The 57,671-nt window shown below is 59.9% G+C and carries 40 protein-coding genes, 1 pseudogene and 2 riboswitches (1 of these 43 running past the window's edge); of the genes and pseudogenes, 21 read left to right on the top strand and 20 right to left on the bottom strand.

Going from position 1 to position 57,671, the window contains the following annotated elements; genetic code table 11:
- The 6 genes from CXF97_RS16585 to cobW all read right to left on the bottom strand — a co-directional run.
- Positions 1-781, bottom strand: the 5' portion of a protein-coding gene (locus tag CXF97_RS16585) for a transporter substrate-binding domain-containing protein (protein WP_101159418.1). 68 nt of this gene lie to the left of the window's left edge; 781 of the gene's 849 nt are visible here — the first part of the coding sequence; its start codon is at positions 779-781; its stop codon lies off the left edge, out of view.
- 424 nt (positions 782-1,205) lie between these two features.
- Positions 1,206-2,765, bottom strand: a complete 1,560-nt coding sequence (locus CXF97_RS16580; RefSeq protein WP_101159417.1) for a TerC family protein — start codon at positions 2,763-2,765, stop codon at positions 1,206-1,208.
- 288 nt (positions 2,766-3,053) lie between these two features.
- On the bottom strand, positions 3,054-3,803 hold the full coding sequence (locus CXF97_RS16575; protein ID WP_101159606.1) for a VWA domain-containing protein: 750 nt from the start codon (positions 3,801-3,803) through the stop codon (positions 3,054-3,056).
- Positions 3,719-4,729 carry an ATP-binding protein gene (locus CXF97_RS16570; protein WP_101159416.1) on the bottom strand — a complete coding sequence of 337 codons (1,011 nt, stop codon included), beginning with the start codon at positions 4,727-4,729 and terminating at the stop codon, positions 3,719-3,721. The genes CXF97_RS16575 and CXF97_RS16570 overlap by 85 nt, the downstream gene beginning before the upstream one ends.
- 71 nt (positions 4,730-4,800) lie before the next feature.
- Positions 4,801-8,649, bottom strand: coding sequence for a cobaltochelatase subunit CobN (cobN, locus tag CXF97_RS16565; RefSeq protein ID WP_101159415.1), 3,849 nt, complete (start codon positions 8,647-8,649; stop codon positions 4,801-4,803).
- Between the two features lie 3 nt (positions 8,650-8,652).
- The gene (cobW, locus tag CXF97_RS16560; protein WP_101159414.1) at positions 8,653-9,723 is read right to left on the bottom strand and encodes a cobalamin biosynthesis protein CobW; all 1,071 of its coding nucleotides are present in this window, start codon (positions 9,721-9,723) and stop codon (positions 8,653-8,655) included.
- 98 nt (positions 9,724-9,821) lie between these two features.
- A riboswitch (cobalamin riboswitch) is annotated at positions 9,822-10,034 on the bottom strand.
- A gap of 739 nt (positions 10,035-10,773) precedes the next feature.
- A riboswitch (cobalamin riboswitch) is annotated at positions 10,774-10,993 on the top strand.
- A gap of 122 nt (positions 10,994-11,115) precedes the next feature.
- Between cobW and CXF97_RS16555 the strand changes: the two genes are divergently transcribed.
- The 4 genes from CXF97_RS16555 (at position 11,116) to cobM (ending at position 13,261) form a co-directional block, all read left to right on the top strand.
- Positions 11,116-11,313: a CbtB domain-containing protein gene (locus CXF97_RS16555; protein ID WP_101159413.1), complete on the top strand. Its 198-nt coding sequence runs from the start codon at positions 11,116-11,118 to the stop codon at positions 11,311-11,313.
- Between the two features lie 11 nt (positions 11,314-11,324).
- Entirely contained in the window at positions 11,325-12,026 is a 702-nt protein-coding gene (locus CXF97_RS16550; protein ID WP_101159412.1) for a CbtA family protein, read from the top strand.
- Complete coding sequence (locus tag CXF97_RS16545; protein ID WP_101159411.1) at positions 12,023-12,436, top strand: cobalamin biosynthesis protein; 414 nt, start codon at positions 12,023-12,025, stop codon at positions 12,434-12,436. The genes CXF97_RS16550 and CXF97_RS16545 overlap by 4 nt, the downstream gene beginning before the upstream one ends.
- A 78-nt stretch (positions 12,437-12,514) precedes the next feature.
- Complete coding sequence (gene cobM, locus CXF97_RS16540; protein WP_101159410.1) at positions 12,515-13,261, top strand: precorrin-4 C(11)-methyltransferase; 747 nt, start codon at positions 12,515-12,517, stop codon at positions 13,259-13,261.
- 100 nt (positions 13,262-13,361) lie between these two features.
- Here the strand turns inward: cobM and nfuA are convergent, their stop codons facing one another.
- Positions 13,362-13,946, bottom strand: coding sequence for a Fe-S biogenesis protein NfuA (nfuA, locus tag CXF97_RS16535; protein WP_101159409.1), 585 nt, complete (start codon positions 13,944-13,946; stop codon positions 13,362-13,364).
- A 268-nt stretch (positions 13,947-14,214) separates the two neighbouring features.
- Here nfuA and CXF97_RS16530 point away from each other — a divergent pair, with 268 nt between their 5' ends.
- Entirely contained in the window at positions 14,215-18,711 is a 4,497-nt protein-coding gene (locus tag CXF97_RS16530; RefSeq protein WP_101159408.1) for an SET domain-containing protein, read from the top strand.
- A gap of 59 nt (positions 18,712-18,770) precedes the next feature.
- On the opposite strand, the gene CXF97_RS16525 is transcribed toward CXF97_RS16530, so the two are convergent.
- Positions 18,771-21,065, bottom strand: a complete 2,295-nt coding sequence (locus tag CXF97_RS16525) for a fatty acid cis/trans isomerase (RefSeq protein WP_101159407.1) — start codon at positions 21,063-21,065, stop codon at positions 18,771-18,773.
- A 156-nt stretch (positions 21,066-21,221) separates the two neighbouring features.
- Between CXF97_RS16525 and metH the strand changes: the two genes are divergently transcribed.
- Positions 21,222-24,932 (top strand): methionine synthase, encoded by a 3,711-nt coding sequence (gene metH, locus CXF97_RS16520; RefSeq protein WP_101159406.1) that lies wholly within the window; start codon positions 21,222-21,224, stop codon positions 24,930-24,932.
- Between the two features lie 51 nt (positions 24,933-24,983).
- Here the strand turns inward: metH and CXF97_RS16515 are convergent, their stop codons facing one another.
- Complete coding sequence (locus CXF97_RS16515; RefSeq protein ID WP_101159405.1) at positions 24,984-32,309, bottom strand: NEL-type E3 ubiquitin ligase domain-containing protein; 7,326 nt, start codon at positions 32,307-32,309, stop codon at positions 24,984-24,986.
- A 212-nt stretch (positions 32,310-32,521) separates the two neighbouring features.
- Here CXF97_RS16515 and CXF97_RS16510 point away from each other — a divergent pair, with 212 nt between their 5' ends.
- From CXF97_RS16510 to CXF97_RS16500, 3 genes are all read left to right on the top strand, one after another.
- Entirely contained in the window at positions 32,522-32,740 is a 219-nt protein-coding gene (locus tag CXF97_RS16510) for a DUF2970 domain-containing protein (protein ID WP_101159404.1), read from the top strand.
- 477 nt (positions 32,741-33,217) lie between these two features.
- Positions 33,218-34,876 (top strand): nitrite/sulfite reductase, encoded by a 1,659-nt coding sequence (locus tag CXF97_RS16505; protein ID WP_101159403.1) that lies wholly within the window; start codon positions 33,218-33,220, stop codon positions 34,874-34,876.
- On the top strand, positions 34,860-35,354 hold the full coding sequence (locus CXF97_RS16500; RefSeq protein ID WP_101159402.1) for a DUF934 domain-containing protein: 495 nt from the start codon (positions 34,860-34,862) through the stop codon (positions 35,352-35,354). Before CXF97_RS16505 ends, CXF97_RS16500 begins: the two co-directional genes overlap by 17 nt.
- Positions 35,355-35,421: 67 nt before the next feature.
- Here the strand turns inward: CXF97_RS16500 and sohB are convergent, their stop codons facing one another.
- On the bottom strand, positions 35,422-36,453 hold the full coding sequence (gene sohB / locus CXF97_RS16495; RefSeq protein ID WP_101159401.1) for a protease SohB: 1,032 nt from the start codon (positions 36,451-36,453) through the stop codon (positions 35,422-35,424).
- Positions 36,454-36,657: 204 nt separating this feature from the next.
- On the opposite strand from sohB, the gene CXF97_RS16490 reads away from it, so the two are divergent.
- Both CXF97_RS16490 and CXF97_RS16485 read left to right on the top strand, forming a co-directional pair.
- Positions 36,658-37,368 carry a histidine phosphatase family protein gene (locus tag CXF97_RS16490; protein ID WP_101159400.1) on the top strand — a complete coding sequence of 237 codons (711 nt, stop codon included), beginning with the start codon at positions 36,658-36,660 and terminating at the stop codon, positions 37,366-37,368.
- A 63-nt stretch (positions 37,369-37,431) separates the two neighbouring features.
- A complete protein-coding gene (locus CXF97_RS16485) occupies positions 37,432-37,749 on the top strand; it encodes an SCP2 sterol-binding domain-containing protein (protein WP_016774477.1) in 318 nt (105 codons plus the stop codon).
- A gap of 78 nt (positions 37,750-37,827) precedes the next feature.
- On the opposite strand, the gene CXF97_RS16480 is transcribed toward CXF97_RS16485, so the two are convergent.
- From CXF97_RS16480 to CXF97_RS16470, 3 genes are all read right to left on the bottom strand, one after another.
- Positions 37,828-38,334, bottom strand: a complete 507-nt coding sequence (locus tag CXF97_RS16480; protein ID WP_101159399.1) for a hypothetical protein — start codon at positions 38,332-38,334, stop codon at positions 37,828-37,830.
- A 95-nt stretch (positions 38,335-38,429) separates the two neighbouring features.
- On the bottom strand, positions 38,430-39,467 hold the full coding sequence (locus CXF97_RS16475) for a hypothetical protein (protein ID WP_157830907.1): 1,038 nt from the start codon (positions 39,465-39,467) through the stop codon (positions 38,430-38,432).
- Between the two features lie 12 nt (positions 39,468-39,479).
- Complete coding sequence (locus tag CXF97_RS16470) at positions 39,480-40,007, bottom strand: PAAR domain-containing protein (RefSeq protein ID WP_101159397.1); 528 nt, start codon at positions 40,005-40,007, stop codon at positions 39,480-39,482.
- Between the two features lie 524 nt (positions 40,008-40,531).
- On the opposite strand from CXF97_RS16470, the gene CXF97_RS16465 reads away from it, so the two are divergent.
- The 3 genes from CXF97_RS16465 (at position 40,532) to CXF97_RS16455 (ending at position 43,726) form a co-directional block, all read left to right on the top strand.
- Complete coding sequence (locus tag CXF97_RS16465; protein WP_024012724.1) at positions 40,532-41,395, top strand: LysR family transcriptional regulator; 864 nt, start codon at positions 40,532-40,534, stop codon at positions 41,393-41,395.
- Positions 41,396-41,507: 112 nt separating this feature from the next.
- The gene (locus CXF97_RS16460; protein WP_101159605.1) at positions 41,508-42,653 is read left to right on the top strand and encodes an SRPBCC family protein; all 1,146 of its coding nucleotides are present in this window, start codon (positions 41,508-41,510) and stop codon (positions 42,651-42,653) included.
- Positions 42,650-43,726 carry an SMP-30/gluconolactonase/LRE family protein gene (locus CXF97_RS16455; RefSeq protein WP_101159396.1) on the top strand — a complete coding sequence of 359 codons (1,077 nt, stop codon included), beginning with the start codon at positions 42,650-42,652 and terminating at the stop codon, positions 43,724-43,726. Before CXF97_RS16460 ends, CXF97_RS16455 begins: the two co-directional genes overlap by 4 nt.
- Before the next feature lie 63 nt (positions 43,727-43,789).
- On the opposite strand, the gene CXF97_RS28245 is transcribed toward CXF97_RS16455, so the two are convergent.
- Complete coding sequence (locus CXF97_RS28245; RefSeq protein WP_178081204.1) at positions 43,790-43,954, bottom strand: hypothetical protein; 165 nt, start codon at positions 43,952-43,954, stop codon at positions 43,790-43,792.
- Positions 43,955-44,052: 98 nt separating this feature from the next.
- Positions 44,053-44,307 carry a DUF465 domain-containing protein gene (locus CXF97_RS16450; protein WP_041478686.1) on the bottom strand — a complete coding sequence of 85 codons (255 nt, stop codon included), beginning with the start codon at positions 44,305-44,307 and terminating at the stop codon, positions 44,053-44,055.
- A gap of 204 nt (positions 44,308-44,511) precedes the next feature.
- Here CXF97_RS16450 and CXF97_RS16445 point away from each other — a divergent pair, with 204 nt between their 5' ends.
- Positions 44,512-45,033, top strand: coding sequence for a DUF4142 domain-containing protein (locus tag CXF97_RS16445; protein ID WP_039758662.1), 522 nt, complete (start codon positions 44,512-44,514; stop codon positions 45,031-45,033).
- Between the two features lie 56 nt (positions 45,034-45,089).
- Here the strand turns inward: CXF97_RS16445 and CXF97_RS16440 are convergent, their stop codons facing one another.
- Positions 45,090-45,353, bottom strand: a complete 264-nt coding sequence (locus CXF97_RS16440; protein ID WP_101159395.1) for a hypothetical protein — start codon at positions 45,351-45,353, stop codon at positions 45,090-45,092.
- Between the two features lie 258 nt (positions 45,354-45,611).
- Between CXF97_RS16440 and CXF97_RS16435 the strand changes: the two genes are divergently transcribed.
- From CXF97_RS16435 to CXF97_RS16410, 6 genes are read left to right on the top strand one after another with little or no spacing between them, the layout of a single operon-like run.
- A complete protein-coding gene (locus CXF97_RS16435) occupies positions 45,612-46,463 on the top strand; it encodes an STAS domain-containing protein (protein ID WP_101159394.1) in 852 nt (283 codons plus the stop codon).
- A 4-nt stretch (positions 46,464-46,467) separates the two neighbouring features.
- Complete coding sequence (locus CXF97_RS16430) at positions 46,468-46,830, top strand: STAS domain-containing protein (RefSeq protein ID WP_016774466.1); 363 nt, start codon at positions 46,468-46,470, stop codon at positions 46,828-46,830.
- Entirely contained in the window at positions 46,827-47,231 is a 405-nt protein-coding gene (locus CXF97_RS16425; protein ID WP_101159393.1) for an anti-sigma regulatory factor, read from the top strand. Before CXF97_RS16430 ends, CXF97_RS16425 begins: the two co-directional genes overlap by 4 nt.
- A complete protein-coding gene (locus CXF97_RS16420; protein ID WP_101159604.1) occupies positions 47,228-48,241 on the top strand; it encodes an ATP-binding protein in 1,014 nt (337 codons plus the stop codon). The genes CXF97_RS16425 and CXF97_RS16420 overlap by 4 nt, the downstream gene beginning before the upstream one ends.
- Positions 48,234-49,109 carry a sensor histidine kinase KdpD gene (locus CXF97_RS16415; RefSeq protein WP_101159392.1) on the top strand — a complete coding sequence of 292 codons (876 nt, stop codon included), beginning with the start codon at positions 48,234-48,236 and terminating at the stop codon, positions 49,107-49,109. Before CXF97_RS16420 ends, CXF97_RS16415 begins: the two co-directional genes overlap by 8 nt.
- Positions 49,099-51,042, top strand: coding sequence for a response regulator (locus tag CXF97_RS16410; RefSeq protein WP_101159391.1), 1,944 nt, complete (start codon positions 49,099-49,101; stop codon positions 51,040-51,042). Before CXF97_RS16415 ends, CXF97_RS16410 begins: the two co-directional genes overlap by 11 nt.
- A gap of 123 nt (positions 51,043-51,165) precedes the next feature.
- Here the strand turns inward: CXF97_RS16410 and CXF97_RS16405 are convergent, their stop codons facing one another.
- The 4 genes and pseudogenes from CXF97_RS16405 to CXF97_RS28035 form a co-directional block, all read right to left on the bottom strand.
- Positions 51,166-53,799 (bottom strand): excinuclease ABC subunit UvrA, encoded by a 2,634-nt coding sequence (locus tag CXF97_RS16405; RefSeq protein WP_101159390.1) that lies wholly within the window; start codon positions 53,797-53,799, stop codon positions 51,166-51,168.
- Positions 53,800-53,838: 39 nt separating this feature from the next.
- Positions 53,839-55,950 carry a PAS domain-containing hybrid sensor histidine kinase/response regulator gene (locus CXF97_RS16400; protein WP_101159389.1) on the bottom strand — a complete coding sequence of 704 codons (2,112 nt, stop codon included), beginning with the start codon at positions 55,948-55,950 and terminating at the stop codon, positions 53,839-53,841.
- A 135-nt stretch (positions 55,951-56,085) separates the two neighbouring features.
- Positions 56,086-56,775: a GntR family transcriptional regulator gene (locus tag CXF97_RS16395; protein WP_076563214.1), complete on the bottom strand. Its 690-nt coding sequence runs from the start codon at positions 56,773-56,775 to the stop codon at positions 56,086-56,088.
- Between the two features lie 395 nt (positions 56,776-57,170).
- A pseudogene (locus CXF97_RS28035) lies at positions 57,171-57,671 on the bottom strand (hypothetical protein); the annotation flags it as partial.

The raw sequence follows: 57,671 nt of genomic DNA, 5'->3' as shown, positions 1-57,671 counted from the left end.
ACGCGGCGTAAGTCGGAAATTCAACTCCGGTCATGGCTTCGTGCAGCGCGGTGTTGACGAAGTTCAGCCAGTCCTGATCGCCACGTTTGACCGCGCAGGCGTAGGTCTGCGGGCTCCACGCGTAAGCCGGGCTGCGGTAGCGGCCAGGGTTCTGCACCATCAGGTATTTAACCGAGGACTGGTCGGTGGCGGCGGCATCGGCGCGCCCGGAATTCACCGCCTGATACATCAGGTCGACGCTGTCGTACTGGTCGACCTTGGCCTTGGGCAATGCCTGATGCACCAGCTCTTCGGCGTACACGTTCTGCAGCACCGCGACGGTGACGTCATCGCCCGCCGCTTGCAGGTCTTCGATTTCCTTGTACTTGCTGTTGTTCGGCAACAGCAGGCCGACGCCTTCGCGGTAGTACGGCAAAGTGAACGCAACTTGCTGCGCACGGCTGGCGGTGACGGTGATGAACTGGCAGCTCATGTCGACCTTGTCGGTCAGCAGGTTGGGAATCCGCGCATCGGACGACTGCACCACGAACTCGACTTTGCCTGGATCGTTGAACAGCCCCTTGGCCACCATCCTGGCGATGTCGATATCAAAACCCTGCAACTTGCCGTCCGCGCCCTGAAAGTGCCACGGCGCATTGGTGCTGCCGGTGCCGACAATCAACTTGCCACGGGCCAGGACACTGTCGAGCTTGCTGTCAGCCGCCTGGGCCAGGCCCATGACCGAAGAAGACGCTGCAAGAACAAAAACACACGCTTTGATTAACGAAGGACGGCGATGCATGGCAAGCACTCCTGAGAGGTGTTTATTCCGCTATACCGGAACTCGGTTTGTTACTACGGAATGAACAGCAGAAAGTGTGCCACAGCCTGTCAAAGGAATCTGCAGCGCAATGAAATGTTTTTGAAATCAGGTGGATGCGATGAATGTAATGCCGCTGTTACCCGGCACGCCCTCAACGCGCGCTACCTTTGGCTACACGAGGCGGGTATTCGCGCCACATGCAAGGGCGCGGCGCACCAAAAACAACCAAGTGCCACGGTCGACTGTGACCGTGGCAATCAAGACAATCTGAACAACTGTCAGGAAGGGATCGCAGGTGCCTGCCAAATTGCATTCGCGAGCAAGCTCGCTCCCACCTGACTGCGTTCAGACATGAGAGCGAGCTTGCTCGCGAAGAGGCCGGCAGCCTTTACAGAACTCGGTATTACGCGGCAGCACGCTCCAGCAAAACCCGTGTCACCCGCCGCTCTTCAACCGCCCTGACGGTCAGCTGCCAGCCCTCGTATTGCAGTTGATCGCCGGTGATCGGCAACCGATCAAGCAGGCTCATGACTAACCCGGCCATGGTCTGATAGTCCTCGGTCGGTTCGGCACCGAAGCCGGTGCGCTGGCGTACGCGAGCCAACGGCAGCGCACCGCTGACGAGGAAACCATTGTGCTCTTCGACCACATCCGGACCTTCGATTTCGCTGGCATCGGGTAACTCGCCGGCGATGGATTCGAGGATGTCGGTCATGGTCAGCACGCCGACAAAGTCACCGAACTCATTGACCACGAAGGCGATGTGCGTCGACGCCGCGCGCATTTGTTCCAACGCATTGAGGATCGAATAGCTGTCGAGCAGATTGATGGTCTTGCGTGCCAGATGCTCAAGGTTCGGCTCGTTGCCGGCCAGGTATTCCTTGAGCAACTCCTTCTTGTGCACGAAGCCCAACGGCTCATCCACCGCACCATCGCGAATCAACGGCAAGCGCGAGTAGGACGAATGCATCAACTTCGTACGAATGGTTTCTGCATCATCGGCAAGGTCAATCAGGTCAACGTCGGCGCGCACCGTCATCAGGTGGCGAATCGCACGCTCCGCCAATTGCAGCACGCCGCTGATCATCACCCGCTCACGGCGGTCGAACAGTTCGGCGACCGGCGCCTCGCCGTTATCGAGCAAATCGGAAATCTCTTCGCCAACTTCCTCCACGGCCAGTTTGCGCCCACCGAGCAAACGCATCACCGCATGGGCAGTGCGCTCGCGCATGGGTCGCAAGCCCTGCATCGAACGCTTGCGGCGTGCACGGGCGATCTGGTTGAACACTTCGATCAGGATCGAGAACCCGATGGCCGCGTACAGATAACCTTTCGGAATGTGAAAACCCAGACCTTCTGCCGTCAGGGCAAAACCGATCATCATCAGGAAGCCCAGACACAGCATGATCACGGTCGGGTGCGCGTTGACAAAACGCGTCAGCGGTTTGCTGGCGACAATCATCAGGCCGATGGAGATGATCACGGCGATCATCATCACTGCCAATTCATCGACCATGCCTACGGCGGTGATCACCGCATCGAGGGAAAACACTGCGTCGAGTACCACGATCTGCGCCACGATCGGCCAGAACAGCGCATAGGCAGTGTTGGTCGAGCGCTCGCCGACGTGGCCTTCGAGCCGTTCGTGCAATTCCATGGTGGCCTTGAACAACAGGAACACACCACCGAACAGCATGATCAGATCACGTCCGGAGAAGCTCTTGTCGAACACCTCGAACAATGGCTGCGTCAGCGTGACCAGCCAGGAGATACTCGCCAACAGGCCCAGTCGCATGATCAGCGCCAGCGACAGACCGATGATCCGCGCGCGATCACGCTGATGCGGCGGCAGTTTGTCGGCAAGAATTGCAATAAACACCAGGTTGTCGATACCCAGCACCAGCTCCAGCACGATCAGAGTCAACAGGCCTAACCAGGCCGTGGGATCCGCTAACCATTCCATAAAACGTCTCGATCTCTATTCTGTGAATTCAGGCTGCCGGACACGGCGAAGCGCAACGCGAAGGCTCAAGGGCCGCGTTATCAACGATAGTCGGAAGTCGAAAGACGGGGTGCTGCGAATGGATCAAGATCGCGTGAAGGCGCGTTGGGGAGTGTTGACTGGGAGGCTCCAAGAGGGTGTTCATGTAAATCCTGAATGAAAAATGGCCTTGGAGCGTACAGGTTCAACCGGCCTGCTCCACAGCAGCAAATCATTTCAAAATCTGTATCAACAGCAGGAATCTAATGTTCAGCTCAAACCCAGCGCATCGATATGCTGATACTGCGCTTGCAGCGCGGTCGCCAGTTCCTTTGCTCGGCCCAGTCGTATCGGCCCGCGCTCGATGTCTATCAGCAATCCCGGGCAGGTGAGCACCGGCAGTCCGGACAGTTCTTTCAAGCGACCATCGGTCACGATCAGACAGCGTTGCTGTTCAGCGGGAAAACGCTTGCGCCGCACGGACAACCACTGTTGCGCCTGCGCCAGCGCCGCGAGCAACGGCGTCCCGCCACCGGCGCCCAGCTTGTCGAGCCAGACACGCAGGCCGCTTGAGGCTTTCAAGCCTTGCACCTGCCACTTCGGCGCGGCGCCACTGGCCGTCAGCAAGGCCAGCCGCGCCCGTTGGCGGTAAGCATCGTCGAACAGTTGTGCGAGCACGCCTTTGGCATCGCTCAGGGCCTGATGGCGACGGGTCGAAGCCGAAGCGTCGACGATGACCAGCCAGATTTCATGGGGCGAACGAGTGCGTTGATGAAACAGCAGATCAGCGCGCCGCTGAGGGTGGCCATTGAGCAGCGTGCCCGGCCAGTTCACCGCGCCGCTGCTGGCCGCCTGCCGTTGCCCTTGACGGCCGTTATCGAGTTGTCCGGCGCGGGGTCTGGCATTCGCCCCCGCGTCGGATCGGGGGCGAATGCCTAGGGCTTTTTTGCCAGCGGCGGCCAGCTCGGCACTTCGCGGCGAGCGCCGGTCACTTGCGCTGTCGCCGGCATTTCGCCCCACTGGCCCTGCCCTGCGTCGCAATTGCTTTCTGCGCCCGCCGGCGACGGCGCAGGCGGCTCAGCGCCGGATGAAGATTGTTCGCGACGACGATGGCGCAGGGCGAATTCGGCCACCGCGTCGATGTCCTGCTGGGCAATTGCATCCGCCCCGCGCCACGCGGCATGGGCGCGAGCCGCGCGCAACCAGACCAGATCGGCGCGCAAGCCATCGACGCCAGCAGCGAAACAGCGCTCGGTAATCAACGCCAATGCTGCATCGTCCAGAGGAATGTCAGCCAAGCGCTCACGTGCGTTTTCACAACGCAAACGCAAGATGTGCTGCTCGCCTTCCCATTGCGCGCAGAACGCTCGCGGATCGCTATCGAAATCCAGCCGCCGACGGATGATCTGCCCGCGCTCGGTGGGCGCGTTTTGACCGCTGAGCGCGACGTTCAAACCGAAACGGTCAAGCAGTTGCGGCCGCAGTTCCCCCTCTTCGGGGTTCATGGTACCGATCAGGACGAATTTCGCCGAATGCCGATGGGAAATGCCATCGCGCTCGATCAGGTTGGTGCCGCTGGCGGCGACATCAAGCAGCAGGTCCACCAGATGATCCGGCAGCAGATTGACCTCATCGACGTACAGCACGCCACCGTCAGCCTTGGCCAAAACTCCGGGGGAGAATTGTGCGCGACCGCTGCTCAGGGCTGCGTCGAGATCGAGGGTGCCGACCAGCCGCTCTTCAGTAGCGCCCAACGGCAAAGTGACGAATTGACCGCTGGCGAGCAGATCCGCCAGGCCCCGGGCCAGCGTCGACTTGGCCATGCCACGCGGACCTTCGATCAGCACGCCGCCGATTTTCGGGTCGATGGCGGTCAGGCACAGGGCGAGTTTCAAATCGTCGGCGCCGACCACGGCAGAGAGTGGGAAATGCGGGGTGTCGGTCATTGTGGGTACTCGGTCATGGTCGGTGAATTGCTTCAACTGCAAGGCTCGGCCCTACAGGGAATCGCGGTGTGTCAGGTGTCTTCTTCAATGTCCAGCAGGAGGTTTTCAAGCGCCTCTTTATAGGCCCCAGGCTCCTGCCACATCCCCCGCTGCTGCGCCTCGAGCATGCGCTCGGTCATGTCGCGCAGCGCATGCGGATTATGTTCACGTACAAAATCCCGCGTCGCCGAATCGAGCAAATACGCATCCGCCAGCAAGGCATATTGATGGTCGTCGATCAATTGCGTCGTCGCGTCGAAGGCGAACAGATTATCAACCGTCGCCGCCAGTTCGAACGCACCTTTATAGCCGTGCCGTTTGACTCCGTCGATCCACTTCGGATTCACCGCTCGCGAGCGCACGACGCGGTTCAGTTCTTCCTTCAAGGTACGGATCTTCGGCAGATCCGGCTGGCTGTGATCGCCGTGATAACTGGCCGCCGCCTCGCCGCGCAGGCTTTCCACTGCCGCGAGCATACCGCCCTGAAACTGGTAGTAATCATTGGAATCGAGCAAGTCATGCTCGCGGTTGTCCTGGTTTTGCAGCACCGCTTGCACCTGGCTAAGGCGCTGACTGAATTGCTCGCGGGCGGCGGTGCCATCGTCTACACCGCCATAAGCGTAGGCGCCCCAATTCAGGTAGACCTCGGCGAGGTCTTCGCGGGTCTGCCACAGGCGCCCATCGATCGCGCCTTGCACCCCGGCGCCGTATGCACCCGGTTTTGCGCCGAAGATCCGCCATCCGGCCTGACGCCGCGCAGTGTCTTCGTCGGCGCCCGCTTGTAACAGCGCCTCGCGTTCGGCACGCACTTTGGCGGCGAGTGGATTCAAGTCATCCGGTTCGTCCAGCGCGGCCACCGCTTGCACGGCGGCGTCGAACAGGCGGATGAGATTGGCAAACGCATCACGGAAAAACCCCGAGACCCGCAGCGTCACGTCGACCCTTGGGCGATCGAGCAGACTCAGCGGCAGAATTTCGAAATCATCCACGCGCTGACTGCCCGTGGCCCAGACCGGGCGCACCCCCATCAGCGCCATGGCCTGGGCGATGTCATCGCCGCCTGTGCGCATGGTTGCGGTGCCCCAGACCGACAAGCCCAATTGACGCAAGTGATCGCCATGATCCTGCAGGTGCCGCTCGAGAATCAGCGTGGCGGACTGGAAACCGATGCGCCACGCCGTGGTGGTGGGCAGGTTGCGCACATCTACAGAATAGAAGTTTCGCCCGGTCGGCAGCACGTCGAGGCGGCCACGGCTGGGCGCGCCGCTGGGGCCGGCGGGGACGAAACGACCGCGCAACGCATCGAGCAGCCCGCGCATTTCGGCCGCGCCGCAAGCGTCCAGGCGTGGGGCGACGACTTCGCGCAGATGCTCGAGTATCGAATCAACCTCAGCCCACCCCGGTCCTTGTGGGAGCGGGCTTGCTCGCGAAAGCGGTGTGTCAGGCAAAGGGTCGTCGACTGAAACTCCGCCTTCGCGAGCAAGCCCGCTCCCACAGGGGAAATCCAGTGCTTGGGAGATCAGGTCGGTGGCAAACAATTCGAGGCGTTCGCGGCTGTCGCCGGCGGTGCGCCAGACTTCATCGCTGACGGACTGCAACTCGCCGGGACGCGCGCCGCTCCACGGATCGGCCAACGCGCAATCCAGCGGATCAAAGCCCAGTTCAAACGCCTTGGCCAACGCCCGCAACAGACTCGACTGTGCGCCCTTGCCATCACCGCGCGGAATCCGTAGCAACGCCAGTAACGTGTCAATGCGCAAGCGCCCGCTCGGCGATTCACCAAAAATGTGCAGACCATCGCGAATCTGCGATTCCTTCAGATCGCACAGATAAGTATCCAGACGCGGCAACCAGATCGCCGCATCGGCGTCACTGTCCAGCGCAGCGTCCAATTGCAGTTCGCGGTCGATCTGCGTGTCCCGGACCAATTGCAGGATGTCGCGCTGAAGCTCACGCGCGCGGCGCGGATCAAGCAGTTGCGCCTCGTAATATTCATCGGCGAGCAACTCCAGATTGCGCAGCGGCCCATATGTTTCTGCGCGCGTCAGTGGCGGCATCAGGTGGTCGATGATCACCGCCTGCGTGCGCCGTTTGGCCTGGGCGCCCTCGCCCGGATCGTTGACGATAAACGGATAGATATTCGGCAGCGGCCCGAGCAGCGCGTCCGGCCAGCAATTGTCCGAGAGGCCGACACCTTTGCCCGGCAGCCATTCGAGGTTGCCGTGTTTGCCGACATGGATCACGCCATGAGCGCCGTAGGTGTTGCGCAACCAGAAGTAGAAGGCCAGATAACCGTGCGGCGGAACCAGATCCGGGTCGTGATAGACCGCGCTCGGATCGACCTGATAACCCCGGGCCGGCTGGATGCCGACAAAGGTCAGACCGAAACGCAGACCGGCGATCATGAGGCGACCGTCGCGGCACATCGGATCATTGTGTGGCGATCCCCAACGCTCGAGCACCGCAGCGCGATTGGCCTGCGGCAACGCGTTGAACATTGCCAGGTAATCGTCCATCGCCAGGCTCTGCTGACAGGGGCGCAGATCGAGGCTGTCGAGGTCATTGCTGACGCCGCCGAGCAATTGCTGAATCAGCTCGGTGCCGCTGTCGGGCAACTCGGCCGTGAGCGGATAACCCTCGCCGCGCAATGCCCGCAGAATGTTTAGCGCTGCCGCCGGCGTATCGAGACCGACACCGTTACCGATGCGACCGTCGCGGGTCGGGTAGTTGGCGAGGATCAGCGCAATGCGTTTTTCGCCATTGGGCACGCGCGCCAGATCAATCCAGCGCCGCGCCAGTTCGGCGACGAAATCCATGCGCTCGGGCTGGGCGCGGTAGCAAACCACGTCGGACTGACTGCGCTCGCTGCGCCAGGCCAGATCCTTGAAGCTGATCGGCCGGCTGATGATGCGCCCGTCGAGTTCCGGCAAGGCAATGTGCATCGCCAGGTCGCGCGGCCCGAGGCCCTGCTCGCTGGCGCGCCAGCCGGGCTCGTTGTCTTGGGCGCAGATCGCTTGAATCACCGGGATATTGCGGCGAAACGGGCGCAGATGCGGTGCTTCCGGGCTCGATTGGGCGAACCCGGTGGTGTTTAGAATCACCCCCGCTTCGACTTCATCCAGCCAATCCTCGACCACCGCCAGGCAGGCTGGCTCTTTGAGACTGGCCACTGCGACCGGCAGCGGATTGAGCCCGGCCGCCTGCAAACGCTGACAGAACACATCGATGAACGCGGTGTTCGCGGCCTGCAGATGCGAGCGATAAAACAACAGCGCCGCCACAGGTTGATCGGGCAGCCATTCGGCTTGCCAGTCACTCAGGGCGGCGGTGTTTTTCCGTGGGTGATAAATGGCCGTGCGCGGCAGGGTCTGCGGCTCGCTCCACGGGTAATCGCGGGCGAACCATTGGTTGCCCAGGCAACGGAAGAAATCCAGCGCATTGCCCATGCCACCCTGACGCAGGAACTGCCAGAGTCGATCGCGTGACTGAGCGCTGACCGTGCTCAAGTCGCTGAGCTCCGGGTCCGGACGGTCATCGCCCGGTACCAGAATCAGTTGCACGCCGCGTTCGGACAGTTCGATCAGCCGCTCGACGCCGTAGCGCCAATAGGCGATGCCGCCGTGCAGCGAGATGAGAATGACCTTGGCGTGTCGCAGCACTTCGTCCACGTACAAATCGACCGACGCATGATTCTGCACCTGCATCGGGTTGGCCAGACGCAAGCTCGGATAATCATCCGGCAGCTGCTGCGCCGCCTCGGCAAGCAGCGCCAGGCTGGAATCGCCGCTGCACAGGATCACCAGCTCGGCGGGGGTTTGTCCGAGGTCGGCAATGTTGTCATCCGAGACGAATCCGCCGGGCTGAGTCCTGAGCAGGTGCATGGCTTAAACGCTGAGCGCGGCGCGCAATTGCGCTTCGAGTTGCACGGCATCCAGTGCCTGACCAATCAGCACCAGACGCGTGACGCGCGCTTCTTCAGCGCCCCACTGACGGTCGAAATGCTTGTCGAAACGCGTGCCTACACCCTGAATCAACAAGCGCATCGGTTTGTTCGGGATGGCGGCGAAACCTTTGACACGGAGAATGCCGTGCTGCACCACCAATTGCGTCAGTGCGTCGAGCAGCAGGCTTTCGTCGGCTTGCGGCAGTTCGATGGAGATCGAGTCGAAGGCGTCGTGATCGTGGTCGTCATGATCGTCATCACCGTCATGATGGTGATCATGGTGGCTGTGGCGGCTATCGATGTGTTCTTCGGAGCCAGCGCCGAGGCCAATCAAGACGTCGAGCGGCAAACGACCGTTGCTGGCTTCGATGATTTTTACCGCTGGCGGCAGCTCTTCGGCGACCTCAGCGCGTACGCGAGCCAAGTCTTGCGGGCTGGTCTGGTCGGCCTTGTTGAGGATCACCAGATCGGCGCTCGCCAGTTGATCGGCGAACAGCTCGTGCAGCGGCGATTCATGGTCGAGGTTCGGATCGAGCTTGCGCTGGGCATCGACCTGATCCGGGAACGCGGCGAACGTGCCGGCGGCGACGGCCGGGCTGTCGACCACAGTGATCACCGCATCGACGGTGCAGGCGCTGCGAATTTCCGGCCACTGGAACGCTTGCACCAATGGCTTGGGCAGGGCCAGGCCCGAGGTTTCGATGAGAATGTGATCGAGGTCACCGCGACGGGCTACCAGTTCGCGCATCACCGGGAAGAATTCTTCCTGCACCGTGCAGCACAGGCAGCCGTTGGCCAATTCGTATACGCGGCCGCTGGCCTCTTCTTCGGTGCAGCCGATGGTGCATTGCTTGAGGATTTCACCGTCGATGCCCAACTCGCCGAACTCGTTGACGATCACCGCGATGCGCCGGCCCTGAGCGTTGTCGAGCATGTGCCGTAGCAGCGTGGTTTTGCCCGAACCGAGAAAACCGGTGACGATGGTGACGGGGAGTTTGGCCAGTGTTTTCATCGGTATGCCCTTTGGCAAGCGGCGGGCATACGGGACGAGAACCGGCAGCGCGTGTGTACGCCGGAAGCATTCGCCACCGGATCACCCCGCCCGGTTGTAGTGAGAATCTGTGACGAGGCAGGTCTCCTGGCTGACGGTGTTCAGGCGCTGGGCCTGGCATTCGCTGCGCCTTCCCGCTGGCTCATTGGCTGAGCTGGCAGTGGCGTGGCAACGAACCTCACCGTTCACAGTTGCGGGGGCAGCCGCGGCTTTGACCGCGTTCCCTTCTTAGCTTCGGCGAGTGCCGAAGAACCTCGAAAGCGCAAGGCTACGCATGGGTCCGTCGTGGGTCAATGGTCGGTGAGTCTGAAACTGGGGGTATATCCGTTGCTACGGGTGCAGCGGCGTGCGGTTTCGCTCCAGCGACTCCCTTTTCCAGATGTACGACTGCGTCGTACGGTAGCTGTGATCACACACCCGGAGCGATCCCATAACGAAGCCTGCCGAAGGGGCAAAAGATCAAAAGCAAAAGCCAGATCAAAAGATCGCAGCCTTCGGCAGCTCCTACAGTCGGATCGCGTGCTGCAAGACCAGGTCGGCTGTCAGGCCGCCTTCGCGAGCGGGCTCGCTCCCACAAAAAGCAAAAAGCAAGGCAGCGCAGCTGCCCGCGGCGAAGCCGCCCCACTCAACAATGAGCGCAAGCTCGAGTGCTCTTGATCTTGATCCACCGGCGACGTCGGAAGGCTGAGCGGAGGGATTGATCCGGGCGTGGGAGCGCAGCGACCGTACGACGCAGTTGTACACAGCGAGTGTAGGTGCAGCGAAGCAAACCGGAGCCGCTGCGCCCGGATCAGTCCCGCAGCGAAGGAACCCGAGCCTGCGAGGGCCGAACGTAGGAGCAAGCCTTTTTGGGTACTTTTTCGGCGTTTGGAAAAAGTGCCTCGCCGTAAGGGGGAACCGTAATCAGCAACACCCGCAGCAACGAATATACACACAAAAACATCAGAAAATGCCCCCACCGCAGCACCGAAAACTCCCCGGAAATTGACTAAAAACCCAAACCCATGTTCTCCTGCACACCTTGTTACGGGTGCCCTTCACAGGGTGAAACGGGAAACCGGTGAATCATGTGCTTTACTCAAAGCCATGTCAGTCCGGTGCTGCCCCCGCAACGGTAAGCGAGCGAAGCGTCAAATCCACTGTGCCCTGGCATGGGAAGGTGACGCTTGCAGGTCGGTGACAAACCAACCCCTCGTGAGCCCGGAGACCGGCCCGCAACACCCAGCGCGCGCAAGCGCCGCTGACCACCAACAAACCCGCGGTGGGCGGGCGCTGTTCGAAATCCCTGCGTGCCCGACTCGCAGGGATTTTCCTGCGCTCTATTCACCCGCTGACATTTCAGAGGGAAGCGCTATGTCGATCATCAGCAATACCGTCAGCCACACTGACCACATCTCCAGCACCACCACTCTCGGCCAACGCGTGGCCGCCGCCCTCTTCGCCTCGATCCTCGGCGCCAGTCTGGTCTGGTTCGCCGGTTTCTCGCACATCGAAGCAGTGCACAACGCTGCCCACGATACCCGCCACAGCGCTGCGTTCCCTTGCCACTGAGACCTGCCGACATGATCAAGCGTATCGCGCAAACGGCGGGGTTCACCGGCTTGCTGGCCGCCCTGCTGCTGACGTTGCTGCAGAGTTTCTGGGTATCACCACTGATTCTGCAGGCCGAAACCTTCGAGAAATCCGAACCGGTCGTGCAAGTTCACGAACACGCCGCTGGCACTGCCGCCCACAGCCACGATGGCGAAGCCTGGGAGCCCGAAGACGGCTGGCAGCGCGTGGTCTCGACCACCGGTGGCAATCTGGTGGTGGCAGTGGGTTTCGCCTTGATGCTCGCTGGCCTTTACACCCTGCGCGCGCCGACCCGGACTTCGCAAGGTCTGCTCTGGGGGCTGGCCGGTTACGCCACGTTCGTTCTCGCGCCAACGCTGGGGCTGCCGCCAGAATTGCCGGGCACGGCAGCCGCCGATCTGGCATCGCGACAAATATGGTGGATTGGCACTGCTGCTTCGACCGCTGTCGGTCTGGCACTGATCGCCTTCAGCCGTCACTGGCTGATGAAGATTCTCGGAGTGGCGATTCTTGCAGTGCCGCATGTGATCGGCGCGCCGCAGCCACAGGTGCATTCCATGCTCGCGCCGGAGGCATTGGAAACCCAGTTCAAAATCGCTTCTCAGTTGACTAACGTAGCGTTCTGGCTGGCCTTGGGCCTGATCAGTGCCTGGTTGTTCCGCCGCAAAAGCGCAGGGCACTATCAGGCATGATCAATGACCGCGCAGCGCCGACGCTGGTTGTTGGCTTGGGCTGCCAGCGCGGCTGCCCGGCCAGTACGCTGCGCGCGTTACTCGATCAAGCCCTGCAGGCGCATCGCATCGAACTGCGAGCCGTCAAGGCGTTAGCCACTATCGATCTGAAGCGTGACGAACCGGGTCTGCTGGAACTGGCCACACAGTTGAACCTGCCCTTGCGGTTTTTCAGCAGTGCCGAACTGGCCGGTTACCAACAGCGTCTCAGCCATCAATCACAGATCGCCTTTGAGCGCACCGGCTGCTACGGCGTGGCGGAAAGCGCCGCGCTGGCAATGGCCGAGCAACTGATCCAGGCGCCGGCGAGACTGTTCATTGCGCGGCAGAAATATGCGCAGGCCACGCTGGCATTGGCTGGCGCTGCATAAAATCCCGATAATCGTCGCCATCGATCATGAGCACACTTCATCTGCAGTGCAGCTGCGCCTCTTTACTAGGATTTAACGATGACCGTCTACTTTATCGGCGCTGGGCCCGGCGATCCGGAACTGATCACCGTCAAAGGCCAGCGCCTGATCCGCGCCTGCCCGGTGATTATCTACGCTGGCTCGCTGGTGCCGTCGGCAGTGCTGGAAGGTCACCGGGCCGATAGCGTGGTCAACAGTGCCGAGCTGCACCTGGAACAGATCATCGATCTGATCAAGAGTGCCCATGCCAAAGGCCAGGACGTCGCGCGCGTGCATTCCGGAGATCCGAGTCTGTACGGAGCGATCGGTGAGCAGATTCGCTATCTGCGCGAGCTCGGCATTCCCTTCGAGATCATTCCAGGCGTGACTGCCACAGCGGCATGCGCAGCGCTGCTCGGCGCCGAGTTGACCCTGCCGGACATTTCACAAAGCGTGATTCTGACCCGTTACGCCGACAAGACTGCCATGCCGGCCGGCGAGGAACTGGCCAGTCTGGCGCAACATGGCGCGACCATGGCCATTCATTTGGGCGTCAATCATCTGCAGAAGATACTGGTTCAATTGCTGCCCCATTACGGCGCGGATTGCCCGATTGCCGTTATTCACCGGGCGACATGGCCAGATCAGGACTGGGTGGTTGGCACGCTGGAGGACATTGCCGGGAAAGTCGAGGCCAAAGGGTTTCGGCGTACGGCGCTGATTCTGGTCGGGCGGGTGCTGGGCAGTGAGGTGTTCAGCGAGTCATCGTTGTATCGCGCCGGGCATGCGCACCTTTATCGCCCCTAGAAGCACCTTTGCGAGCAGTTCCGCCGACAGGGTCGGCGAACATTGCCCATAAAAAAACGGCGCTCACGGGGCGCCGTTTTTCATGCTCGCAGCGAACGTCTTAGTAGTAGGCGTTTTCTTTCTGCGTATGGTCGGTCACATCGCGAACGCCCTTGAGCTCCGGGATGCGCTCGAGCAGGGTGCGCTCGATGTCTTCCTTCAAGGTCACGTCTGCCTGGCCGCAGCCCTGGCAACCGCCACCGAACTGCAATACGGCAATGCCGTCCTCGACCACATCGATCAGGCTGACCTGACCACCGTGGCTGGCCAGCCCCGGGTTGATCTCGGTTTGCAGGTAATAATTGATGCGCTCATTGACCGGGCTGTCGGCATTGACCATTGGCACCTTGGCGTTCGGCGCCTTGATGGTCAACTGGCCGCCCATACGGTCGGTGGCGTAATCGACGACGGCGTCATCGAGAAACGCTTCGCTGAACGAATCGATATAAGCAGTGAAGCTTTTCAGCCCCAGCGCAGTATCTTCAGGTTTTTCTTCGCCCGGCTTGCAGTAGGCAATGCAGGTTTCGGCGTACTGGGTGCCAGGCTGGGTGATGAAGACACGGATGCCGATGCCGGGGGTGTTCTGCTTGGAAAGCAGGTCGGCCAGGTAATCATGGGCGGCGTCGGTAATGGTAATAGCGGTCATAAAAACTCCTCGCAGGCTTGGGCGCAGTTTACGCCAATCGGAGCGCGGGACAAAGTCCCAGTGTTTTTGTCGGAAAAAGCCGCACGTGTGCCCTCGCCTGCTCGCTGACGGTGGCGACGAATGAGCGCTTGATCAACGGGTGGCTGTTAACAAATGGAAACCCAAGCACATTCGCCCCCATATATATGTATACCTTTGCCGGTTTTCCATGCCCCTATATTCAAGGCCTTCGACTATTTTTCCAGCCGCTACGGTTCAAAGGCCTTGAATGTCTATTTCGTTATCCAGTTTCTACAACAAGACGCCGCCTCGCAGGTTGCAGGATCTCAACCACCTGATCAGTTACCTGCATGGGCTCATCGACGACAACTTCAACACGGATGCCAGTGAGCTCTATTACCACCCGCCCGCCGCCTCTGAATTGGAGCGCGAATGCAAGGAAGCCTTTCGTGTATTGAAAAAACTCGAGGCAGACGAAGATTTCATAACGCACCTTTCCACGCCAGCCACGGTCGATCAATCGCTGTTAGGCAACGACTTCCTGTACGACTTCCTGTCCGTCCAGTTGAGTTCCACGAAGTCGCCGACACCTGACCCGGCGGAAGTTTTCCCGATCGCCGGTCACTCGGTAACGCTGAGAGACGTTCCGATGTATTGGTCGATCGATGTTGATGTCTTGCTCGATATCTACCGTCAAGTCGGCAACGGGGTCAAAAGCGACGGTTCCGTGCGGTTCGACCAGGTTCTGGCCTGGTACGCGCTGATCCCACGGCGTCCCGCCACACAGGCGGACTGGCAGCGCCTGCTGCACAATCTGGTGGAGCATCGCGCGTTATGGTTGCTTGGGCATCACGGGGCCGTCAGTGACTTCGAGCACTTGTTCAGCGCTGAAAGCGACGAAACGATCATCCGGGTTGTCCGCGAAATCGAAGCCGAGACATCACGCTGCCTATTGGCGAATGTCGTACCGGTGAAATCCAATGGCAAATTTGCAAAGTTGAGCCAAACCACGCCGGTAGCGCTGCTGGAAACAGCCCTGCAATCGGCGAGCAACCTGCAACTGGCACAACGTATTGCCGCAGCACTGGATTGGTACACCGCGAAGAACGAGCAAAACCGCCCGGCCAGTGTACTGACCAGGTTGTTGTGGCGAGCGCTCTGGCTGAGCGTAAAACCGGGCCCGCACGGCAACTATCAAAACGAACTGCAGATACTGATCGGGCCCGGTTGTGGCTATTCGTCCATCCACGAATCGTTGATCGAGCACTTCCAAAGATCACTGTCGGTCGAGCGGCCTATTGCCTTGTTAGCGATGGCCATCATGAAGAGCAACGTGGCCAGCGAAGCGTGGGTTCAGGATATTCCCGACGCACTGCCGTACGCCACGTCCAGCACCTGGGTCAATTTCAGGAGTGGTTTCATGCTTGCCGAATCCGTCGCGCCCGGCTCCTCCCGGCACATGACCTTCGAACAGTTGCTCAATTTGCCGGCGGAGCATTTCCGGGCCTTTGCGCACGATATCGAGCAACAGCGACTGGTTGCCGCCGCCAAAGTCCGCCCGACGGTGGAGTGGGCAGCGGCGATGGGATTGTTCGCCACACGTCAGACGGCTTATCCGGTCAGCGAAATAGAGCTGGCATTGAGCACGCTGGAACAGCATGAGCAAGAAATGCTCGATGCCCTGAAAAACCTCGCGCTGACCCCACCCAGTCGCTTTCGCTATGCCTCGGACGCAGCGTATGACCAGGCGTTTCATGCCTGGCTGGTCACCCCAAGAGCCGCCTATAAGTGTTTGATCAAGACATTGCTCGCCCAATATCTGCCTGCATGCCGGGGTGATCTGGAGCGGGACGAAGTGACTGTTTACTCGCTGCGGCTGCCGCTGAACGACATGCAGGTCGAACATGAGAACAAAGCCAACACCGACGCCGTGCGTGGCCGCTGCGGGTTCATTCTGCGAATGATCAATCCGGTCTATCCGGCAAAGGTCCGCTACATTGAAGTCTTTCCGCGAGCGGGTATCGTGCGCTTGCGCAAAGACATCGACTCGCTGCCAGTTGGCGGTGAGATCAAGGTCGAGAGCGTTGGCTCCAGCAGTCGAACAAGCCGGGGTTCATTCAGAAAAGGCACCCAATTGCCGTTCGATTGGGAAGCCTACCGCGACGGCTCGAAACCCGGAGCGCATCAGCACGCCACCTTGATCATGGAGCAGGTCGGCGAAAAATTCGCCGCGGTTGCCATTGAGCAGCGCCCCCCCGACGTAGCGGCACGCACCCTGCCCTTTGCGGCAAATAACCTGACCTCTGCCCGGGCGGAGAATCTCGCGGCGATGATTGCTCGCGAATTGTTCTATAAAGATGAATCGGCCCTGCTCGAAGACACCCGCAAGGCCACACGCAGCACCGACATCGGCCGGGATTTTCTCGAGGACCTCACCTTCTGGGGAAAAATGTTCGTACCGTTCTGGGGCGCCATTGATGATCTGGCATCCGGCGAGCCGCAACGCATCGAGCGCGGCGGGCTCGGCCTGTTCACCGACATCGTTTCGTTTGCGCTGCCCATCGGAAAATACCTCGCCGGTTGTACCCGCCTGGTCAGCCAGGCAGGCACGCTCGGCCTGCGCCTCGCCCTGCCAAAATTTGCCGGTCTGACGCGAACTCTATTGGTATCGACGCTGCGCGAACTCAACCCGCTGGAGTCGGTATTGGCATTGCTCAAGCTCGGTCGCTTTACCCTGCGCAAGCTCGGCGCGGCGGCAATGCGCCAGGCACGCCTGGGCATTGCCCAGTTGCGCGACGGAACGGTCAGCGTTCAGCACTTGATCGCAGTCGACCCGAACACCTGGGCACCGCGCCAACCCGGCGACCGGCTCTGCACCGTCGAAGGAATCGCTGACATTCCCATGCGCAACGTCGGCAGCGTCGGCGCGGCGGATTATCGGCTCATCGATGCGCTGTCCGGGCAGGCGTTCGGCCCTCGCTACCGCGAGCCGGTGAGAGTGATGAGCAACAGCAGTCCGTTGTTGCAGCCCTACGCTGTTCAGCCCCACTGGATTTCCGGCCTCCAGGCCGACTCGCGAGGAATCTTTTTCCGTCCTGAATACAACCAGAAATTCATCTGCAACATCGATGAAAACGGGACTGTCGCCGTGTACCAGATACGTGAAAACTCGTATGGATTCCTTCAGGAAACCGCGCAAAACGGGGAAAACAGCTTCTCGGTCGTGCTAGTCAACCCGAAGAACAACCGTGACCTGTCGATCAACCTCTCATCGGTAAAGCCCGGCCATTGGTACAGCAGGGAAATCCGGGTCAGAGGCGGCGCGCCTGATGACCCCAACGTGACAACACCGTTGCATCTGCAAAAATGGTCGCGGTTCAGCGAGCATGTGCTGGAGGTCACCCTTGAGGCGTTTGCGAAAAAACATCGGCTGGACCCGGCCGCCTTCAGGCAATTCGTCCACACAGAAGGGCAGTTGAAACCGCTGGGCCAACAGATACTGGATCGGGCCGACACCGCGCGTACGGTTGTCACCTACGAGCATCTGCGGGAGTGGCGCAGCATGTCGCAGGAAGGCCGCAGCACGCTCAGCCGCGAAGGCTTCGCCGCCACGCACAATCTTGACCCGCAGGACTTCATTACCCACGTCAACACCGATGGCTCGTTTCGGGCACCGGGAAAGGTATTGGAGAAATATGCCCATAACCAGGCGTTCACGCCTTTGACCGCAGAGCACATCGAGCAATGGCGCGTGCGTTACATCGCCACCGGCTCCGCCAGCACCATGGGTACGTTTCTCGATGACAACAATCTCGACCCGGTACTCTGGTCAACGTTTGTCAATGATCGGGGTGAATTGAGAAGTGCGGTGCCAGAGTGTCTGCAATTGCTCGCTGCCTCGGATTCAGCGCTCATGCGTGCTCGAAAGTCCCTACCCCCCGGCACGGGGATAAAATCCGCTTCCTGGCAGTTACCACAGCCGCCTTCGCCCCGCGAAACAGGACCACTTTCGCCGCCGGTTGCTGGCAGTTCCAAACGACCTCGCCTGGACAATGCTGCGCCTGAAACCCCGCGCGACGCAGACCTGATCCCTTCGCTTGGGCATCACATCAATAACAATGCCCCCATTCTTCAGGACCCGACGGATGTCAGAATCAGCCTCACGAGCAAACTTGAGGGTGATATCGACAAAATCACCATCACCGAAACCAATCGCTTTCTCGCGGGGTTCGAGGGTCCCAGACTCAAGGAAATGACACGAAGAATCACCGAAGACGTCCAGGAATGGATCGCCGATGAAGGCCGCCATCATGACAGGCTGGCCAGTCGACTCGAGGTCAGACGACCGCTCGACGGCCCGGAACGGGGGTTGTCGGTATTTGCCAAAGTCGACATCGAGCCTTTCGAAGTGCTAGGACCTTACACCGGCAAACTGCACCGCACGACCAGATCCGTACGGGCGGAAATGCTGGAGAAATCCACCGAGAAAGTCAGCACGTTTCTCTTCGCAACGGCAACGAAGGGCGCCACTCTGAGCGGTCATGGCAACAGCAACGTGCTGAGCCTGATCAATGCGGTCAATGTGCCCGGCCAGGCCAACATAGGCGTCGAGAACGTTGGCTCGATCTATGTTGGCAAATACATGGTTTTTTTGCTCGCATGGGAGAAGATTCCGGCAGGCACCGAACTGTTCCTCGATTACGGCTCTGATTACTGGAAAACCTTGAGGGCCGCTGGCGTCGCGTCAGCGACCGACCCGACATGAGCGCTGTTCAGCATTGACGCACCCAAAGACGCAGGCCACAAGCCTGCGTCGTTGTCTGCTCAAAGATTCTCGTACCGGTTCATGTCCAGCACACCCTCTTCCACCGGTTCGGTTTCGTGGATGTATCGGCTCAAGTCATGGAAATACAGCCAGAACTGCGGATGACTACGGCGGATGCCCCAGTGCTCGACGATTTTTTCGAACCGGTTGGCATCCCTGGCATTTTCCATGGCATCGACAAACGCCGGCACCTGCTCGGCCGGCACGTTGAACATGAAATTCGGGTAACTGGTCAGCACGCCAGGATAAATGGTCAGGGTGTCGAGCCCCGGTTGATAACGCCGTGATTCGCCGAGCAAAAACGCCACGTTGCTGTGCGCGCGATTGCGCAGCAGGCTGTAGACCTCGCGCTTGCCGCTGGCGGTTTCGACACGCAGCAGGGTTGCTTCGGGCATCTGGTCGATGACTTTCAGCCCCGCCGCCGGCCGCGAGGCGAGACGGCTCAAGGCTTGCTCGGCGTTTTGCAGTGCCGGGTCGATGTTCGGCCGCGAGCAGTAAGCGCCATCGCAACGATTGATCGGATCAGGTCGCGCATTGAGGTCACCGTAACGCGCCAGCAATTGCATCGCAAAATCGCGCTTCGGGTCCTTTTCGTCGAGTTTCAGGGCAGTCGGCTTGTCGTCATCAATGGCTTCATAATCGAGCCACATCTTGAACTGCCCGCCGTCCTGGTACCAATCATTGAGGTAATCCTCACGGGAGTCGGCCGGCATCAGGCGCAGGAAGTTCTGTTCGGCACCGTTGCGGATCAGGTCGAAATACAGGCGCGTCTGCGCCTGATGGGAGACGTTGCCGAACACGTCAAAGTTGACCGCGAGCTGGTAGTAGGTGCGTTCCAGCAGCGGATAGTCGAACAGCCACATCGTCTGCGGTACTTCACCAATCAGGCCTTTGGTCACCGACGCACTGTCGAAGTGACGGAAAATGCTCAACAGCGCGTTGTCGTTGCCGGCCCACAGCGTCGACCAGCTCGGCGGCGGCAGATCGGCGTAGCTGTCGCGGCGCAGGGCTTCGTATTCGTTGCGCTTGTCGCGATAGTTGCGCCACAGGCTCAGCACGCTGCCGACATCGTCGTTCTGCCCCGGCATCGCCAGCAACGGTGTGGCCTGGCCACGGTAGTTCGGGTCGGTGATATAGAGGTCATGTTCCGGTGCCTGAAACAACGCCCAGAAGTTGTCGCGGATCACATCCGTCGCGATCTGCCCCCGACACACCGGCCCGCGAATAAAGGTGCGAACAAAGTATTCGGCGTTATCGAGCATGAACTGATAGCGCGCCTGAGCCGGAATCGCCTCGAAGGTCGCAAACGGGTTGGCGCGGCTTTGCGGGCCGTAACCTGGGAGCGCATTGACCTGCCAGTTACCGCTGTAGAACAGGCTTTTGACGCGGGCCATTTTTGCCGCACTCAGCGCATAGGTGATGTGCGTCTTGTGCACGATCACTCCCTGCACCGGCCACAAGCGGTAATACACCTGCGTGCCGGGGTCGTCGTTCGGGCGGCGCGTGGCGATCAGGTCGATCGGCTGCCCGCTCGGCGTGCGCGAACGCACCCACTGGAAATAGTGCCCCGGCTCGCCGTCCTTGAAATAGATGTGCGCCAGATACCAGTGTTCGAACAGCCAGCGCCCGACCAGACTTTGCCGCGCGCCGGGGGCGTTGAGCAGGTTTTCCCACTGCAGGATCTGCATGGCCTCTTGCGCATTGGGCGCCAGACTCTGCTCGTCAATTGGCGCGCCAGACGCCAGCCAGCGCTGCAAGGTCTGATATTGCTGGTTGGTCAGACCGGTGACTGCCAGCGGCATGCCCTCCTTCGGGTGCGCGCCGGCGTAGCCGTCGAACTCGGCGGGCATTGCACAGAGATTGTTGCGATTGAGCCCCAGGACAATGTCCTCGGGCAGCTTGGCGTTCGGCGTCAGCGGCGTGTTGTGGCCGAGTTCGAGCATGCGCGCCATCAGCGCGGCCTGACTGCCCTGAGCGTCGAGCACCGAATAGAAATCTTTCTGCTGCCAGGCGCGCTTGCCGAAGGCGTCGTAAAACAATCGGGTGGTGGGTGCTGCCTGGGTGCGTTCGCCGTCGTACACCGGCATCTTGCTCGCGCCACGAGCGGCGCCTTCGCCACTGCCCAGATTGAGCTGGCACGCCGAGTCGTAACAGGCATGGCACGCCACGCACTTCTCGGTAAAAATCGGCTGAATGTCCCGGGTATAGGAAATAGAAGAAGGAGCAGCAGGATCCTGCGCCGCAACGCTCCCGCTCAGGACCAGCAACCATAAACTGATGACGCGGTACGGCATGCTGCTGATCCCGATTGTGTAAAAAAGGCGACGATTCTACCGTTATGACGGCCGCACCAACATGAGCGATATTCATGCAAAAGCTGCGGATACTCCAAAAGCGCACAGGTTTGCTATGATCGCGCTCCTTCGTAATGGTCTTTTCGAGTAGTCCACATGTCCGATCGCAGCGTCCGCCTTCAAGCTCTCAAGCAAGCCCTCAAAGAGCGCATCCTGATTCTCGACGGCGGGATGGGCACGATGATCCAGAGCTACAAGCTCGAAGAGCAGGATTATCGCGGCAAACGCTTCGCGCACTGGCCGAGCGACGTCAAGGGCAACAACGACCTGCTGGTGATCACCCGCCCGGACGTGATCGGCGGTATCGAAAAGGCCTACCTGGACGCCGGCGCCGACATTCTCGAAACCAATACCTTCAACGCCACGCGCATTTCCATGGCCGATTACGGCATGGAAGAGCTGGCGTACGAGTTAAACGTAGAAGGCGCACGCCTGGCGCGCAAGATTGCCGACGCCAAGACCGCCGAAAATCCGGCCAAGCCACGCTTCGTCGCCGGCGTGCTCGGCCCGACCAGCCGTACCTGCTCGCTGTCGCCCGACGTCAACAACCCCGGCTACCGCAACGTCACTTTCGATGAGCTGGTGGAAAACTACACTGAAGCCACCAAGGGGCTGATCGAGGGCGGCGCCGACCTCATCCTGATCGAGACGATCTTCGACACCCTCAACGCCAAAGCGGCGATTTTCGCCGTGCAAGGTGTGTTCGAAGAGCTGCACATCGAACTGCCGATCATGATCTCCGGAACCATCACCGACGCCTCCGGCCGCACACTGTCGGGCCAGACCACCGAAGCGTTCTGGAACTCGGTGGCCCACGCCAAGCCGATCTCCGTGGGCCTGAACTGCGCCCTCGGCGCCAGCGAACTGCGTCCGTACCTGGAAGAGCTGTCGAACAAGGCCAGCACTCACGTTTCTGCGCACCCGAACGCTGGCCTGCCCAACGAATTCGGCGAGTACGACGAACTGCCTTCGCAAACCGCCAAAGTCATCGAAGAATTCGCCCAGAGCGGCTTCCTCAACATCGTCGGCGGTTGCTGCGGCACCACCCCGGGGCACATCGAAGCCATCGCCAAAGCCGTGGCCGGTTACGCACCGCGGCAGATTCCGGATATTCCCAAGGCCTGCCGCCTTTCGGGTCTGGAGCCGTTCACCATCGATCGCAGTTCGCTGTTCGTCAATGTCGGCGAGCGGACCAACATCACCGGTTCGGCGAAATTCGCCCGCCTGATTCGTGAAGACAACTACACCGAAGCCCTTGAAGTCGCTTTGCAGCAGGTCGAGGCCGGCGCGCAGATCATCGACATCAACATGGACGAGGGCATGCTCGATTCGAAGAAGGCCATGGTCACCTTCCTCAATCTGATCGCTGGCGAACCGGACATCTCGCGCGTGCCGATCATGATCGACTCGTCGAAATGGGAAGTCATCGAAGCCGGCCTCAAGTGCATCCAGGGCAAGGGCATCGTCAACTCGATCAGCATGAAAGAAGGCGTCGAGCAGTTCATCCATCACGCCAAGCTGTGCAAGCGCTACGGCGCTGCGGTGGTGGTGATGGCCTTCGACGAAGCCGGCCAGGCCGACACCGAAGCGCGCAAGAAAGAGATCTGCAAACGCTCCTACGACATTCTGGTCAACGAAGTCGGCTTCCCGCCGGAAGACATCATCTTCGACCCGAACATTTTCGCTGTGGCCACCGGCATCGAAGAACACAACAACTACGCCGTCGACTTCATCAACGCCTGCGCTTACATCCGCGACGAGCTGCCGTATGCGCTGAGTTCCGGCGGTGTTTCGAACGTATCTTTCTCGTTCCGTGGCAACAATCCGGTGCGCGAAGCGATCCACTCGGTGTTCCTGCTCTACGCCATCCGCGCCGGCCTGACCATGGGCATCGTCAACGCCGGTCAGCTGGAGATCTACGACCAGATCCCGGTGGAGCTGCGCGACGCCGTTGAAGATGTGATCCTCAACCGCACCCCGGACGGCACCGACGCCCTCCTCGCCATTGCCGACAAGTACAAAGGCGACGGCAGCGTCAAGGAAGCCGAGACCGAAGAGTGGCGCAACTGGGACGTCAACAAACGTCTGGAACACGCGCTGGTCAAGGGCATCACCACGCACATCGTCGAAGACACCGAAGAATCCCGGCAGTCGTTTGCGCGGCCGATCGAAGTGATCGAAGGCCCGCTGATGTCCGGCATGAACATCGTCGGAGACCTGTTCGGCGCGGGCAAAATGTTCCTTCCGCAAGTGGTGAAATCCGCCCGGGTGATGAAGCAGGCCGTGGCGCACCTGATCCCGTTCATCGAACTGGAAAAAGGCGACAAACCGGAAGCCAAGGGCAAGATTCTCATGGCCACCGTCAAAGGTGACGTGCACGACATCGGCAAGAACATCGTTGGCGTCGTGCTCGGTTGCAATGGCTACGACATCGTCGACCTCGGCGTGATGGTTCCGGCGGAGAAGATCCTGCAAGTCGCCAAGGAAGAGAAATGCGACATCATTGGCCTCTCCGGCCTGATCACGCCGTCGCTGGATGAAATGGTTCACGTCGCCCGTGAAATGCAGCGTCAGGACTTCCACCTGCCACTGATGATCGGTGGCGCGACCACCTCCAAAGCGCACACGGCGGTGAAGATCGAGCCCAAGTACAGCAACGATGCCGTGGTCTACGTGACCGACGCCTCGCGCGCCGTCGGCGTGGCAACCCAATTGTTGTCCAAGGAGCTCAAGGCCGGGTTCGTCGAGAAGACCCGTCTGGAATACATCGACGTGCGCGAGCGTACCTCCAACCGCAGCGCCCGCACCGAACGCCTGAGCTACGCCGCCGCCATCGCCAAGAAGCCGCAATTTGACTGGGCCAATTACCAGCCAGTGAAACCGACATTCACTGGCAGCAAAGTGCTCGACAACATCGATTTGAAGGTGCTGGCCGAATACATCGACTGGACGCCGTTCTTCATTTCCTGGGATCTGGCCGGCAAGTTCCCTCGCATTCTCGAAGACGAAGTGGTCGGTGAAGCCGCCACCGCGCTGTACAAGGACGCGCAGGAGATGCTGGCCAAACTGATCGACGAGAAGCTGATCAGCGCCCGCGCGGTGTTCGGTTTCTGGCCAGCCAATCAGGTCAACGAAGACGACATCGAGCTGTACGACGATAACGGCAAGCCGTTGGCCAAGCTGCATCATCTGCGTCAGCAGATCATCAAGACCGACGGCAAACCGAACTTCTGCCTCGCCGACTTCGTGGCGCCGAAAGACAGCGAAGTCACCGATTACGTCGGCGGATTCATCACCACCGCCGGCATCGGTGCCGAAGAAGTGGCCAAGGCTTATCAAGACGCCGGCGATGACTACAACTCGATCATGGTCAAGGCCCTTGCCGACCGTCTGGCCGAAGCCTGCGCGGAATGGCTGCACCAGCAAGTGCGCAAGGAGCACTGGGGTTATGCCAAGGACGAAACGCTGGATAACGATGCGCTGATCAAAGAGCAATACCGAGGCATCCGCCCCGCTCCCGGCTACCCGGCCTGCCCGGATCACACCGAGAAAGCCGCACTGTTCACTCTGCTCGACCCAGAGGCTGCCGAAATGCGCGCCGGGCGCAGTGGCGTGTTCCTGACCGAGCATTACGCGATGTTCCCGGCCGCAGCGGTCAGCGGCTGGTACTTCGCCCATCCGCAGGCGCAGTACTTTGCCGTGGGCAAGATCGACAAGGATCAAGTGCAGAGCTACACCGCGCGCAAGGGTCAGGACTTGAGCGTCACTGAACGTTGGCTGGCACCGAATCTGGGTTACGACAGCTGACATGTTCCAGGCCCGGAAGCACCCTGCTCCCGGGCCTCATCACTTATCCACTCACGGTCGCCATGATGGGCCGGGCTGCGGTGAAGAAGGAGCGGGTTGTGCCGCGCCTTCAACCACCGGCGCCAGACTCTGCATTTGCGCGCGAGACAGCTCTTTCAACTTCTCAACGCGCGCTTCCGCCAGTTCGATCTCCAGGGTTGCCATCGCCTCCAGGTAGCTATTACGAGTCAGCTCGTTGGCGTCCTTGTCCGGATGAGCGTCCTCAACCTCCTCCAGACGCCGGCTCGCGTTGCTTTCAAGTGTTTCGAACACCTCAGGGTTGCGCTCGCGCAAATAGCGAATCCAGTAATCGCGACCGATCAGATCCTCCAGAAACCTGTCCGATGCTTCATCGGCGAGAACGGCTGCTTGCGCGTCGAGCAATCGCTGCCCGCGAATCGGTGTGGCGTATAGCATGTGCTCGGGTTGCGCTGGCAGTTCCAGGCCATCCGGCCAGCCGCGAGTCATGCCGATGCGGTATTGCAGGCGGACTTCGGCGCGGTCTTTGTTTTTGGCCGCGGCTTCGGCCAGCCGGTCCACCCTTTCCAGGCGAAACAGGCGGCGGGTCAGATCGAGCAAGGCTCTGCCGCGCTGCTCTGGGCGATGCCGCGGAACGTCGCGCAGGGCGTTGTATTCATAGACACGGGTTTCCAGTTCGCTGAACGACAGAATCCGGCCATCGCCGCAGGTGCCGTGCGTCTCGGCGTTGAGAAACAACAGCTCGCGCAGCTCGGTATTTTCCGTGGCAGCCTCGATGACCAGCCACACCCGGTGAGTCAGATCGGCGCCGGACAGCTTGTATTCGAGGGTGTCGGGCAAGGTCGAGAGCAAATGAAAGAATGACTCATGGTTGGCCTGTCGGGCCAATTGCAGCCATAGCGCTTGCCGCGCGGCGCGCACATCGGCACGCGTATGGGTCATCCAGGTTTCCATCGCCGGCGGTGCCACATCCTGCGCCGAATTGGCAATGTCCTCAGCGGCCTCGACAACGGCATGCGTATCGACGCGCCTGCCAGCGCCACCGCCTGAACCACGTGGATCATCACTGTCGTCGCTATCGGAGTCCGAGCCAGAGTCTGTCCCGGAGTCGGAATCGCTATCAGACTCAAGAATGCGTTCTTCAATTTGACGCTGCAGAAACGCTGTCGAGTACCCCATCACATCACTGCCGCCATGTGCGACGCTGTAATCCCTGAGCTGCTCCAGCGCGTTAAGCGACAGCGAGTTCTCCGACAAGTCAGCACCCGCCACAAGCCTCTCGTGGTTGCCGCCCAACAGCCGGTCCGGAAAGACCAGGATGTTGTTGCCCGAGAGGTCCAGTCTTTGCAGATGCGCCAGATCGAGCACGCCGCCCGGCCAGAAATCCAGACCGTTGTGGCTGAGATTGAGTGTTTCCAGACGGCTGAAGCTTGCGGCGCTGAATTCTTCCAGCTGATTGTGGCTGAGGTCGAGCCAGCGCAGCTGCGCTCCGCCCGCGTGCTGATACACCGTCTGCGCCGCGGCCAGGCGATTACCGCTCAATTCCAGCCGCTCCAGACGGTTCAGCCGACCGACAGCGTCCGGTAGCCGATCCAGTGCATTGCCGTTGAGTCTCAGGGTGGTCAGCTCAGGGAACGCCGGGCAAAAGCGGTTGAAACCTTCAACGGTAAACTTGACCCCTGTCAGATCCAGTGTTCGTACATGGGAAAACACGGTAGACAACGCAGGCAAATCCCCGATGAGTCCCGCTGAAAGGCTCAGCGTCTGTCCGGCCGACCCGGTAAGAGCGGTAACCCCGTCGCGCCAGCAAGTGCGGATCCTCGTCGCGTCGAACAGTCTCGTGGACGACGACACCCCTTCACCAGGCCCTGGCGCCGGATTGAAAATCCAGCCGTTCAACTCACGCGTCAGCGTCTCGTTAGTCGCTCGCCACTGGTTCAGCCTGTCCGCCATTTGCTCGGGAAGCAGCCCTTCGCTGCGTAAGCGCGCAACGCTGGCTTGCGCTTGGTCAAGCGTCAGCGAAGGAAATATCTCCAGCACACTGGCGCTCATGTCAGAGGCACCGCTGATTTCGGAGACCGGCCGGAGTGGTAACAGCTGACCGGCGCGATTCAGCGCGCTTTCCGGCAGGGTCGCGCTTGAAATGCCCGGCAGTGACGCCGACTGCGCATCGAACTGTTGCAAAGCGCCCTCGGGCAAACCGATGGATATTTCAATCCGGCGCTGCGCGGCTTGAAGGTCTGCCTCGCCTGCGACGCTGAAGCGGTTGTTGAGCAAGCGGGTCTTGAGCAGCACCGTGTCGTTGGCAAGGACATCTTCGGGAAGCGATCCGATGGTGTTATGACGCAAATCCAGCACTTGTAAACGCGGCAGGCTTTGCGCGCCTGTCGGCCATTGGTTCAGTCCATTTGAACTGAGGTTCAGCGTCTTGAGCCCTGTCAGGCGAGAAACGTCGAGTGTGTCCAGCCGATTGAGCCGGGCATTGAGATGCTCTAGTTTATTCAGCGCATCGAATTGGGCCTGAACGTCAGGGGTAACGGCGATACGGTTGAGCGACAAGTCCAGCTGCGTCAGTCGGGTCACATCGGCTGACCGGACCGGCACTTCTGTCAACCCGCAGGCGGTGACTTCCAAGCTTGTAGCGCCACTGAATGCCTGGAGGAAACCGCGAATCTGTTCGATCGGCACATTCAGCCGATCCAGCCGAACGCTTGACACGTGAGCAAACGTACCGGCTGGCAATTGCGGCAGTTCACTGACTGACGCCTCGCCCACTACCCATGCATTGTCAACCAGCTCAAACACACCGGCATCGCCGATATCCGCGCCGGCTGTCCAGTCCGTGGCATTGAAGGGACGCACGTCGTCGTTCAGGCGATAACGCCTGCGTATGGCTGCGCGCCAGTTCTGTTCAAGTGCACGCACCACCCGGGCATTGGCCGGCGCTTGCCAGCGCGCTGCCGGCATCGCTGTACGTAATTCTCCGGATGCAGTGGCCTCGTAGAACTGGCGGAAAATTGCGTTGTGCTCCACCCGCAGAATCTCCACAGCCTTGAGTCGGGTTTCCGGGGTGTTCCATAGGCTCATGATGCGCTCAGGCAACGGGTTGATACGGCCCGCCTCGCCCGTGAGGAACTGCAGCTCTCCGGCGCAGTAGCGGCGAACCATCGAGTCCAGATCAACCAGATGTTGCCACTGCCCCAAGTAGTTTTTCACATAGTCGTAAGCAGGCTTGAACGCGTCGTGAGAAAACTTCGACCAGTCCAGCGACAAGCCCGCCCAGAGTTTCTCGTGCCCCACATAAAGCGTCTGTGGCAGCGACGCGATAGACGTCTGCGTCAGATCCAAACGTTCCAGTTCAGGCAGTTGCTCGACATAAGCCGGCCACTGCCTAAGGCCTGGTGCTTCGATCTTGAGTTTTTTCAGGCGTCTGAGGGGAGCCAGATCGAGGCCAGGCGGCATGCCCGCGCCGCTGCGAAGGTCGAGATGAAGCTCCTCAACAGCGGTCAACGTACGCAATCGTGTCGACAGATCTGCAGCCATGACCGTGGCCTGGCTTCTAAACTTGAGCTTCGTCAGCGCGGACATTCGCGTCACCGTCAACGGCAGGGTCGTCAGTGCCTGCTCATGCGCCATGTAGGTGCCAAACAGGCTGCCCCGCTCCCCCAGCGACAGCTTTTGCACATTGGCAAACCGCGCCAGGAATGCGTCTGCATTGGCGTCGGTCAAACCGTTGCCGCCAATCGACAGCTCACGTACATGAGCAAAGTCGGCGGTCAGCACCGGCAGAGGGTCGTAGGTGAGAATCGAAAGTTGATCAGCACCCGCGACGCCGGTGGACAACGCGTTGCGCCAAGAGGTTTTCAACGCTTGCGCGGCGCGAAACTTGTGATCTGTACCGGAACGTTCCCAAGGTGCCAGCGTCGATGTCCCTGCCCATTCATCCAGCGTCGCGTTCAGTTGCTCCCACTCACGCCGACGGGATTGCAACAGTTCGAAGATAGCGCTGTCGTCTCTTCCGGCCCGATATTGTTCGAGAATGAAGCCTTGAACCTGTTCGTCGGTCAGTTGCGGATAGACGTCGCGCACATGTTCGATCAGGTGCGTTTGCCATTCCGCGCCGCGTCCGCTGGCGGGGTAACCGATCTGCGTAGCGCTCACCCGCACGGGCGGCTTGATCCACCTGACCTGGGGTGCCAGCAGCGCTGATGCCTCAGCTTGATGCTGATCGGCGTAATCAATGATCCTGGTTTGCAGCTCGGCCGACTGTCCGACCTCAGGCACACCGAGGCTGCGTCGCGCTTCGTCAGGTAAGGCGTGCATGATCGATGCGTAAAAATTGTCGCCGTTGCGAGGCAGGCTGTTGAGTGCCTCACCGCGTTCGTTGAACGCCTGGAACTGGACGCCTTTCTTGATCAGGTATTTTTTCTCAACGCCTGTTTCACTGCCGATGCTGTCAAGCAACGTGCCAGCGTCATGGCCCTCACGAACTTCAATTCGAACGTTGTTCGCCCAACCCGGCAATTGTTCCAGCGTGTGCAACGCCAGGCGTCGGCTGTCCGCGGAAACGATGTTTTCGCTGCGCAGACCGGCATACGCCGCCACTTGTCGGCTTTGGCGCGCATACCAGCGTGCTTCTTCCAGCAGGCGCAGCGGCACCCGCTGACCCGCGCCGAGTTGCTCCAGCTCATCGGGGCGCCCGTGTGCCAGCACCGTTTGTGCCGCCGGCTCGCTGAGTCCGGGGCAGGCCTTCTGCAAGCGCGCAACCTGTGGATCGACAGGGTCTGTCCCCAGAGAGAGGCTGTCGTAGATCGCCGGCTGACGGCTGTTGGCGTAGTCGGCGATCTGCTTCCCGAATTCTACCGGCCGGGCATCGCGCACGCGTGCACCTTGTTCTCCCAGCAGCCGGGTGACTTCGGACTCGTCCAGAGCCGCAAGGATATTTGCTGGCAGGTCACCGCTGAGGACATCGGCCCGCGATATCTGAATCGGCGCCTTGACACCAACGTCGCGGAATCGCCGCTCTGAACCGTACCTGACGGACTTGCCGGACACTGGCTCGCCGTCAAAAACTTCCAGCACCCGGTTTGCCGGCCAGCGTGGCATTTCGGTGATCAGCGGCAACGCGTAGAGATACAGTTCGTCGATCGGTTTCGTCCCGCGCAACTGCTCAACAACCCGTGCCGCACTGCTATCGGCCTGCATCACGCGCATGGCCTGGGTCAGCTGCGGTGGTGGCAACGCATGATCAATGTGCATCTTGCGCAGTGCGCCCTCACTGACACCACTGATATCGGCAGCCTTGATCAGTTGTGCATCGGATAAGGCTTCGGTTGCATGGCCGATCCGCCGCAGCAGGGTCAGACGATCCCAGCTCTGTACACGCTCCAGCGTATGCCGCCAGGCGCCGCGGCCATTGCTGTCGAGTATCGGCTGCCAGGCGTTGGTATCGCTCGGATGCCTGATGCGCCATTTGCCGATCGAGTCATCGAAAAACTGCTCATAGACCTTGCCGCCCTGGCGAATGTAGGTTTTTCCTTCAAACACATGCTGCCCGGCATCATTCGGGCCGGGGCTGTCGGGCAGCGCAACAGCGGACTCGTAAGCTTGCAGGTCTGATCTCCACAGGCGGGTTTCGCCGTTGGGCAACTTCACTGGCTGTAGCTGCTCGATCACCGGCACAGCTTTGGCGCTGGAGATTTTCCGCACCCCTGCCCCTACCCCTGCCATCAGCGCAATCTGCGCCAGATTCTCCGCCACATCGATCAGATGATCCTTGGCGGCACGACGATCGCCCTCACCCCATTCAATCGCACCTTCAAGGGTTTCATAGAGCAGTTGCCCGGCCATTACCACCATCATCACTTCGCCCAGCACCGGTACGAACATCGACACCACGTTCAGTCCGAGCAGGCCGATCTGCATCAGGTGCGCCAGTTTGGCCTCGCGCGCCTTGACGTCGACATCGTCGGTGGGCACGGCATGGCTCCGCGCGTCGGCCAATACCTTGGCCCGGCTCTCGTCGTAGAGGTACTGCCACAGATCCTGGTTTCTTTCCCACAGCCCCCGCTGCCTTTGCAAAAACGTGTCGGGAGCAATGTAAGGATCAGGTTCAGGCACGAGTTTCGCCACCGGTGGCGGGGGCAACTGCTTGATTTGAGTGAATGGCGCGCCCGGACCAAAAGAGGTGACGATACGCCACGGGGAGCGCCAGAAGTCGTTTGGCGAATCCGCTGCCTTGCGGGTGAACTGACTGAAATAGTAGGGATGTTGGTCGTAAGCCAGAAACTGGCTGAGAAAGCGCTGATATTCAGTCGGCTCTGCGCCTGTCGCCGATGGACTGCTTCGAGCCGTGAGCAGCCGTTTGAACTCTTGCTTGTCTTCATCGCCGCGATAGCATTTGAACGGATGCTCAGGATCATGAGGAATATAGACAATCCATTCGCTGCTGTAGCGGTACTTCTCGCTGACGACAAATACCACACAGCCGGTCATTCTTTTTTTCATCAGGCTGAAGTCGCGAAACCACACTGGCTTGTTGCCGACCCTGGGGTTCAGTTCGCCCTCAATGACCGAAACGATCATGGCGTAATGCGCAGCTTCAATGTCCTTCGTCAACAATGCCTGCTCGGCAGCGGCGCGCATTGTCGCTTTCTGACTGGCAATGAAACGCTGGCGAAGCACTGCCTCCGCTACCCCATCGGTGGGATAGAAAAACCCCCGCAGGTAGTCCTGATACTGCTTGCCGATATCCAGGCGCCGATACAGCCCAAGCAGTTGGCTGACTGTCAACTCGATCTTCACCGACTCAAAAGTGTTTGCGTCAGTGGCGACAACAAACCCTGAAGTCTTGTGGTAAGCCCCGTCTTTGCATTCGTGGCTTTCGAAGTTATGCAGCGCAGCCTCGAGCATCGACAGTTTGAGCACTTCGAAAGAGTCCAGCTCAATCGAAAAAACGCTCACCTGCAACGGCCGACGGAGACATAGCAGAGTCTTGTCGACGTCCACTGTCAGCTGATACTCGTCTTTGAGCGCCTTGATCAGCAATGGCCTGGCAAACGCCTCGACCTGCTGGAACGTGGACATACTTTTGTCCAACGCATTCTGCGCGATGATGCTGGCCTGAAAACTTTGGTCCAGTGCGCGGCGCTGAGCCGATGTCGCAGCCTGGTACCACGCCGGCAGCGTGCTCGGGACCCCCTTGAAAGCCTCACGCCTTTGCGCCGAAGCGCTGGTCAACCAAGGCGGGATCGACTGTTCAAGAAAGGCGCCGTGCAGGCTCTGGGTAGCTTTGGGTTTTACCGGTTGAGCCAGCGAGGCAGGTTGTCGCGCTGGCTGGCTTGTGGAGATAGCGGTCATGATTGCTCCTTTCAATGGAGCGATCAGCAGATCATTTCAAATTGGTGCATCTGCGGTATCCGGATATCGCTCGCCGGGAGTGCGTAACCGGATATGTAGTCAACTCGTGCCGTTCCTCTTCTCAAACCTTGGGAGGGCTCGGGGTAAAGGCGTGCGGCAGCCGAGCGTTGTTTGACTATGCTTGTGAGGCACGACTTCAAGCGGAGGGATTTATGGACGATCCAAACGATAACAAACCGCCGACCTTATGGCAGATGCTGCACAGCGTCATGGCAGCGGCGTTCGGTGTGCAGAGCGGAAAGAATCGGGAAAGGGATTTTACCCACGGCAAGCCCAGCCACTTCGTCATTCTGGGGGTTTTGTTCACGGCAGTGTTTGGCGTGACGCTATTTGCCATCGTCAAACTGGTGCTCCATCTCGCCGGCGTATGAAGCCGCCAGACAATAGCCAGGCACGGGCGTGCAGACAGTAATCCGGGCCGGGAGACGGGCCCGGAAGTTTGCTTACTGATGGCTGACCCAGAAGACCGCTGTCCCTACAACGAGAATGATCAGAAACAAAATCGCCCATGCATCAACGCTGCTGTCGCTTTTCCTGGCTTTGGTCGGGTTGCTCATTGCATCGCCTCTTGTCGGTTTTATCGGTGATTGCACAAACACTCGATCAGAGTAAAGACGATGATTGTCCGCACGACAAATGTGGATTAGCTGCAAGCCACCGCAGTTAGGCGATTTGGTTCTTTACATATACTCAAACATCACTTTTGCGCATAACTGCAAACGGGTATATTGCCCCGGCTCCTTCAGGAGTGCGCGGCCGTGCGCGCAGAATTGCAGAGGCAACATCGGACTCCAGCAAGCGAAAACGCAGCGTTTTCCGAGTAGCCCAAGCCTGAGAACAGGACTTATATGTACGTATACGACGAGTACGATCAGCGGATCATCGAGGACCGCGTCAAGCAGTTCCGTGATCAGACCCGACGCTATCTGGCAGGTGAGCTGAGCGAAGAAGAATTCCGCCCGCTGCGCCTGCAAAATGGCCTGTACATTCAGCGCTTCGCGCCGATGTTGCGCGTGGCGGTGCCTTACGGCCAGCTGACGTCGCGCCAGGTGCGCATGATGGCCAAAATTGCCCGCGACTACGACAAGGGCTACGCCCACATCAGTACGCGGCAGAACGTGCAATTCAACTGGCCGGCGGTGGAAGACATCCCGGACATTCTGGCTGAACTGGCCACCGTGCAGATGCACGCCATCCAGACCAGCGGCAACTGCCTGCGCAACGTCACCACCGACCAGTTCGCCGGTGTCGCCGCAGATGAAGTGATCGACCCGCGCCCCTGGTGCGAAATCGTTCGCCAGTGGACCACGTTCCACCCTGAATTCGCTTACCTGCCGCGCAAATTCAAAATCGCCGTCAACGGTTCGACCAGCGACCGCGCGGCCATTGAGGTCCACGATATCGGCCTTGAGCCGGTATACAACACTGCTGGCGAACTGGGCTTCCGCGTGTTGGTTGGCGGTGGCCTTGGTCGTACGCCGGTTGTTGGCGCCTTCATCAACGAGTTCCTGCCGTGGCAGGACCTGTTGAGCTATCTCGACGCCATCCTGCGGGTCTACAACCGCTACGGCCGTCGTGACAACAAATACAAGGCGCGGATCAAGATCCTCGTCAAGGCGCTCACCCCTGAAGTGTTCGCGCAGAAAGTCGATGCGGAAATGGAACACCTGCGCGGTGGCCAGACCACGCTGACCGAAGCTGAACTGCAGCGTGTCGCCAAGCACTTCGTCGATCCGGACTACAAGGCACTGGACAACCAGACCGCACAGCTGGCCGATCTGGACAAAGAGCATCCAGGTTTCGCCCGCTGGCGCAGCCGCAACACCCTGGCGCACAAGAAGCCGGGCTATGTCGCCGTGACCCTGTCGCTGAAGCCGACCGGCGTGGCGCCGGGCGATATCACCGACAAGCAGCTCGACGCCGTCGCCGATCTGGCCGATCGCTACAGCTTCGGTCAATTGCGCACGTCCCACGAGCAGAACATCATTCTTGCCGACGTCGAACAGAGCCAGTTGTTCACCCTGTGGGGCGAGTTGCGCGAGCAAGGTTTTGCCACACCGAACATCGGCCTGCTCACCGACATCATCTGCTGCCCGGGCGGGGACTTCTGCTCGCTGGCCAACGCCAAGTCGATTCCGATTGCCGAATCGATCCAGCGTCGTTTCGACGATCTGGACTACCTGTTCGATATCGGCGAGCTGGATCTGAACATCTCTGGCTGCATGAACGCCTGCGGTCATCACCACGTCGGCCACATCGGCATCCTCGGTGTGGACAAGAAAGGCGAAGAGTTCTATCAGGTCTCCCTCGGTGGCAGCGCCAGCCGTGATGCGAGCCTGGGCAAGATCCTCGGCCCGTCCTTCGCACAGGACGCCATGCCTGACGTGATCTCTAAACTGATCGATGTGTACGTTGAACAGCGCACCGAAGACGAGCGCTTCATCGACACCTATCAGCGTATTGGCATCGACCTCTTCAAGGAACGCGTCTATGCAGCGAATCATTAAGAACAACGAAGTCGTCGACGAGACCTGGCACTTGCTGCCCAAGGACGCGACGTTTGATGGCATTTCCAATTGCGACGACCTGATCGTGCCGCTGTCGCTGTGGCGTGATCATGGTCACGCGCTCAAGGCCCGCGACGGCGGTCTGGGCGTGTGGCTGGACGCTGACGAAGAAGCCGAGGAGATTGGTGAAGACGTCGATTGCTTCCAGGTTATCGCGCTGAACTTCCCGGCGTTCACCGACGGCCGCAACTACTCCAACGCCCGCCTGCTGCGCGATCGTTATGGCTTCAAAGGTGAGCTGCGGGCGATTGGCGATGTTCTGCGTGATCAGCTGTTCTACATGCGTCGCTGCGGTTTCGATGCGTTCGCTATACGTCCCGACAAAGATCCCTACGAAGCACTGGAAGGCCTCAAGGACTTTTCGGTGACTTATCAGGCCGCTGCTGACGAACCGCTGCCGCTGTTCCGTCGGCGGTAAGCCTGCGCACATTTGCTGCGAACACCAAAACGCCGGTCATTGACCGGCGTTTTTTTTGCCTGCGGTTTTACCAGAAACGTTGTTGGGTCAGGCGGCTCCACCAGCTCAACAGCACACGATCCACCGAACCGCTTGCGGCCATGCCGATGCGTTCCTGCAGGCTTTTGCGTTCGGCGTAGTGCAGATGGAAAACCTCGGCCTGGTTGGCTTTCTGCGCCAGGTATTCATCGCTGGTCTTCAGTTCATCCACCAGTTGGTTTTCCAGCGCAGCGATACCGAGCCAGATTTCACCGGTGGCCACTTCGTCGATCGCCAGTTGCGGGCGATAACGCGCTACAAAGTTTTTGAACAATTGATGCGTGATGTCGAGGTCTTCCTGAAACTTCTCGCGACCCTTTTCGGTGTTTTCGCCAAACACGGTCAGGGTGCGCTTGTACTCCCCGGCGGTCAGCACTTCGAAGTCGATATCGTGCTTTTTGAGCAGGCGATTGACGTTAGGCAACTGGGCGACTACCCCGATCGAACCCAGAATCGCGAACGGAGCGCTGATGATCTTGTCGCCGATACACGCCATCATGTAGCCGCCGCTGGCTGCGACCTTGTCGATGCACACGGTCAGTGGCACGCCGGCGTCGCGGATGCGGGCCAGTTGCGAAGACGCCAGACCGTAGCTGTGCACCATGCCGCCGCCACTTTCCAGACGCAGAACCACTTCATCTTTCGGTGTGGCCAGGGTCAACAGCGCGGTGATCTCATGGCGCAGGCTTTCGGTGGCGGAAGCCTTGATGTCGCCATCGAAGTCGAGTACGAACACCCGGGATCTGGTCTCAGGTTTGTTCTTTTGCTTCTTCGCGCTTTTCTCGGTTTTCGCTTCGCCCTTGCGTAATGCCTTGAGCTGATCCTTGTCGAGCAAAGTTTGCTCCAGACGTTCACGCAGGCCTTTATAGAAATCGTTGAGTTTGCTGACCTGCAACTGGCCCGCCGACTTGCGCCGCCCCTTGCTGCGCAATGCGGCGAAACTGGTGAGCACCACCAGAATGGCGATCACCAAGGTGACGGTCTTGGCCAGAAAGCTGGCGTATTCGGTGAAAAAATCCACAGAGACTCCTCAAAGCAGTGCGTGAAGGTGAGACACACGCGGAATGGCTCCAGCATACCCATGCGCCGGCTCGTCGACCAGCCGTGAAACCTCTCGCAACACGCCTGTAACGGGCATTTCAAACAAGCGTATGTTTTTTCATTGACAGCTCTCCGCCATCCTCATAACCTCGCCTGACCTTCAACGTACCGGGACGACGCGGACGTGGGCAGCATCTACTTGATACGACATGGCCAGGCCTCCTTTGGTGCAGACGATTATGACGTCCTGTCACCGACCGGCGTGCGTCAGGCAGAAATCCTCGGCCAGCACCTCGCCGATCTTGGCATCAGTTTTGATCGTTGCATTGCCGGTGACCTGCGCCGTCAACAGCACACCGCCACCAGCGCGCTGGCGCAATTCAGCGACCGAGGCCTGCCTGTTCCAGCCCTCGAAACCGACTCCGCTTTTAATGAATTTGACGCCGACGCGGTGATCCGCGCCCTGCTCCCGGCCATGCTGCCGCAAGAGCCGGAAGCCCTCGACATCCTGCGCAACGCCGCGCAAAACCGCGGTGAGTTCCAACGCATCTTTGCCCTGATCGTCGAGCGCTGGCTCGCCGGCACTCATGACACCCCGGGGCTGGAAAGCTGGCTGGGTTTCGTCGAACGGGTTCAGGCCGGTTTGCATCGCATTCTCGACCTGGCAGAAAAAAACCAGAAAATCGCCGTGTTCACGTCCGGCGGCACTATCACAGCCCTGCTTCATCTGATTACGCAAATGCCTGCCAGACAGGCCTTTGAATTGAACTGGCAAATCGTCAACACCTCGCTAAACCAACTGAAGTTTCGCGGTCGCGAGGTGGCTCTGGCTTCCTTCAACAGTCACGCACATTTGCAACTGCTGAAGGCCCCGGAACTCATCACTTTTCGCTGAGTCCGGCTTACTGTGACCCTGGCTGTAACCACCCAGCTCCCATGACCAAGAAAGGATCGAACCATGACCTCCGTAGCTGATGCCGTAAAAGCAATGCAAGCCAAGTTCAACCCAGCCGCCGCTGCCGGTCTGGACCTGGTCTTCGGTTTCAACATCACCGACGAAGACAAGCAATACGCACTGATCGTCAAAGACGGCACCTGCGACATCCAGGAAGGTGAAAACCCTGACGCCAACTGCACGCTGGTGCTGGACAGCCAGACCCTGAAAGACATCGTCAGCGGCGAAACCGACGGCATGCAGGCCTTCATGGGCGGCAAGCTGCGCGTTGAAGGCGATATGATGCTGTCGATGAAATTGTCCGAGCTGTTCCCTTCGTAAGAAGCAGCTTGGTAACACCCAAATCCCGCTTATTGGCGGGATTTGTCGTTTCAACCATTGAAGTCATGGCAACGTGAGTTAACGCTTGGCTGAAGCGGCCCCATCAAGCTCTTTTCTTACCTGAAGGTATGCCGCCTCTTCATCACTGTTTTCCATCAGATTCGAAGCCATCGAGCGGGCCAAGAGTTTCTTTTCTGTCACGTCCCAATCGATCGTAACGACCACGATCCTGTTTTCAAACCTGATGAAAAGCCAATAGGTATCCACCGGCCTGTCGGGCTCGGCAAATGAACTATAGGCATACCGTATCTGGCGATGCAGGTCCGGCGTATTCAGAATGAGGTGTTCGGTGTCCAACTTTGGAAACTGTCGTCCTATAGCGAACAACGCTTCGGTCAAGAGAACATCATTCTCAATATGTCGCAAACTTTCAGGCTTATTGCGCAGCATGGTCACTGGGCTCTGTTCAGGCGGAGTACCCATGAGACGCGGGCGATACATACCTGAACTGAACCACCGGGTGGCATCGAAACGGTTTTCTTCCGGACTCCACGGGCCGTAATACATCATTACTTTGGCTGGCATCTGGACTTCCTTGGCGTAAATAAATAGTCCTGCAAAGCTGACGGCAATCAACAGGACACATAAGACGTGACGTCTACCTATAAACTTCGGGACCGTCATAGCGGCTTATAGGCAAGCAGGTGTTTGGGTACGCCGTCCGGTGTATCACCTGATCGAACGTCACGATGTGCGCCTAAGGCATCCAGCGGAAATCCAATCTTCCGTTCATACAATGCTCGGCTGTCATCGTGCGCCAACAAATTGCGCTCTTCCTCAGAGACTGTTGGCGTTGGCGCCTGCGGCGCCTGTTCATCAGGTAGTTGCGCCGTTGGGTCTTTGAGGGTCTTGCGATGTTCGATCAGCTTTCGTTCATAAGCGGTTTTTCGACTCAAATAGTTCCGCATCGCTTGCCCATCAGTTGCGTCTCTTTCACGAATGCCCGGGACAGATCCCCGTTCCGCCGCAGTACCGTAAGTTGTGTCGTAGTTGCTGCGCCTTGGGAATGCCCACACGGTGGTCCGGGTCGCATTAGCAAGAATCTGCGCCAGGCTGCGCTCGTAATGAGGATCTTCTGTTTCATTGACCTTGAAGTCGGCATCGATACCCAAACCTGTGCGACAAGCGTAGGAGTGAATTTTCGCACCATAGGCAAACGCTTCGGGCTTGAACATATTCGCTTGGGCATCACGCAGACGATAGCTATCGTTTTTATCCAGCTCGTAGCCCAACTCGATGCTGCCCACCACTCCGTGGGAAAAAAAATCGAGCTGTTTGATCTCGCGCCCGCGGCGTTGCCGAGCTGCGATGAAATCCACAAGACCGGAGATGGAGTCCATCTCCCGGTACTGTGCTCCGTGCTGATTTTCGACAACGTCCTTCAAAGCCCCCAGCAAGTTCGCGGGATAGTCGTTTTTGAAAATCAGAAATACACGCTGAATCGTGAAGTTTGGAGTGCCGGTTGGATACTTTGTGAGTTGGCGGATACCCTGATTGATAAAGCGCATCTTGTTGCCCTTCTGACCACGAATCTCTTCATAAAGAGACATGTAAGACGCACCCACAACCGTTACGTAATCCTGTGCCAGCGTACCTTTCACTTGAGTCGTTGTATGTTGATCGCTCGTTTGAGCTTGATTCGTTTTGGGGGCTGCCACCTGCCACCTCCCTTAGTAGTCTAGGCCGAGCGCGTCGAGATGGGCGGCGGCTTCCTTACCCCACTGCACAACTATCGAAGTCGCGTTGGCGGTAAACACCCGCGCGGCGTTACCGTGACTATCGGTATGGCCTACGAGACGCTGACCGTCACCCGTTTCGATGCAATAGAGCATGTCGGGAATCGCTTCGCCGGTGGTCTCATCAACCAGTTGGAAGCGCTCGCTGTGTTTAGGAACAGTGATAATCGGGGCGAAAGGTGCGGAACCGACCTGGGTGCCGACAAAAACGTCGCCAGAGCCCGTGATTACCATGCCTCCGTGGGCCGTCGCACTGCCCAAGAAAGCAATAGGCTTGCCATTGATCAAAATATTGCTGATGCCTTCGGTGACAGTGTCTCCGCAAGCCGTGGTGTCTCCGACACGCAAAACCGGCATTCCATTGATGTTTACATCACCGGAACCGCTGTTGCTGGGATTGGTGCCATGGCCTGTGATCGGGCATGCATTAAGATCGCTGAGTCGAGCGGCAGGCTTTGCCATCGTTAACTTCCTTGTTGTAAGCGTGGGCGCGAAATGTACCGGATCTTTATATTGGTTGAAAGCCTCAATCCAGATGTAGCGTGCGAGCCGCCGCGGATGTAGCTGGCAGCGACTCATCGGCCCTTCATCGCTCCCGGAATCTGGAAGTTGTCGCCTCGGATTCGCAGATGCTCACGAATACGATCAAGCAGCGGCCACCGCCCCGTTCGGCCCCATGCCGCTGTCCCAGGGAAAGGGGTTTATTGATAAGCCCCGTATTTGATCTGGTTCAGATACTCCTCAACCATACGCATGTCCGCTCAGATCGATCGGCACATAACCGTAGCAGTCATTCGCGCGTTGCTTCAGCCATGACTCGGCCTTGGCTTGTCGCCCGAACACCTCAATGGTCATCTGATCAAAACGCTCCTGTTGCCGTAGGACTGAAACGCAATTTTCAGCGGTTCAATTCGTTGTTGCTTTCAGGTTGGGGAGAGGAACTTTTGACTTACAATGCGCCCACCTCCAGATACCGGCCCCGCCCTATGGACATCGACCTCGCTCGCACCTTCCTCGAAATCGTCCGTCACGGCAGCCTTGCCGCCGCCGCGCAGAAGCTGTTCGTCACGCAAACCGCGATTACCGCGCGGGTGCAGAAGCTCGAGAGCCAGTTGGGCAGCACACTGTTCGTGCGCAATCGCGCCGGGGCGAAGTTGACGGCCAATGGCGAAGCATTCGTGATCTACGCCAATCAACTGGTGCAGACCTGGGAGGCTGCACGCCGCGACTTGCCGCTGCCCGAGGGTTATCACAACGTTTTGCACATCGGTGGCGAGGTCAGCCTGTGCAACCCATTGATGCTCAGTTGGGCGGCGGAACTGCGCGAGAAAATCCCCGGGCATGCTCTGCGCATGGAGATTCGCGACGGCGAAAATCTGCTGCGTCAGCTCGAACTCGGTGTGCTCGATGCAGCACTGGTCTATCAACCGGAATACTGGCCTGGGCTGCAGGTCGAGCAGGTGCTGGAAGAAAAGCTGATTCTGGTCCGCGCACCCGAGCGCCCCGAACCGTATGTCTACATCGATTGGGGTCCTGACTTTCGCCGCCAGCACGACGCCGCCCTGCCGGAAAAAGCCAAAGCCGCGCTGAGTTTCAACCTTGGACCGTTGGCCCTGCAATACATCCTCGAACATGGCGGTAGCGGCTATTTCCGCACCCGAGTCGTGCGTACGTATCTGGAAACCGGCGCACTGGAAGCCGTCACCAAAGCGCCGGAATTCGGCTACCCGACTTACTTGGTGTATTCGCGTGATCGCGACTCGGCAGTGTTGCAACAGGCCTTCGATCTGTTGCGAGAAGTAATCCGCACCGATGACGACTGGTCGCAACGTTGGAATCCGTTGAGCTGACCCGACAGCTTCAGTCCAGAGCATGGCGCTTGTGACCTCAAGGTTGACCCTGCACGAGTCAGCGGATCGGCTAATCTGCCGGGTATGACAATGATCCCCGCAGGTGAAAGCGTTGAGGCAGACCACCGAGGCATTCCGCAGCCGCTACCGCGCGGCCATTCATCCTTTGTACAACCCCTGGCTGCACGGCTTCTTTGTGCTGGCGTTCGGCATGCTTGCGATCGCTTTGTTCTGGCGCTCAGTGCATTCGGTGAGTTGGCTGCAGTGGCTGACCGTGCCGCTGACCCTGCTGCTGTTCAACTTCGGCGTGTACATGGTTCACCGCCACCTCGGCCACCACAAAAAGCCCTTCGCGAAGATGTTCTACGCCCGACATGCCGGCGACCATCACAGCTTTTTCACGCCCGGCCATATGGCCTACGACAGCGCGCGGGACTGGCGGGTGATTCTGTTTCCAGCCTGGCTCATCGTCATTCATACGCTGGTCATCGCCCTGCCCCTGTGGTGGCTGCTCGCGCAGCTCAACGCCAATGTCGCCGGGCTGTTCGGCGCAAGCATGGTGCTTGGCTATCTGCTCTATGAAGCGTTCCATGCCTGCGAACATCTGCCGCCGCAAAATCCGCTGACGCGGTTACCGTGGATTCGCCAGATGCGCCGCTTGCATGAACTGCATCACCGCCGCGAGCGCATGCAGACGCGCAATTTCAACATCGTTCTGCCCCTGATGGACTATCTGTTCGGCACGCTGTATGACGAGCCGGAACCCGCCCCTTTGAGTTATCCGAAAATGCCCATGACGCGCATGCAGCACGAAATCGCTATCGCCGGTGAACCGGTTGCCGTGCTTGCCTATGCCGCCAGCGTCAGTCACTGGCCGGACTGGCACCCCTCCTCATTGAAAATTGACGGCCCGCAAGGTCCACTGCATGCCGGTGCGCGTTTCGAAGAGGACATCCATGCCGGCGGACGTGCCGGTCACTTGCGCTGGGAAGTCACTGAATACCTGCCGGGCCGGCGCTGGTGCGCACGTGCGCAAAGTGCTCAGGGCCTGTCGCTACAGCTGACTTATGAATGCTCGGCGCAGGCTGGCGGCACGCGCTTCGCACGCACGTTGGAATATCGCTTTGACGGCTTGCTCATGCGTCTGGCCAATCACCTGTTGCTCAAGCGGCGCATCGAACGCGAATCTACCGCGTCGATGCTCGCCCTGCGCGACAAGGCTGTTGCGCACATCGGTTCAGCGAGGGCCAGCGCGTGAAATTACGTTTTGGACTGATCCTGTTGGTCGTCTTCGCCATCGCATGGCTGTTATTGCTGCCGACCAAAGTCGAACCGGTGGCCTGGACACCGCCACCGGCGCCCTCGTTGAAGGACGGAGTTTACGCGGACAACCAGCGCCTCAAAGGCGTGGTCAAGATCGGGCCGAGCGACATCGAAGGGCCGGAAGCGTTGCTGCTGGAAGACGAATTCCTCATCACCGGTTTGCATGACGGCAGGCTGATTCGCAGCAGTCTCGACGGCACGCAGCGCAAGGTTCTGGCCGACACCGGTGGCCGCCCCTTGGGTCTGGCACGTCATCCGAATGGCATGCTGGTGATTGCCGATGCGGTCAAAGGTTTGCTGTCACTGGATGCGCAGGGACGCGTGATTCCCCTGACGACCGAGGCCAACGGTGTTCCATTTGGCTTCACGGATGATGTGGCGGTCGACAAGTCGGGCCATTTCGCCTACTTCAGCGATGCCTCAAGCCGCTGGGGCTATGGGCAGGACGGCGAGGCAATCATCGAACATGGCGCCGACGGACGCTTGCTGCGTTACGACTTTCAAACCGGCAAGACCAGCGTGCTGCTCGACAAGCTGCAATTTGCCAATGGCGTAACGCTTGGCCCGGACGAAGCCTATGTGCTGGTGAACGAGACCGGCGCCTATCGCATCAGCCGCTACTGGCTGAGCGGGCCGAAGGCTGGCACACATGATGTGTTCATCGACAACCTGCCCGGGCTGCCGGACAACCTCTCGTTCAATGGCAGCAATCGCTTTTGGGTAGCGCTGTATGCGCCACGCAATGCCTTGCTCGACGGCACGGCTGAACATCCGTTTTTGCGCAAGATGATCGTGCGGGCGTTGACGGTTTTGCCCAAGCCTGTAGAGAAGCGTGGCTTTGTCCTCGGGCTCGATCTGGACGCCAAGGTGATTGCCAATCTGCAGGATGCGAGCGATGGCAATTATTCGCCGATTACCACCGTTCGCGAATACGGACAGTGGCTGTATTTCGGCTCGTTGAAGGCTACGCATATGGGGCGCATGGGGTTGGATTCGGCCCTGAAGTAAAACGGTAAAAATTTTCACCGTCTGAACCGACGCTATCGCTGGCAAGCCAACGATAGCGATCTGTCAGTTGCTGGACCGGTCAAATTTCTCCGGATCTTCATCCTCTGGCCGTTCTTTTACGGTTTTTTCCGGATGCGCAGTGGTATGCGCCGGGCTGTTCGGTTCAGGACGGGTCGGAATCGGGTCGAAGCCGCCCTGCTCTTCACTGGGGAATTTGGGATCGTTCATGTGGCACCTCGCAACGAGTCGATGGTTTGCGGACTCTGCACATTGGAGGTGCCATTGGCCCCGCCGTTCCCCTCAAAGGGCGACCACGGGTCGGTTGATTACTGTCCCGTCAGCGGCTGCCCGGCCAGTTGGGCGACGATCTGTTCCTTGACGATCACGCGCTTCTCTTTGAGCTTTTTCAGCTCGTCGTCGGTAGGGGCATCTGACTGGGCGTTCTCGGCCTCGACAACCGCTTTATCAACATCGAAATACTTGTTGAGCAACGAATCCAGCTTCGGATCCTCGGAGCGTTTTTGCTCGATCTCTTCCTTCTTGCAGCCCAGGTCCTGATACAGATCATGTGAAACCGGCATGAAACACCTCCATCAATTTGATCGACAACCAGCGCGACCGATGCGCTGACTCATGGTCAGCATGGCCTTGCACAATGGCATCTGTCGACTCCCTGTCAGACCAGCGGTTGCCGTTCGTCGCCCTGTCGTAAATGCGATAAAACCTTTGGCACAGGCGCTCGCTCCATTGGATAACGCTCACAAAAACCTGCGTGGAGACACCCAATGGACGGATTCAACCTGCGTCATCTCGCTCTGGCTGTTGCACTGTCTGCCGGCATGGGCAGCGCCTTTGCCGCGACCGACAACGATTTTGTCGATAACGCCGCCGCCGGTGGCATCGCCGAGATCGAAACCAGTCGCTTGGCCCTCGAAAAAAGCCAGTCTGCTGACATCAAGGCCTTTGCCAACCAGATGATCACTGATCACAGCAAAGCCAACGATGAGCTGGCGGCGATTGCCAAAGCCAACGACATCGAAGTCCCGGACACCACTACCCTGGTCAAGCAGGCCAAGGAAAAGATTCTCGACATGCGCGATGAATCCTTCGATGCGGCCTACGCCAACAACCAGGTCATGGCTCACCAGGAAACAATCGAGCTGTTCAAGAAACAGGCGAACACCGTGACCGATGACAAGACCAAAGGCGCTACGGAGCTGAAAGCGTTCGCGCAGAAAATGCTACCAGCGCTGGAAAAACACTTGGCCCATGCCAAAGAGCTGCAGGCCAAACACCCGAGCAAGTAACCTTCGGGCAATAAAAAGGCCGCATCTATTGATGCGGCCTTTTTGCGTTTCAGCGATCAACCGCCATCGGTATCGATATCGGCATCGGTGCTTTCGCCCGGTGCAGGGCGATCCGGATCAGGCTTGAAACCAGGGCTGAAGTCGTTGCTGTTGTCACTGTGATGCTGCTTCTGATCGACCTCGGCAGCGGCGCTGTCCGCCTGTCCTTTTTCCGCCGGCGCAGGCTGAGTTTGCCCCGGTATTTGCGGGTCGATCGCTGGATCGTTGCGGTTAATCGACGCTGAGGACTGATTTTGCTGTTGCGGCGCTTGCTCGTTCATATCCACCTCATTCATAGTCCTGCCTCACTCTTCCAGCACGACTGGAAAACGTCGGGCATGCAGATTCGAAGCCTGACGCCGTAGATTCGTTCAAAAGATCGTTGCCTGTTGCCTCGCCGACTAGAGTTATCGGGGCGATCGACGCGGCAGGCAGAAAATTCACCGCAGGATGAACAACTATTTCCAGCGGCAAATGTCAGTCAATTCGCGCCGGCCATTTCGCCAGGCCGGCCCCTTATGAAACGGAGCGACACGCACATGGCAGCACTGCAGAACAGCACAGTTGAAGCAATCAAGAACAACCAGACTCAGCTGTTGAGCGAATGGACCAAACGCCTCGAAGCCAGCGGCGCGACGCGCAACCTCAAAGAACATGACGTCACTCAGCAAACCCGCGATTTGCTCAGCCTGCTGCTGGCCGGCCTGGAAAATGGCAACGGCAGCAAAGTCGCCGCCGCAGGCTGGGAAGACACCCGTCAGTTCCTTGAGAAGCTGTCGCAGAGCCGCGCCCTGCTCGGCCAGGATTCCCAGCAAACCGCCAACTTCATCTTCGCGCTGAAGGGGCCGTTGTTCGCCCTGCTGCAAAACCACTATCAAGATCAGCCTGCGCTGCTTGCCGAGCAATTGCTGGAAGTGTCCGAGCTGCTCGACACCGTCGGCATGCACACCATCGGCACCTTCCAGAAATCCCGCGAAGCGGTGATCAAGCGTCAGCAGGAAGAATTGCTGGAACTGTCGACCCCGGTGGTCAAGTTGTGGGACGGCGTCCTCGCCCTGCCGATGATCGGCACCCTCGACTCGCAGCGCACGCAAGTGGTGATGGAGTCGCTGCTGCAGCGCATCGTCGACACCGGTTCGGAAATCGCCATCATCGACATCACCGGCGTGCCGACTGTCGACACCCTGGTCGCCCAGCACTTGTTGAAAACCGTCACCGCGATTCGCCTGATGGGCGCCGACTGCATTATCAGCGGCGTGCGTCCGCAGATTGCACAAACCATCGTCCACCTGGGTCTTGATCTGCAAGGTGTCGTGACCAAAGCCAACCTGGCCGACGCGTTGAAACTGGCTCTGACTCGCCTGGGCATCAGCCTCGGCAAAGCGGTCTGAGCCGATGGAACGTATTCCGATTCTTCAGATGGGCGATTTGCTGCTGGTGACCATTCAGGTCGACATGCACGACCAACTCGCCATGACCCTGCAGGACGACCTGTCCGAGCGCATCAGCCGGACTTCGGCGCGCGGCGTGTTGATCGACATTTCCGCGCTGGACATGGTCGACTCGTTCATCGGGCGCATGATCGGCACCATTTCCGGGTTATCGAAAATCATGGACGCCGAAACCGTGCTGGTCGGCATGCAGCCGGCCGTGGCGATCACGCTCGTTGAGCTGGGCATGACTTTGCCGGGCGTCAGCACCGCCCTCAACGTCGAACGCGGAATGAAACTGCTGCAGGATCGAGTACGCCTGCAATGACCGTACGCAGCAGCGGTACTCAACCCATCTCCATTGAACAGGACGTGGTGTTCGCCCGCCAGACCACGCGCAAGCTCGCCACCGAATGCGGCATGCGCCTGATCGACCTGACCAAACTGGTCACCGCCGTCAGCGAGCTGGCGCGTAACACCATGGTCTATGGCGGCGGCGGCGACATGGACTGGCAGATCATCGAGGAAAACGGCCGGGTCGGTTTGCGCATCACGTTCCGCGACGAAGGCCCGGGCATCCCCGACATCAAACTGGCGATGACCGACGGTTGGACGTCCGGCAGTGGCCTGGGCCTGGGTCTGACTGGCGCCAAACGCCTGGTCAATGAATTCGAACTCGACACTGAGCCGGGCAAAGGCACGCGCATTACGATCACACGATGGACATGAATATCACCGGGTCGTTGACCCAGGTTCTGCCGATCGAGGACAGCAGCCAGATCGGTCACGCGCGGCGCACCGCGCAGAAACTCGCCGAACAGCATGGCTTCGACGAAAACGATGCCGGGCGGGTGGCGCTGGTCGCGACGGAATTGGCCAGCAACGTACTCAAGCATGCCCAGCGCGGTGAATTTCACCTGCGTGTACTGACGAGGCCGGGCAACGGTTTCGGCCTCGAAATGCAGACGGTGGATCGCGCGCAAGGCTTTGATCTGGATGCCTGTCTGGCGGACGGTTTCTCCACTGGCGGTACGCAGGGCATTGGTCTTGGCGCGGTGTCGCGACAGACTGATGTGTTTGATGTTTACGCTGACCACCGTGGCGCTGTGTTGCTGGCGCGGATATTTCCACGCGGTGATCGGCAGGCCGATATCCGTTTCGGGGTAAGCCAGCATTCGTTGCATGCCGATCCCGCCTGCGGCGATGTCTGGCACCTGGCGTATGAGGGCGCGCGGATCAGCGCGCTGGTCGTCGACGGCCTCGGTCACGGCGAAGATGCCGAGCGCGCAGGTCTGGCCGGTGCTCACGCATTCGCCCGGGCACCCTTTGCCGATCCCGTGCCATTGATGGAAGACTTGCATCAGGAAATGCTCGGTACCCGCGGCGGCGCTGTGGCCTTCGCGCAGTTCGACAGCCAGCGCGATAGCCTGACATTCGCCGGTGTGGGCAATATCGGCGCCAGCTTGCTCGACCCCGAAAAGTCACGCGGCCTGGCCTCGCACCCTGGCATCGTTGGCGGCCAGTACCGTAAAGCCAAACCCTTTGACTATGCTCACGTGAACGGACATTTATTGATCATGTACAGCGACGGCTTACAGTCCCGTTGGAACCTCAAAGACTACCCCGGCCTGGTGCATCGCCATCCGTCCGTGATAGCCAGCGTCCTGCACCGCGACTTCTGTCGTGGTCGCGATGACGTGACGGTGCTGGTCGTTGCTCTGGAGGCCGCCCATGGCTGAATCGACAACCCTGAGCCCTGCCGAACAGGCGGCGCTCATCGCTCAGTTGCAGCGCGAAACCACTGCCCTGCGCGAAGAGCTCGATGAAACCAACCAGGGCGTGCTGGCGCTGTACGCCGAGCTCGACACTCAGGCTGAAGAACTGCGTCAGGCATCGGATCTGAAAAGCCGTTTCCTGTCGTACATGAGTCATGAATTCCGTACGCCGCTGGGCTCGATTCTGAGCATCACCAGTTTGCTCGCCGACGAGCTTGACGGCCCGCTCAGCCCTGAACAGCACAAGCAGGTGACATTCGTCAGCACTGCCGCACGTGAGCTCAGCGACATGGTCGATGACCTGCTGGATCTGGCGAAGATCGAAGCCGGGCGCATCAGCATCTCGCCGGCCTGGTTCGACATGTTCGACCTGTTTTCGGCCCTGCGCGGGATGTTCCGGCCAATCGTCGATGCTTCGGCGGTGGATCTGATCTTCGAAGAGCCGCTGGGCCTGCCGCGCCTGTATACCGATGACAAGAAGCTCGGGCAGATCCTGCGCAACTTCATTTCCAACTCGCTGAAATTCACCACCCGTGGCGAAGTGCGCGTGTCGGCGCGACTGGAAGGTGAAGACAAGGTGCGCTTTGCCGTCAGCGACACCGGCATCGGCATCGCTGCCGAGTTGCATGACACGCTGTTCGAGGACTTTTCCCAAGTCGATTCGCCATTGCAGAAGCGTCTGCGCGGCACCGGCCTGGGCCTGTCACTGTGCAAGCGTTTCGCCGCCCTGCTCGGCGGTGAAGTCGGGGTTGAAAGCACGCCGGGCGTCGGCTCGACATTCTTCGTCATCATCCCGCTGGCAATCGCTCTGGAGAACGTCGATGAATCGTGACATCCGCCTGCTGATCGTCGATGACAACGTCGCCACCCGCTACGCCTTGCGCCGGCGCCTGGAGCGCCACGGCTACACGGTGCTTGAGGCCGGCACCGGCAGCGACGGCCTGGCTCTGATCGAGAGCGAAGCCCTCGATGCGTTGATCCTCGACGTCAACCTGCCGGACATGAGCGGTTTCGATATCGTTCGCCTGCTGCGCGCCGACCCGGGCACCGCGCTGCTGCCGGTGATTCATGTGTCAGCGGCGTCGATCCAGACCGGCGACATCATCACCGGTCTCAACGCCGGTGCCGATGCGTATCTGATTCACCCGGTCGACCCCGATGTGCTGCTGGCGACGCTGCGTACCCTGCTGCGGGTGCGCGATACGGAAAATGCCCTGCGCGAAAGCGAGGCACGTTTTCGCGAGATTTTCGCTAACGTCTCGGCGCCGATCGCAGTACTCGATGCCAATCTGAAAGTGCATGAATGCAATCACGCCTTTGCCCAGCTGATCGTCGATACCCGCGATCCGCAGGCGCTGCGTGAATGCTTCGCCGAAGATCAATGCTCCATCCTCGACGAACTGCGCCTGCGTCTGGTCGACGGGGAGCGCTGGAAAGGCACGCTGAACATGCGCGTGCAGGGCGAGATTCGCGAGACGCAATGGCAGATTTCGCCGTATCGCACCCCAGAGCTCAGCCTGGTGTTCGTCGAGGACGTCACCGAACACCGCCACCGCGAGCGCTCTCACCTGGCGCGGCTGGATGACACCACCACGCAGCTGGCCAAGGAAGTCGCCGAGCGCGTGCACGCCGAAGCGCAATTGCTGCAAGTGCAGAAAATGGATGCACTGGGCAAGCTCACCGGCGGCATCGCTCACGACTTCAACAACCTGCTGACCGGGATCATCACCAGTCTGGAACTGATCCAGAAACGCGTGGCCGATGAGCGTCTGGACAAGGTGCAGTTCTACACCGAAGCAGCGCTGAACTCAGCGATGAGCGCGGCCTCGCTGACCCATCGCCTGCTCGCCTTCGCCCGTCAGCAGCCACTCGATACACGGCCGGTGGACATCAACGAGCATGTCCGCTCGCTGGAAGAATTGCTGGTGCGCACCATCGGTGAGCGCATCACCCTCAAGCTGGAACTGACCAACAAACCGGCGATTGCGCTGGTCGACCCGGTGCAGCTGGAAAGCGCCGTGCTCAACCTGGTGATCAACGCCCGCGATGCCCTGCCCTCCGGCGGCAATATCTGGGTCAATACTTACGCCGCTTATTCCCACGGCGATCCGAATCTGGCCGATGGCGCGTACGTGGCGTTGTCGGTACGCGACGACGGCACCGGCATCGAACACAACGTGATCGACAAGGTGTTCGAGCCGTTCTTCACCACCAAGCCGCTGGGCCAGGGCACCGGGCTCGGCCTGTCGACGATTTACGGCTTCGCCCGTCAGTCCGGCGGTGACGCGCACATCCGTAGCGTTGCCCGGCGAGGTACCGAAGTGACGATCATGCTGCCCGGCACCAACGACCCGACCGGGGCCGACGCGCCTGTGCCGATGCCTGACGCCAAAGGCAGTGGCGAGCATGTGCTGATCGTTGAGGACATGGCCACGGTGCGCTTGTTCGTCACCGAAGTGCTGGAAGATGCCGGCTACCGCTGCACGCAGGCAGCGGATATCGAGTCGGCGCTGGAGCGCTTGCAGAATGACCCGTCGATCGACCTGCTGCTGACCGACGTAGGCTTGCCGCGCATGAGTGGCCGTGAGCTGGCGGATGTCGCCCGCGGCTGGCACGAAGGGCTGCCGATCCTGTTCATGACCGGCTACGCCGAAACCGCGCTCAACCGCCAGGTCTTCCTGGGTACAGGGATGGAAATGCTGGTCAAGCCGTTCCAGATCAGCGAACTGCTCGACAAGATCCGCCGCACGATTGATGGCGCCTGACACTCCGCGTTCGCGAGCAAGCCCGCTCCCACAAGGGATCTGGTGTGCGACCAGTTTTCCGGGTAAACCCACAAAACTGTGGGAGCGGGCTTGCTCGCGAAGGCGCTAGCGAGGGCGCCGCCATCATCGGCTTAACGCCCGAGCGAGAAACGGCGCAGTCTTGCTCTTTCTGCTCGCCGCGACTTTTTGCGGTGTGCCGGCAGCGACAATCCTGCCGCCCTGATCGCCCGCGCCGGGGCCGATGTCAATCACCCAGTCGCTCTGCGCGACTACACGCATTTCGTGTTCGACGACGATCACCGTGTGCCCTGCCGTCACCAATGTATCGAGCTGCTGCAGTAACCTGTCGACATCCCTCGGGTGCAATCCCGTGGTCGGCTCATCCAGCACATACAAGGTCGCACCACGCTGACTGCGCTGCAATTCGGTCGCCAGTTTGATCCGCTGCGCCTCGCCGCCGGACAGTTCGGTGGCCGGTTGCCCCAGGCGCAGATACCCCAGGCCGATATCGCGCAACACCTCCAGCGAACGACGTATCCCCGCCTGCTCGGCGAACACCGCCACCGCTTCATCGACGGTCAATTGCAGCACCTGCGCGATGCTCAAGCCCTGCCAGAGAACTGCCAGGGTCTGCGGGTTGTAGCGCGCGCCATGACAGGTGGGGCACGGCGCATACACGCTGGGCATGAACAGCAATTCGACGCTGACAAAGCCCTCACCCTCGCACGTGGCGCAACGGCCCTTGGCGACGTTGAAGGAAAACTGCCCGGCGTCATAGCCCGCCGCTTGCGCTTCGGGGGTCGCGGCGAACAGCTTGCGCACGTTATCGAACAGTCCGGTGTAGGTCGCCAGATTGGAACGCGGTGTACGGCCAATCGGTTTCTGATCAACCTGCACCAGCCGCTTGATCGACTCCAGGCCGGCGGTGATCTGGCCGGAACTGGGCGGTTGTACGTCATCTTCCAGGCTCGGTTCTTGCGACTCGACCTCGGCCACCGGCCGCCCCAACTGCGCGCCGACCAGTTCCAGCAATGCCTGACTGACCAGACTCGATTTGCCGGAGCCAGACACCCCGGTCACCGAGGTGAAACAGCCCAGGGGGAATTCGGCGTTCAGATTATTCAGATTGTTCCGCGTGACGCCGTCCAGCTTCAGCCAGCCGCTCGGCTTGCGCGCGGTGCGTTCAGGTCGTTGGTTTTCGGCGAACAGATAAGCGCGGGTCTGCGAATCCGCAATCTCGGCAAGCCCCTCAGGCGGGCCGCTGTACAGCACTTGCCCGCCCTTTTCCCCCGCTGCCGGACCGACGTCGATCAGCCAGTCGGCACGGCGCATGGTTTCGACATCGTGCTCGACCACAAACAGCGTGTTGCCGTCCGCCTTCAACCGCTGCAGCGCCTCGAACAGCGCTTCGCCATCCGCCGGGTGCAGGCCGGCGGACGGCTCATCCAGCACATAAATCACCCCGAACAACTGCGAACCCAATTGCGTGGCCAGACGCAAACGCTGCAACTCGCCCGACGACAAGGTCGGTGTACTGCGTTCCAGCGCCAGGTAACCCAGGCCGAGATCGGTCAGGGTGCTGACGCGCTCCAGCAGATCTTCAGCAATACGCTGCGCTGCCAGGCGTTTTTCCAGCGACAGGTTCGGCGTGTGGCGCACATCCGGCGCGCTGGCGTGGCCACTGGCGCCATGGGCGACCTGCTGTTTACGGGCCTCGCGAGTCTGCGCATGGCTGAGGGTGTCGCCGCTTCCCTCAGCCTGTTCCAGGTAACTGATCGCCGCCACCGGCCTCAGTACTTCGGCCACTTGCAGCAACGGCATTTGTGCCAGCTGGCCAATGTCGTAGCCCGCAAAGGTCACCGACAACGCCTCGCGCTTGAGCCGCTTGCCCTCGCACAACGGGCACGGACTGCCGCGCATGAACTGCGAGACACGCTTCTTCATCAGCGCACTTTGCGAGTGGGTAAAGGTGTGCAGGATGTAGCGCCGGGCGCCGGTGAAAGTACCTTGGTAGCTCGGTTCCATCTTGCGCTTGAGGGCGACGCGGGTTTCTTCCGGGGTCAGCCCGGCGTACACCGGCACCGTCGGCGTTTCTTCTGTGAAAAGGATCCAGTCGCGCTGCTTTTTGGGCAGTTTGTTCCACGGGATATCGACATCGATGCCCATGGTCACGAGGATGTCGCGCAGGTTCTGCCCCTGCCAGGCCAAGGGCCAGGACGCCACGGCGCGCTGGCGGATGGTCAGGTTGGGGTCCGGCACCATCAGCGCTTCGGTCACTTCATAGACGCGGCCCAATCCATGACACTCCGGGCAAGCACCCTGCGGTGTGTTCGGTGAAAAGTCCTCGGCATACAGCATCGGCTGTCCCGGCGGGTAACTGCCAGCACGGGAATACAGCATGCGGATCAGGCTCGACAGCGTCGTCACGCTGCCCACCGAGGAACGCGCGCTCGGCGTGCCGCGCTGCTGTTGCAGGGCGACGGCTGGCGGCAGTCCTTCAATGGAGTCGACATCCGGCACGCCAACCTGATCGATCAGCCGCCGCGCGTACGGCGCCACCGATTCGAAATAACGCCGCTGGGCCTCGGCATACAGCGTGGAAAACGCCAGCGATGACTTGCCCGATCCCGAGACGCCGGTGAACACTACCAGCGCATCGCGGGGAATATCGACATCAACGTTTTTCAGGTTATGTTCGCGGGCGCCGCGCACACGGACCATGCCGGCGGGTGCTTTGGAATTGCGCTTGGAAGTCATCGACCTGCCTTGATTGGAAAACAGTGGCAGCGCTCGGCCTCAAGTGCCGAGCACCTCGCAAATCATCTGCAGCAACGCTTGCGGGCTGTAAGGTTTGCCAAGCAGATGCGTATCGGGGCTGAGTTGGTGGTCGCGGGAAATGATGTCGCGTGTATGCCCGGAGGTGAACAGTACCGGCACCGGCGGCGTCTGCACCTTGGCCCATGCGGCCAGATCCGAACTCTTGATCAGGCCGGGCATGACCACATCGGTGAAGATCAGATCAATCTCGATGCCTTCCAGCAACATCTGCATGGCGACGTCGCCATTGCACGCGGTCATCACTCGATAGCCTTCTTCGCGCAGCAATTCCACCGCCGAAGCGCGCACTGCGTCGTTGTCCTCTACCACCAGAATGGTTTCGTGGCCGCCGCCTTTGCGTTCGCCGACACTCGCGGTCTCTTCGCGGACCGGGCGCAGGCTGCGCGGGAAATACAACTGCACCCGCGTGCCTTCGCCGAGCTTGCTGTCGATCTCGACGTGGCCGCCACTCTGCTTGACGAAGCCGAAGACCATGCTCAAACCGAGCCCGGTGCCCTGCCCGTCGGCCTTGGTGGTAAAGAACGGTTCGAAGACTTGCTCAAGCATTTGTGGGGCAATACCCACGCCGGTGTCGCTGACCGCCACACGAACATACTCCCCGGCCGCGATGCCCTTGCCGGCGCAGTATTCGCTGTCCAGGCAGACGTTGGCGGCGCTGAGGCCAATAACGCCCTCGCCCTTCATCGCGTCGCGGGCGTTGATGGCCAGATTGAGAATCGCGTTTTCCAACTGGTTACGGTCGACGTTGATGTGCCACGGCTGCGACGGCAACTGCACGTCGATCTGAATGGTTTCGCCCAGGGCGCGTTGCAGCAATTCGCCAACGCCTTCGAAAATCTGCTCAGGGTTGCACACGGCCGGTGACAGCGGTTGCCGACGGGCAAACGCCAGCAGTTGCGAAGATAATTTGGCACCGCGCTCGACCGCCGCCAGCGAAGCCCCGACCCGGCGTTGCACATTGGCATTGTTCGGCTCATGCCGAGCGAGCAAATGCAGGTTGCCGGCGATCACTTGCAGCAGGTTATTGAAATCATGGGCGACGCCGCCGGTCAGGCCGCCGATGGCTTCGAGTTTCTGCGATTGACGCAATTGCTCTTCCGCAGCCAGTCGCGCATCCACTTCGGCGGCCACGCGCTGTTCGAGGTTGCGGGTGAATTTGAGCAGCGAGTCTTCAGCATTCTTGCGCTCATGGATGTCAATCAGCACACCGGGGAAGCGAAACGGCTTGCCGTCTTCATCGAACTCGCAGGCACCACTGGCCAAGACCCACAGATACTGGCCATCGCCACGCTGCACGCGGTATTCGGCGTTGTACGGTTCGCCAGTGCGCACGCAGTGGGCAACCCGTTCCTGCACCCACCGATGATCCTCGGGATGGATGCGCGATTCGGCAATTTCTTGTTGCAGATCGCTCAGGTCCTGATCCGACGGATAGGAAAAGGTGCGGGCGAAACGTTCGTCAGCGGAGAAGCGATTGTTCTTGATGTCCCAGACAAACGAGCCCAGCAGTGCGCCGGCATTCAAGGCCAGACGCACGCGTTCGTTGTCGGCGCGATAAGCATCTTCCGCCGCCTGGCGCAGACGCTCGGAATGCACCAGTTCGGTGGTCTCGACGACCATCGCCATGACGCCGCCGGGCACGCCTTCATCGTTGGCCACCGGGCTGTAATACAAATCCATCCAGACATCTTCGGGGACGCCGTCGCGCAGCAATACCAGCTCTTTGTTGCGATAGGACAAGGTGCCGCCGGCCAGGCAGGTGTCGACGACGTGACGGTTGAATTCGGCGACTTCCGGCCAGCCCAGCTCAACCGGGACGCCGAGTAGATAGGGATGGCGCCCCCCCGCGAATTCGGAATAGGCGTCGTTGTAGATCATGTAGCCGGCGTGGCCCCAGAGCATCACCATCGGCAGCGGCGAAGCCAGCATCAGTTGCACGGTGTTGCACAGGCTGGCCGGCCAGTCGGCGAGCGGACCCAGTTCGGTATGGCTCCAGTCAAACGCCCGAATGCGTTCGGCCATTTCGCCTTTCCAGCCCTCACAGCCGTGGCTTTCGGATAAAAACTGCATCGCCTGACTCAGTGTCCTTTTTTGCGGTTTTCCGATCTATCGCAACGCTACAACGACGCGACGCCCGTGTGTTTCGAGGCTCTGAAAGCGTATTGGTTTCATCGCAGGTGTAGCCGATTTGCGACACCGGGCCATTCAGACGCCAATCAGGTGTTTTAGCGGGTGATAGCCGGTTTTCATTTTTGCAGCGACGTCGAGAATCGCCTTCTCGATCCCGTTGAGGTGCGTGCAGGTCAGCTCGATCGCAGCGCTTTGATTGCCAGCCTCGATGTACTCGAGCAAGCGCAGGTGTTCGTCGTCGCGGCAAGCCTGGTGACTGTCGTCGTCGAGCGCGGCGGCATACAGCGAGGCGCGCGAGATCAGCTTCTGGAACCAGTCGAGCAGCACCGGATTGTTCAGGCTGCGCGCCAGTTTGAGGTGGAATTCGCCAAGCAAGTGGATCAGACGTTCGTGGTCGCCGGCCGCATGGGCGGCGTCTTCGAGCAACAAGTGCTCGCGCAGGTCCTGCATGGCAACGGTGTCTTTGCGCCGGCACAGCTCGGTGACAATGCCGATTTCGATCAGTCGTCGGGTTTCGAACAGCGAACGCAGCTCTGCGTCACTGGGCAATGATACCGACGCGCCTTTGTTGGGCTCGGTCGTCACCAGGCCATCAGCCTCCAATTGCTTGAGCGCAGCACGCACCGACGTGCGGCTGACATTGAACAATTCGGCCAGCGAAGCCTCGCCCAGCTTCATGCCGGGGCGCAACGAACGCTTGCTGATCGCCGCATAAACCCCTTGGTAGACGCGGTCGACCGTGGTTTCCAGCTTTTTTTCGCTCATTCGAACACTCCTTTGGCATCGGGCAACTCCTCCTGGCAGTGGCTGGCCATGGAGATTCGTCGGGTTCCCGTACCCGTGTGAAGCGCAGAATATCTGCGATCGGCCGAAAGGTGCAGCCTTTTGATTTGTATCTGTTTTGAACGCAGACCAAAACCTGTGAGGCGGGCTTGCCCGCGAAGGGGTTGGCACATTCAACATCGGCATCGCCTGATGCACCGCTTTCGCGAGCAAGCCCGCTCCCACATTGGTCCGGAGGCAAATCGACAATCTTCAGTACAACCAGAATTCCTGTGGGAGTGGGCTTGCCCGTGAAGGGGTTGGCGGATTCAACATCGTCATTGCCTGATGCACCGCACTCGCGAGCAAGCCCGTGCCCACATTGGTCCGCAGGCGAATCAGCAGTCTTCATCCCAATCCAAATTCCCTGTGGGAGCGGGCTTGCCCGCGAAGGCGTTGGCGGATTCAACATCGTCATTGCCTGATGCACCGCATTCGCGAGCTAGCCCGCTCCCACAATGGTTCGGAGGTAAATCGACCATCTTCAGTGCAACCAAAATCCCTGTGGGAGCGGGTTTGCCCGCGAAGGCGTTGGCGGATTCAATATCGTCATTGCCTGATGCACCGCATTCGCGAGCAAGCCCGCTCCCACAATGGTTCGGAGGTAAATCGACCATCTTCAGTGCAACCAAAATCCCTGTGGGAGTGGGCTTGCCCGCGAAGGCGTTGGCACATTCAACATCATCATTGCCTGATGCACCGCTTTCGCGAGCAAGCCCGCTCCCACATTGGTTCGGAGGTAAATCGACCATCTTCAGCGCAACCCGAATCCCTGTGGGAGTGGGCTTGCCCGCGAAGGGGTTGGCACATTCAACATCGGCATCGCCTGATGCACCGCT

It is taken from the genome of Pseudomonas sp. Choline-02u-1 (genome assembly GCF_002836515.1).
In the GTDB taxonomy this organism is placed as follows: Bacteria; Pseudomonadota; Gammaproteobacteria; order Pseudomonadales; family Pseudomonadaceae; genus Aquipseudomonas.
This window is presented reverse-complemented; position numbering and strand designations above follow the sequence as displayed.

What these genes read in the sequence shown, in the direction of transcription:
- cobN (WP_101159415.1), bottom strand. Translation starts at nt 8,649, where the DNA reads ATGCACCTGCTCAGGACTCAGCCCGGCGGATTCGTCTCGGATGACAAC.
- CXF97_RS16470 (WP_101159397.1), bottom strand. Translation starts at nt 40,007, where the DNA reads ATGGCAAAGCCTGCCGCTCGACTCAGCGATCTTAATGCATGCCCGATC.
- CXF97_RS16500 (WP_101159402.1), top strand. Translation starts at nt 34,860, where the DNA reads ATGCAGCGAATCATTAAGAACAACGAAGTCGTCGACGAGACCTGGCAC.
- CXF97_RS16420 (WP_101159604.1), top strand. Translation starts at nt 47,228, where the DNA reads ATGAATATCACCGGGTCGTTGACCCAGGTTCTGCCGATCGAGGACAGC.
- CXF97_RS16400 (WP_101159389.1), bottom strand. Translation starts at nt 55,950, where the DNA reads ATGCAGTTTTTATCCGAAAGCCACGGCTGTGAGGGCTGGAAAGGCGAA.
- CXF97_RS16435 (WP_101159394.1), top strand. Translation starts at nt 45,612, where the DNA reads ATGGCAGCACTGCAGAACAGCACAGTTGAAGCAATCAAGAACAACCAG.
- CXF97_RS28245 (WP_178081204.1), bottom strand. Translation starts at nt 43,954, where the DNA reads ATGAACGATCCCAAATTCCCCAGTGAAGAGCAGGGCGGCTTCGACCCG.
- CXF97_RS16550 (WP_101159412.1), top strand. Translation starts at nt 11,325, where the DNA reads ATGATCAAGCGTATCGCGCAAACGGCGGGGTTCACCGGCTTGCTGGCC.
- CXF97_RS16445 (WP_039758662.1), top strand. Translation starts at nt 44,512, where the DNA reads ATGGACGGATTCAACCTGCGTCATCTCGCTCTGGCTGTTGCACTGTCT.
- CXF97_RS16530 (WP_101159408.1), top strand. Translation starts at nt 14,215, where the DNA reads ATGTCTATTTCGTTATCCAGTTTCTACAACAAGACGCCGCCTCGCAGG.
- CXF97_RS16480 (WP_101159399.1), bottom strand. Translation starts at nt 38,334, where the DNA reads ATGCCAGCCAAAGTAATGATGTATTACGGCCCGTGGAGTCCGGAAGAA.
- CXF97_RS16485 (WP_016774477.1), top strand. Translation starts at nt 37,432, where the DNA reads ATGACCTCCGTAGCTGATGCCGTAAAAGCAATGCAAGCCAAGTTCAAC.
- CXF97_RS16505 (WP_101159403.1), top strand. Translation starts at nt 33,218, where the DNA reads ATGTACGTATACGACGAGTACGATCAGCGGATCATCGAGGACCGCGTC.
- CXF97_RS16525 (WP_101159407.1), bottom strand. Translation starts at nt 21,065, where the DNA reads ATGCCGTACCGCGTCATCAGTTTATGGTTGCTGGTCCTGAGCGGGAGC.
- CXF97_RS16580 (WP_101159417.1), bottom strand. Translation starts at nt 2,765, where the DNA reads ATGGAATGGTTAGCGGATCCCACGGCCTGGTTAGGCCTGTTGACTCTG.
- CXF97_RS16450 (WP_041478686.1), bottom strand. Translation starts at nt 44,307, where the DNA reads ATGCCGGTTTCACATGATCTGTATCAGGACCTGGGCTGCAAGAAGGAA.
- metH (WP_101159406.1), top strand. Translation starts at nt 21,222, where the DNA reads ATGTCCGATCGCAGCGTCCGCCTTCAAGCTCTCAAGCAAGCCCTCAAA.
- nfuA (WP_101159409.1), bottom strand. Translation starts at nt 13,946, where the DNA reads ATGACCGCTATTACCATTACCGACGCCGCCCATGATTACCTGGCCGAC.
- CXF97_RS16545 (WP_101159411.1), top strand. Translation starts at nt 12,023, where the DNA reads ATGATCAATGACCGCGCAGCGCCGACGCTGGTTGTTGGCTTGGGCTGC.
- CXF97_RS16410 (WP_101159391.1), top strand. Translation starts at nt 49,099, where the DNA reads ATGAATCGTGACATCCGCCTGCTGATCGTCGATGACAACGTCGCCACC.
- cobW (WP_101159414.1), bottom strand. Translation starts at nt 9,723, where the DNA reads ATGAAAACACTGGCCAAACTCCCCGTCACCATCGTCACCGGTTTTCTC.
- CXF97_RS16405 (WP_101159390.1), bottom strand. Translation starts at nt 53,799, where the DNA reads ATGACTTCCAAGCGCAATTCCAAAGCACCCGCCGGCATGGTCCGTGTG.
- CXF97_RS16570 (WP_101159416.1), bottom strand. Translation starts at nt 4,729, where the DNA reads ATGACCGACACCCCGCATTTCCCACTCTCTGCCGTGGTCGGCGCCGAC.
- CXF97_RS16510 (WP_101159404.1), top strand. Translation starts at nt 32,522, where the DNA reads ATGGACGATCCAAACGATAACAAACCGCCGACCTTATGGCAGATGCTG.
- CXF97_RS16465 (WP_024012724.1), top strand. Translation starts at nt 40,532, where the DNA reads ATGGACATCGACCTCGCTCGCACCTTCCTCGAAATCGTCCGTCACGGC.
- CXF97_RS16415 (WP_101159392.1), top strand. Translation starts at nt 48,234, where the DNA reads ATGGCTGAATCGACAACCCTGAGCCCTGCCGAACAGGCGGCGCTCATC.
- CXF97_RS16425 (WP_101159393.1), top strand. Translation starts at nt 46,827, where the DNA reads ATGACCGTACGCAGCAGCGGTACTCAACCCATCTCCATTGAACAGGAC.
- CXF97_RS16555 (WP_101159413.1), top strand. Translation starts at nt 11,116, where the DNA reads ATGTCGATCATCAGCAATACCGTCAGCCACACTGACCACATCTCCAGC.
- CXF97_RS16395 (WP_076563214.1), bottom strand. Translation starts at nt 56,775, where the DNA reads ATGAGCGAAAAAAAGCTGGAAACCACGGTCGACCGCGTCTACCAAGGG.
- CXF97_RS16440 (WP_101159395.1), bottom strand. Translation starts at nt 45,353, where the DNA reads ATGAACGAGCAAGCGCCGCAACAGCAAAATCAGTCCTCAGCGTCGATT.
- CXF97_RS16515 (WP_101159405.1), bottom strand. Translation starts at nt 32,309, where the DNA reads ATGACCGCTATCTCCACAAGCCAGCCAGCGCGACAACCTGCCTCGCTG.
- CXF97_RS16430 (WP_016774466.1), top strand. Translation starts at nt 46,468, where the DNA reads ATGGAACGTATTCCGATTCTTCAGATGGGCGATTTGCTGCTGGTGACC.
- cobM (WP_101159410.1), top strand. Translation starts at nt 12,515, where the DNA reads ATGACCGTCTACTTTATCGGCGCTGGGCCCGGCGATCCGGAACTGATC.